General features: G+C 48.8%; 43 protein-coding genes and 1 riboswitch (1 of these 44 running past the window's edge). Of the genes, 23 read left to right on the top strand and 20 right to left on the bottom strand.

The genetic code is table 11. From position 1 onward, the window contains the following. The first annotated feature begins 246 nt into the window (after nucleotides 1-246). Complete coding sequence (locus A5320_RS08520) at nucleotides 247-1,218, top strand: tetratricopeptide repeat protein (protein WP_157605743.1); 972 nt, start codon at nucleotides 247-249, stop codon at nucleotides 1,216-1,218. Nucleotides 1,219-2,118: 900 nt separating this feature from the next. Here the strand turns inward: A5320_RS08520 and A5320_RS08515 are convergent. From A5320_RS08515 to A5320_RS08490, 6 genes are all read right to left on the bottom strand, one after another. After that, entirely contained in the window at nucleotides 2,119-2,817 is a 699-nt protein-coding gene (locus A5320_RS08515; RefSeq protein ID WP_068063479.1) for a hypothetical protein, read from the bottom strand. 218 nt (nucleotides 2,818-3,035) lie between these two features. After that, nucleotides 3,036-6,815 carry an autotransporter assembly complex protein TamB gene (gene tamB, locus A5320_RS08510; protein ID WP_068063476.1) on the bottom strand — a complete coding sequence of 1,260 codons (3,780 nt, stop codon included), beginning with the start codon at nucleotides 6,813-6,815 and terminating at the stop codon, nucleotides 3,036-3,038. Next, nucleotides 6,812-8,524 (bottom strand): autotransporter assembly complex protein TamA, encoded by a 1,713-nt coding sequence (gene tamA / locus A5320_RS08505; RefSeq protein ID WP_068064775.1) that lies wholly within the window; start codon nucleotides 8,522-8,524, stop codon nucleotides 6,812-6,814. Before tamA ends, tamB begins: the two co-directional genes overlap by 4 nt. 162 nt (nucleotides 8,525-8,686) lie before the next feature. Then, entirely contained in the window at nucleotides 8,687-11,581 is a 2,895-nt protein-coding gene (locus A5320_RS08500; RefSeq protein ID WP_231916684.1) for an ATPase, read from the bottom strand. Continuing rightward, nucleotides 11,574-12,146, bottom strand: coding sequence for a condensin complex protein MksE (locus A5320_RS08495; protein ID WP_068063470.1), 573 nt, complete (start codon nucleotides 12,144-12,146; stop codon nucleotides 11,574-11,576). The genes A5320_RS08500 and A5320_RS08495 overlap by 8 nt, the downstream gene beginning before the upstream one ends. Before the next feature lie 3 nt (nucleotides 12,147-12,149). Beyond that, a complete protein-coding gene (locus A5320_RS08490) occupies nucleotides 12,150-13,394 on the bottom strand; it encodes a hypothetical protein (protein ID WP_068064772.1) in 1,245 nt (414 codons plus the stop codon). A gap of 140 nt (nucleotides 13,395-13,534) precedes the next feature. Between A5320_RS08490 and nhaD the strand changes: the two genes are divergently transcribed. Both nhaD and lysC read left to right on the top strand, forming a co-directional pair. Then, nucleotides 13,535-14,779 carry a sodium:proton antiporter NhaD gene (nhaD, locus tag A5320_RS08485; RefSeq protein WP_068063466.1) on the top strand — a complete coding sequence of 415 codons (1,245 nt, stop codon included), beginning with the start codon at nucleotides 13,535-13,537 and terminating at the stop codon, nucleotides 14,777-14,779. 206 nt (nucleotides 14,780-14,985) lie between these two features. Next, nucleotides 14,986-15,157, top strand: a riboswitch (Lysine riboswitch). Nucleotides 15,158-15,265: 108 nt separating this feature from the next. Beyond that, complete coding sequence (lysC, locus tag A5320_RS08480; protein ID WP_231916683.1) at nucleotides 15,266-16,672, top strand: lysine-sensitive aspartokinase 3; 1,407 nt, start codon at nucleotides 15,266-15,268, stop codon at nucleotides 16,670-16,672. A gap of 76 nt (nucleotides 16,673-16,748) precedes the next feature. Here the strand turns inward: lysC and A5320_RS08475 are convergent, their stop codons facing one another. From A5320_RS08475 to A5320_RS08440, 8 genes are all read right to left on the bottom strand, one after another. Further along, nucleotides 16,749-17,591, bottom strand: a complete 843-nt coding sequence (locus A5320_RS08475) for an HDOD domain-containing protein (RefSeq protein ID WP_068064766.1) — start codon at nucleotides 17,589-17,591, stop codon at nucleotides 16,749-16,751. Between the two features lie 208 nt (nucleotides 17,592-17,799). Beyond that, entirely contained in the window at nucleotides 17,800-18,306 is a 507-nt protein-coding gene (locus tag A5320_RS08470) for a DUF3087 family protein (RefSeq protein WP_068063465.1), read from the bottom strand. Nucleotides 18,307-18,334: 28 nt separating this feature from the next. Beyond that, nucleotides 18,335-18,970, bottom strand: coding sequence for a glutathione S-transferase family protein (locus A5320_RS08465; RefSeq protein WP_068063464.1), 636 nt, complete (start codon nucleotides 18,968-18,970; stop codon nucleotides 18,335-18,337). A gap of 106 nt (nucleotides 18,971-19,076) precedes the next feature. Further along, on the bottom strand, nucleotides 19,077-20,846 hold the full coding sequence (locus A5320_RS08460) for a DEAD/DEAH box helicase (protein WP_068063462.1): 1,770 nt from the start codon (nucleotides 20,844-20,846) through the stop codon (nucleotides 19,077-19,079). 214 nt (nucleotides 20,847-21,060) lie between these two features. Next, a complete protein-coding gene (locus A5320_RS08455) occupies nucleotides 21,061-21,309 on the bottom strand; it encodes a DUF3862 domain-containing protein (RefSeq protein ID WP_068063461.1) in 249 nt (82 codons plus the stop codon). Nucleotides 21,310-21,401: 92 nt separating this feature from the next. Continuing rightward, the gene (locus A5320_RS08450; protein ID WP_068063460.1) at nucleotides 21,402-22,595 is read right to left on the bottom strand and encodes a CsiV family protein; all 1,194 of its coding nucleotides are present in this window, start codon (nucleotides 22,593-22,595) and stop codon (nucleotides 21,402-21,404) included. 35 nt (nucleotides 22,596-22,630) lie between these two features. Continuing rightward, on the bottom strand, nucleotides 22,631-26,146 hold the full coding sequence (gene mfd, locus A5320_RS08445) for a transcription-repair coupling factor (RefSeq protein WP_068063459.1): 3,516 nt from the start codon (nucleotides 26,144-26,146) through the stop codon (nucleotides 22,631-22,633). 53 nt (nucleotides 26,147-26,199) lie between these two features. After that, a complete protein-coding gene (locus tag A5320_RS08440; RefSeq protein WP_068063458.1) occupies nucleotides 26,200-26,847 on the bottom strand; it encodes a hypothetical protein in 648 nt (215 codons plus the stop codon). 93 nt (nucleotides 26,848-26,940) lie between these two features. On the opposite strand from A5320_RS08440, the gene A5320_RS08435 reads away from it, so the two are divergent. Genes A5320_RS08435 through A5320_RS08425 form a run of 3 tightly spaced genes read left to right on the top strand, consistent with a single transcriptional unit; the run spans nucleotide 26,941 to nucleotide 30,074 of the window. Next, on the top strand, nucleotides 26,941-28,152 hold the full coding sequence (locus A5320_RS08435) for a lipoprotein-releasing ABC transporter permease subunit (protein WP_068063457.1): 1,212 nt from the start codon (nucleotides 26,941-26,943) through the stop codon (nucleotides 28,150-28,152). A 16-nt stretch (nucleotides 28,153-28,168) separates the two neighbouring features. Then, nucleotides 28,169-28,843, top strand: coding sequence for a lipoprotein-releasing ABC transporter ATP-binding protein LolD (gene lolD / locus A5320_RS08430; RefSeq protein ID WP_068063455.1), 675 nt, complete (start codon nucleotides 28,169-28,171; stop codon nucleotides 28,841-28,843). After that, nucleotides 28,836-30,074 (top strand): lipoprotein-releasing ABC transporter permease subunit, encoded by a 1,239-nt coding sequence (locus A5320_RS08425; protein ID WP_068063452.1) that lies wholly within the window; start codon nucleotides 28,836-28,838, stop codon nucleotides 30,072-30,074. The genes lolD and A5320_RS08425 overlap by 8 nt, the downstream gene beginning before the upstream one ends. A gap of 19 nt (nucleotides 30,075-30,093) precedes the next feature. Here A5320_RS08425 and A5320_RS08420 read toward each other — a convergent pair whose 3' ends face one another. Then, on the bottom strand, nucleotides 30,094-30,615 hold the full coding sequence (locus A5320_RS08420) for a DUF2062 domain-containing protein (protein WP_068063450.1): 522 nt from the start codon (nucleotides 30,613-30,615) through the stop codon (nucleotides 30,094-30,096). Between the two features lie 72 nt (nucleotides 30,616-30,687). Then, a complete protein-coding gene (locus A5320_RS08415) occupies nucleotides 30,688-31,215 on the bottom strand; it encodes a DUF2062 domain-containing protein (protein ID WP_068063448.1) in 528 nt (175 codons plus the stop codon). Nucleotides 31,216-31,240: 25 nt separating this feature from the next. Between A5320_RS08415 and A5320_RS08410 the strand changes: the two genes are divergently transcribed. From A5320_RS08410 to tcdA, 7 genes are all read left to right on the top strand, one after another. Further along, a complete protein-coding gene (locus tag A5320_RS08410; RefSeq protein WP_068063447.1) occupies nucleotides 31,241-33,604 on the top strand; it encodes a DNA internalization-related competence protein ComEC/Rec2 in 2,364 nt (787 codons plus the stop codon). Nucleotides 33,605-33,637: 33 nt separating this feature from the next. Further along, the gene (gene msbA, locus A5320_RS08405) at nucleotides 33,638-35,389 is read left to right on the top strand and encodes a lipid A export permease/ATP-binding protein MsbA (protein WP_068063445.1); all 1,752 of its coding nucleotides are present in this window, start codon (nucleotides 33,638-33,640) and stop codon (nucleotides 35,387-35,389) included. Then, entirely contained in the window at nucleotides 35,386-36,369 is a 984-nt protein-coding gene (gene lpxK / locus A5320_RS08400; protein ID WP_068063443.1) for a tetraacyldisaccharide 4'-kinase, read from the top strand. Before msbA ends, lpxK begins: the two co-directional genes overlap by 4 nt. Beyond that, the gene (locus A5320_RS08395; RefSeq protein ID WP_068063442.1) at nucleotides 36,359-36,556 is read left to right on the top strand and encodes a Trm112 family protein; all 198 of its coding nucleotides are present in this window, start codon (nucleotides 36,359-36,361) and stop codon (nucleotides 36,554-36,556) included. The genes lpxK and A5320_RS08395 overlap by 11 nt, the downstream gene beginning before the upstream one ends. Then, on the top strand, nucleotides 36,544-37,302 hold the full coding sequence (gene kdsB, locus A5320_RS08390) for a 3-deoxy-manno-octulosonate cytidylyltransferase (RefSeq protein ID WP_068063441.1): 759 nt from the start codon (nucleotides 36,544-36,546) through the stop codon (nucleotides 37,300-37,302). Before A5320_RS08395 ends, kdsB begins: the two co-directional genes overlap by 13 nt. 29 nt (nucleotides 37,303-37,331) lie before the next feature. Beyond that, nucleotides 37,332-38,036: a pseudouridine synthase gene (locus A5320_RS08385; protein WP_068064763.1), complete on the top strand. Its 705-nt coding sequence runs from the start codon at nucleotides 37,332-37,334 to the stop codon at nucleotides 38,034-38,036. Between the two features lie 114 nt (nucleotides 38,037-38,150). After that, entirely contained in the window at nucleotides 38,151-38,993 is an 843-nt protein-coding gene (tcdA, locus tag A5320_RS08380; protein ID WP_068063440.1) for a tRNA cyclic N6-threonylcarbamoyladenosine(37) synthase TcdA, read from the top strand. A 19-nt stretch (nucleotides 38,994-39,012) separates the two neighbouring features. Here tcdA and A5320_RS08375 read toward each other — a convergent pair whose 3' ends face one another. The 3 genes from A5320_RS08375 to A5320_RS08365 all read right to left on the bottom strand — a co-directional run bounded on the left by A5320_RS08375 (nucleotide 39,013) and on the right by A5320_RS08365 (nucleotide 42,087). Then, nucleotides 39,013-39,468 carry a SufE family protein gene (locus A5320_RS08375; RefSeq protein ID WP_068063438.1) on the bottom strand — a complete coding sequence of 152 codons (456 nt, stop codon included), beginning with the start codon at nucleotides 39,466-39,468 and terminating at the stop codon, nucleotides 39,013-39,015. Beyond that, nucleotides 39,468-40,679 carry an aminotransferase class V-fold PLP-dependent enzyme gene (locus A5320_RS08370; protein WP_068063437.1) on the bottom strand — a complete coding sequence of 404 codons (1,212 nt, stop codon included), beginning with the start codon at nucleotides 40,677-40,679 and terminating at the stop codon, nucleotides 39,468-39,470. The genes A5320_RS08375 and A5320_RS08370 overlap by 1 nt, the downstream gene beginning before the upstream one ends. Before the next feature lie 121 nt (nucleotides 40,680-40,800). Then, nucleotides 40,801-42,087, bottom strand: a complete 1,287-nt coding sequence (locus A5320_RS08365; RefSeq protein ID WP_068063436.1) for a citrate synthase — start codon at nucleotides 42,085-42,087, stop codon at nucleotides 40,801-40,803. 392 nt (nucleotides 42,088-42,479) lie between these two features. Here A5320_RS08365 and sdhC point away from each other — a divergent pair, with 392 nt between their 5' ends. The 8 genes from sdhC (at nucleotide 42,480) to sucD (ending at nucleotide 52,315) form a co-directional block, all read left to right on the top strand. Continuing rightward, on the top strand, nucleotides 42,480-42,857 hold the full coding sequence (gene sdhC / locus A5320_RS08360) for a succinate dehydrogenase, cytochrome b556 subunit (protein WP_082971638.1): 378 nt from the start codon (nucleotides 42,480-42,482) through the stop codon (nucleotides 42,855-42,857). Next, complete coding sequence (sdhD, locus tag A5320_RS08355) at nucleotides 42,848-43,195, top strand: succinate dehydrogenase, hydrophobic membrane anchor protein (RefSeq protein ID WP_068063433.1); 348 nt, start codon at nucleotides 42,848-42,850, stop codon at nucleotides 43,193-43,195. The genes sdhC and sdhD overlap by 10 nt, the downstream gene beginning before the upstream one ends. Next, nucleotides 43,196-44,968, top strand: a complete 1,773-nt coding sequence (sdhA, locus tag A5320_RS08350) for a succinate dehydrogenase flavoprotein subunit (protein ID WP_068063429.1) — start codon at nucleotides 43,196-43,198, stop codon at nucleotides 44,966-44,968. Between the two features lie 12 nt (nucleotides 44,969-44,980). After that, nucleotides 44,981-45,700 carry a succinate dehydrogenase iron-sulfur subunit gene (locus tag A5320_RS08345; RefSeq protein ID WP_068063428.1) on the top strand — a complete coding sequence of 240 codons (720 nt, stop codon included), beginning with the start codon at nucleotides 44,981-44,983 and terminating at the stop codon, nucleotides 45,698-45,700. A gap of 180 nt (nucleotides 45,701-45,880) precedes the next feature. Next, the gene (locus A5320_RS08340) at nucleotides 45,881-48,688 is read left to right on the top strand and encodes a 2-oxoglutarate dehydrogenase E1 component (RefSeq protein WP_068063426.1); all 2,808 of its coding nucleotides are present in this window, start codon (nucleotides 45,881-45,883) and stop codon (nucleotides 48,686-48,688) included. 149 nt (nucleotides 48,689-48,837) lie between these two features. Beyond that, on the top strand, nucleotides 48,838-50,025 hold the full coding sequence (gene odhB / locus A5320_RS08335) for a 2-oxoglutarate dehydrogenase complex dihydrolipoyllysine-residue succinyltransferase (RefSeq protein ID WP_068063424.1): 1,188 nt from the start codon (nucleotides 48,838-48,840) through the stop codon (nucleotides 50,023-50,025). A 251-nt stretch (nucleotides 50,026-50,276) separates the two neighbouring features. Continuing rightward, the gene (gene sucC / locus A5320_RS08330; protein WP_068063423.1) at nucleotides 50,277-51,443 is read left to right on the top strand and encodes an ADP-forming succinate--CoA ligase subunit beta; all 1,167 of its coding nucleotides are present in this window, start codon (nucleotides 50,277-50,279) and stop codon (nucleotides 51,441-51,443) included. After that, a complete protein-coding gene (sucD, locus tag A5320_RS08325; protein ID WP_068063421.1) occupies nucleotides 51,443-52,315 on the top strand; it encodes a succinate--CoA ligase subunit alpha in 873 nt (290 codons plus the stop codon). The genes sucC and sucD overlap by 1 nt, the downstream gene beginning before the upstream one ends. 145 nt (nucleotides 52,316-52,460) lie before the next feature. Here the strand turns inward: sucD and A5320_RS08320 are convergent, their stop codons facing one another. After that, complete coding sequence (locus tag A5320_RS08320) at nucleotides 52,461-54,515, bottom strand: ATP-binding protein (RefSeq protein ID WP_068063420.1); 2,055 nt, start codon at nucleotides 54,513-54,515, stop codon at nucleotides 52,461-52,463. A gap of 241 nt (nucleotides 54,516-54,756) precedes the next feature. Between A5320_RS08320 and A5320_RS08315 the strand changes: the two genes are divergently transcribed. Beyond that, nucleotides 54,757-56,289, top strand: coding sequence for a S10 family peptidase (locus A5320_RS08315; protein ID WP_068063419.1), 1,533 nt, complete (start codon nucleotides 54,757-54,759; stop codon nucleotides 56,287-56,289). Nucleotides 56,290-56,717: 428 nt separating this feature from the next. Continuing rightward, a protein-coding gene (locus A5320_RS08310) for a cadherin-like domain-containing protein (RefSeq protein ID WP_068063417.1) crosses the window boundary here: on the top strand, nucleotides 56,718-57,671 show its beginning. 2,052 nt of this gene lie beyond the right edge of the window; 954 of the gene's 3,006 nt are visible here — the first part of the coding sequence; it begins with the start codon at nucleotides 56,718-56,720; its stop codon lies off the right edge, out of view.

Raw genomic sequence — 57,671 nt, 5'->3', positions numbered from 1 at the left:
CATCAATACGTCCCTGTAGGCTCTTCTGCGGCGTTCCGGTGTTTTGCAGTGCAAAACACGTTCAGTCGGCAGCAAGTCAGATTACTGACTTGCAGAGATCCCGACTTCACCCATGCCGCAGACGGTCTGCTTATGCTGCCACCCGGCCGCTATGGCGTCTTGAAAGACATTTTTGTGCAAGACGCGGAGATACCGTTTAATTTTGATCTGACCCTAAATTTCAGTTAGCTTGACCCATCGATTACCATGAAAAACGATAGAACTCGCAAGTTTTATGCTGTAGAAAAAAAGATTTACATCTCGTTGGGAGTCATTATGTATAGCCATTCGGAACTCAATATACTTCGTACATTCGCTTTCATCTCAATCATCTGTCTCATGCCAGGGGCTGCTTTGGCCGTTGATGTCACTCAACTTTGGGATTTTAGCAATCCTGAGCTTAGCGAAAAACGCTTTCGTTTGGCGCTAAACACCGCGGTGGATGATGATGCCCTGATACTGCAAACCCAGATCGCCCGAACTTACATGCTGCGAAAAGATTTTGAGCAAGCTCGCACAGTGCTAGGGGCAATTGAATCGCGTATATCAGAGGCAAGCGCTGAAGCACAGGTTCGATATTGGCTGGAACTTGGTCGTAGTTATGCTTCACATCAGCACAGCGCGGAGTCGCAAACACCCGAGTCGAACCAAATGGCTCGCGCCGCTTTCACCAAAGCACTCGCTATCGCCAAAGAAGCCAAGCTTGATGGCCTCGCCATCGATGCCGTGCATATGTTTGTGTTCGTCGATAAAGATCCGCTTGAGCAATTGGCGAGGGGGCAAGAAGCGCTGGCGCTGGTTGAGGCGTCCGAGCAACCAGAAGCCAAACGCTGGAAGGCCTCCGTGCTTAACAATATGGGTGAAGCATTCTTCGAACTTAAACGCTTTGATGAAGCATTAACGCATTTCAAGCTGGCCTTGGCGCTGCGACAGAACGGTGGAACGCCAAAAGCTATTCGTGATGCCCATTGGCAAATCGCGCGGGTGCTGCGTGTCTTGAACCAAACGGACGAAGCTTTGGTAATCCAGCTGCGGTTAGAAAGTGAAAGTGAAGCTGCCGGCGAACGCAAAGGCTACATTTTTGAGGAATTGCAGCTGCTGTATCTAGCCAAGGGAAATGCGGAGCGCGCCAGGCACTACGAAACCCTGACGAAATCTCTTGCAGGAAAAGCGCATTGATAAGATGTTTATCAAACCATGCCAGCCTACACAGCTTCTCGGTTCGGCGTTATTGGAGTTTGATGTTGAGTCTTGTTTTTTCTTATTTTGGTTGGATGTCAAAACGCAATCTATAACCCTCTACATACACGGCCGCCAAGACCCTTTGCACCAGTTAAAATAGGATTGCAAAGTGAAAGGCCTAATGTGATGCCCCAAAAATCGTGAATAGGTTGTAAAAAGACGCTGGCTACAGAGTCTTTAAATAAAATTACTGTTTATGCTTGTGCGGCTTTAAATCTGGGTGTTTCGGCTGGTTTTCTGGTGTTACGCGCCTTCTTTCATCTGGCGTACCGTCATTTTTTTTCGGTTTTGGTCCAGGTTTTATACTCATGCTCAATAAATCCTTATGCGGTTTCGGTTTTAGTCAAGAGTAAAACTAAGCGGTTGCTTAACCTCATAAGATATATTGGTTTTCTAGCCTCAATTTCAAGTTTTTAAAGAAAAAAATTTCTAAGATCGGTATTTGCAGATCTTTTCTGGATAAGTCTCTCTAGATAGTGCAATAAAACTAAATCCACCGGCTATTTTGTAGCATGTTCTACATTTTTATTGTAGAACCAGTGTCTTGTTGTTAGTTGGTTGATAGTGACGAGCTGCACGGGCAACAGCAACGCAGACACGCCGTGATTACGTCCCTGTAGGTATTCTGCGGCGTTCCGGTGTTTTACTGTACAAAACACTGGAGCGGCGCTACCACTATGGAGAATTGAAAGACATCGTTGTGTGATTAGCGGAGATTCCAATTTACTTTGATCTGACCCCAAATTTCAATTTGATTATTCTGAATGTCTCCTGTACAGCAAACCGACGGAAATTACCTATATCCGACCGGTTTGCTCGTAAGATCATAATTAGCCATTATTTTTTCGTGCAGGCTCTGGTGGCGGCGGTGGAGGTGGAACTTTCCCATTCTCTCTGATTACGCGGATGGGAGGTGGTGGCGGGGGGGCGGGCTTGTTCACAACGATTCTCCTTCATTGGTTCTGTGCTGATAAAGTATGTTTCACTTAATATAATACTAGACCGTGCGTCGGAATGTTCGCTAACCAGACTTTTTGCTGTTTGTTCTTTTTTATTAGTTGCGATGTCAAAGTTACCCGCATAAAAATAAACATAAGTAACAGCTACTAATATTGCAAGTACTGCAAGGTTCTGATTCAGCGCCGTCCACTGGTCACCGCGATAAGAGTTCACTTTCGCATTGTAGGAGGCGCATCGAATATAGTATTCATCGATTTGTTCAGTGACACTCAAATTAGTCTTATCTTCAGGGGTACAAGTGTCTTCGTCGCATTTGTTGTTAAGGTGGTACTCCATTAAAACGGTGCGATGTTCTTTAATTTTATCCAAAGTCGGTAATGTCCAGTATTCGTGGCCATAAAAGCAGTTTTTAAATCGATACAAGACTAAAACCAATGCAAGTAGAACAATTGCAAAGAGTCCTCCCAACAATAGATGGGATGAGTCAGCATCAGATTGATAATCTTTAATAAAAGAAGCAAGGATTGCAATAAGTGAGACTGTAATAGCGAATGGGATCTGCAAGAGACTTTGCATTCGGTCTCTACTTGCCAGTTCGTGAAAATGTTGCTTCTCATAAAACTCTGATATGTTCAGATGCAAACTCCTTTTGGTTGAAGCGTCTGTACGTAATTTATGTACAATAATAAAGTAGCAATTTGTTTGTATCTAAATCAAGTGTGCTGACCACTTTATTCTATAGTGAAAAGTCTAATTACTTATTTCTTTTTGCAAGGAGTTTATGTGGACAAACTTCAATCAAACTCCACCTGATACAACAAATCCACCGAGTCATTCAGACCACTCACCGCTTCTAAAAACAACTTGCGAGCCAGGCGGTAGCGCAGGGTAAATTCGCCAACCTGGTTAAAAATGCCCATGCCGTATTTCAGCTGCAGTTTTGGGGAGAGATAACCGCTGACCATTACTTTGGAGGTGTCGCCGCTGCCGGCGGTGTCGAGGCTGAGTTCGCGCAGGCCAAACACTTCGCCGAGCTGGCCGACTAATTTGCCGCTGCTGGCGATGCCGATGCCGATAAGGCTGGTAGTGACGGATTTATCCGAGCTGCTGCTGGTTAAATCGCGGCCTAATAGTAAATAGGCGAGGGCGTTGGCTTGTGGTTTGGCCGGGGTGGAAAACACTTTAATCACTGGATTGTCGGTGAGTCCGTCCACCTGAATACCGGCAATCACGCCATCTTCGGTTTTTTCCGGGTTGCGGATAGCTTCAATCGCCATCAATGGTTGATCGGCCGGGCCGTTAAAGGTCAGTTTGCCTTTGCGTAATTGCAGATCCTGGCCATAAGCCCGGAAGGTGCCGTCCCGTAGCGCAACCTGACCATGAATGGTGGGCACCAGTCCTTGTTGGCGAATTCGCAGCACACCCTCTAATTTGGTTTTGAGGCCAAAAGCGGCCAGGCGCACGTTTTCGCCCAGCGTTAAGCGCACGTCGGAGCTCAGTTTCCAGGGCGGTAAACCAGAGCTGTCGACGATAGCTGCAGTGCGGATCACTTCATCATCCGAGACCCGAATGGCGTTTTCTGGTAAAGCGTCGACTTCCATTTTGCCGTTTTCCAGCAACACTTCGCCACTGAGCAAACCGCCTTGTGGCTCGGCGCTGAAAATTAAATCCGGGCTGAAACTAAAACTGGCGTTGGGTAAATGCAATTTCAGTTTTTCACCCGACAGTTGCACCGTGCCGTACCAAGCGTTGGCGACTTGCCAGTTGGCATCACCGCTGATATTCAATGGACCATCCGGGGTGCGTAGGGCGCCGGATAACAAGGCTTTGCGATCAGCAAAGGCCAGTGTTAGGCTCGATTCGCTGATTTCCATCGGTGCCTGGCGGCCATTTAAGCTGAGGTTTTCCAGCTGGATTTGACCTTGCAATAATGGATTAGCAAGCGCGCCGCTGGCACGTACATCGCCGTTCAGTACTGCGCTGAACTGACTGAATTCACTGAAGATTGGCTGTAAAAACGCCAAATCAAACTGTTGCAACTGTAGTCTGGCATCCAGTTGTTTATCCGGTGTATCGAGCGCAGTCAGGCCGAATTGCAGGCTGGCGGCTTTGTCATCCACCAACTTAAATTGCAGATTGGCATTCAGCTGCTGTGGGTTCAGACTTGCCTCAATCAGCAATTGCTGCCAGGGGATCTGCAACAGGGAGGTGCTTTGATATTCCATCTTACCGGCGCCGCCTTGCAATTTAAGCTGTGCGGTGGGTAACTGCCCTTGCTGCCAGTTGAGTTTGATATCACCATCAATAGCGCCGCTGAGGCTTTGCTCGTCGGCGAGGAGCGGGTTGACCGATGCCAGTTCAAAGTTGCTCAGCGCCAGCTGTAACTGACCTCTTTTCAGTGACACGTCTTGTAACGGCTGCATACAAAGTCCGGCGGATTTATCTTCCAGACAAAATGCGCTGAGCGATAACTGCTGTTTGGCCAGCGACCAACTACTTTGGGTCGGCTGATTGAGCTGCCAGTCGCCTAAATCCGATTTTAACCGTAGTTCCTGCCACTGCGCCTGCCAGTTGTTCGCTTGCAGTTGGCCGGTCATCGCCAGCGCGGCGTGCAGTTGATGGCTATCGAGCAGTAAATGGCTGTCATGCTGTTGCCGGTTACCACTGAGTTGCCAATCCAGTTGCTGCAACTGCAATCCGGGTGCCTGACCTTGTTTCGCAATGAGCGACATACTGCTGGCTTTTTTGCCCCAGTCGACAATTTTTGCTTTCAGTTCAATGCTACTGAGCGCGTAATCATCCTGATAATTCAAATTGCTACCGGTAAGTAGCAACGCCAGATCCGGCTCCGCCGCCGGGCCACTGACGTTAATTTCTCCAACAATCTGGCCTTCACTTTGGGATACTGAAGCAGCGAGATCGCTGATATTGACCTTTACCGCCAGCTGCCATTGTTGTTCAAGACCGCCGCTGATGCTCAGTTGATTCGGGCCGTGGCTTAGCAACAGTTGTTCGGTATTCAGCCGCCAATGGTCAGTTTGTTGACTGGCCTTTAACGCACCTTTTAATTGCAGGGGTAAGTCGCGAATAGTACCTGTGATATCTAAAGCTTCGACGCCAAGTGCCAGCTGCGGCTGCAGACCAGCGGCAAGGTAAAAACTGCCGCTGAATTCGCCGCTATAATCAGTCCAATACAGGCCGGGTTGAATGTTCTTTAGTTGCCACTGACTGGTCAGCTGTTGTTGCTCTAGATCATAAAGCCCTTTGATGATCGCGCTGCCATTGAGGGTCTCAATTTGCAGTTCATCCAGGAATAACTGTTTTGCTGCAGGTTGGTAAACGCCACGCCATTGCAAGGCGCTATTCGGGAAATCGGGAATTGTCGCTTTGAAGCCGCCGCTAAATTGCTGGTGGTCCAGGCTGCCTTCTACGTCCAGTAACACACTGCTGGCGTGATAAACGGCACTGGCGGCCTCGACCAATGGCCAGTGGAGGGCGTCTGCTTTGAGCTTCAGGCTAAACGGCAGTTGTGGCCGGGTGATGTCAAGAGTCGCACTAACACTGGCTTGCTGCATACCTGACATCAGCAGTTGCAGCTGCAGTTTTTCCAGCGGGCCGCTGAGCGCTCCTTCTACCAGTTGGTTTGGCACTAACTCTGGCAGCTCTGCCCTAAAGTCGCCGGTCAACGAACCTGCACCGTCCAGTTGCCAGTCCAATTTGGCATTAGCTTTCAGTGCCGGCGCTATTGCGATCAATTCGCTGAGCTGAAGCTGCCAACGCTGTTGTTGCAAACTGGCCGACATATTCAGCGTTTTTAGCTGCAATGCTTGCTGTTCGGGCTGGATGCCTGTTTGTTGCAAGCTGACATCGGTTAGTTGCAATACGCTTAGGTCGAGAGCTATTGGCAACTTCAGCGTGGTTAAATCTGGCATCCGAAATGGGGCGTCTTCGGTGCTGGTTTCAGCGCTGCTGACCAGCTGCACACCTTGAATTTGCGTCGCGGCCAGCGTTAATTGTTGCTCGGCAAAACTCCCGGCACTTTGTAAGCTGGTGATGTGGCCTTGCAGTGTCGGTAAGTGAAAATTGAAATCGCTGCTGGTCAACGCATCAACCTTTAGCGACCAAAGCGGGCTGTTTTGAGTGGCTGTTGCATCACTGCCTGTCGTTTCAGCACTGCCTGTCGTTTCAGCACTGTTTGATATTTCAATCGCTTCGCTTGTGGCCGGTTCAGTCGCAGCAACCGGCGCCGCCGCCATTACTTCCACCTTGCTACCAGTTAAGGTCAGATAATCCAGACATAACATCCGGCCGCTAAAACATCGCCAGTCCAGTCGGGTTTCCAGCCGCTTGATGCTGATTTTTATCGCATCGTCTTTGTATTCAAGCTGTTCAAACACCGCGCCACGCCATAGATCGCCGCTGACGGACGCAAACTGTAGTCCGCTGACAAACTGCGGTAATAATAATCTGGCGAGTTGCAGACTTAAGTTAGTACCGGCAATCGCCAGTACCACCAAGATCAACATCAGCAGGGTTAACAGGGTGGTTTTCAGCCAGTACCAGCGCACACTCATAATTCTGGCCCTAAAGTAAAATGTAACCGCAAGCCACTGTGTTTATCGCTGTTCACCGGATAAGCCAGATCAATCCGTAACGGGCCAATCGGCGAAGCCCAGCGCGCACCAATGCCGACACTGTGTTGCCAATCCGGGCGGTCATTCCAGGCACTGCCGTGATCGGTGAACAATGCCAGCCACCAATCGCCTTTGATCCGATATTGATACTCCAGATTGGCTGTCGCCAGACGAGTACCGCCGATCAACAGGTCGTCCGCGTCAACCGGGGAAACTTCCTGATAGGCAAAACCACGTAAACTATTATCGCCACCGGCAAAAAAACGCAAAGACGGTGGAATATTCAGTACTTGCTCCTGCAGAATGACCCCGCCATCCATCCGTACCAACCAGCGTTGGTCTGCTGACCAGCTACCAATCCAGCCAGCACGGCCCCGTAACCGGACAAAATCGGTATCGGACGCCAGCGCTTTGTTGGCCACTTCCATCGACAAAGAGTAGAAGTCGGCTGTTTCCGGCATATTGCCGCCGCTGTTAGTCCCGCGGCTGAAACTTATACCGGGTAGCAATAATGTCGACTGATCGTCCTGACTGCCCTGAACATAGTTTTCGTATAAAGCGCGGACCGATGCCGTGCGGTTCCAGCCACTTTTTAACAACCAGTTACGCTCTGCCACCAGGTTAATTTCCTGACTGTCGGTATCCAGATCATCAAGCTTGGTATAGCGAAAGGTAAACTGGTAATAATCATTGGTGACATTGCGCAAAGGCATTTTGTAGCGCGTTTCCAGCTTTTGCTCAGGGTTCGACAGTGCCAGTTCGCTGGATAAACTATGGCCGCGATCATTCAGCCAGGGTTTGTCCCATTTGCCTTTAATGCGCGCGCCTTTATCTGTGGTGTAACTGGCATAACCAATACCGGCTTCAACGATGTTGCGCATCGAAGGTGTCAGCTCTACCCGCAGTGGTAATACGCCGTCTTTGCGGTTCTCGACATCGGCTTCGAGGTTAATGCTACTAAACCAGTTAGTGGTACTGAGCGCCTGACTGAGCTCACCTAATAAGCGGGCGGAATAGTGATCGCCTTTACGAAAGGTCAATAACGAGCGCAAGCGGCCACTATTAATTTGGCTGCCATGAAAGGTGATGTCGCCAAATTTGTAGCGCACGCCGCTGTTAAAAAACAATTTCACCGTGCCGCGGCGATCGCCCGGGGTGACGATGAGTTCGGTGCGTTCAAATTTAGCATCAAAAAAGCCTTTGCGATTGGCCAGACTCAGCAGCTCGCTTTTGTAGTTTTCGTATTTGCCGTGATGCAGCCGTTCGCCTTTTTTCGGCGCGGCGTTTTTCAGCAGTTGCAGAAATTGGGTATCGTTGGCGGCACCACCGATAATCCGGATGTCGTTGATGTCGATGTAGACATATTTATTGGCAGTAATTTTGGCATGTAGCACATAATCTTTGCCTTTGTGCTGGTCTTCAAAATCGACCACCACCTGATAATAACCAAGACCCCGTAGCGCCAATTTGATATCACGATTGACCCGGTTTTTAAAACGAGCCGAAGGGTTAATTTCACTGGCTGCAATCGACAACAAATAAAGCTCGATATTTTGTTTACGCTCGCCGGTGACACCGGAGAGTTCGATGCGATTTGCGGCATAGGCGGTGGCTGGTAAACCGGTTGCCAGCGTTAACAGTATCAGCAACCAATAACAGCGCTTGGATAAAGCAGAAAAAATAATTTTCACTCCCTGTGATTGCAGAAAAAAGGGCACAGCTGTAGCGGCAGAGATTAAATCAGGCTCAACTCAGAGCGAGTATGAGCCTGAAAGTTCCTATTCTGCAATCAGACTGACTGAATTAACACCTTAAACAACAGGCGTTTCGTCGTTTGTGGCTTCTTTTACCACTTCGGTTGCCGCAGTTTCAGTCGCTTTGGCATCAACCGCGGCTGCTTCAGCCTGCAGAATTTGATCCAGCTGACTGATTTGCTCACAAATGATCCAGTCTTTTTCATCGACCCAGTTCTGCGCGCCGTTTTTCACGGTGCGGATTGGCACAATGTACCGGCAGCTGGTTTGCGGTTTCACCGAGGCGAAAATTGGCACAAAGCCAAAATTCAGCGCCGTTTCAATTAACGCCTGTTGGTTGTGCGGGTCAATGTCGGCTGCTTCGTCGATATAAATCGGGATCCGGTATTTGCCGCGTTCCCGTTCTGCCAACAGCTGGCGGATAAATAACATACCGCACAATAACTTAATGGTGATCCGGGTGCCGTTTGAACCCGCCGAGTCAATTTTATCAAAATACTCGACATCACCGGCACGATTGACCACTTTAAACCGGATATCGAATAAATCCGATAATGTCAGACCGGCTTTGTCGCTCGCTGCCTGAATTAAATAATCTTTGGCGGCGTTAATTTCGCGCTCGTCGGTGGTCACGCCAGGTGCTAATAAATCCAGCGTGTCGCCTTGTTGATACGCATCTGAAGTGGTCAAGATGGTATCTATATGGCCGACCAGCAGTTTGCGATCAACAATTTCGATTTTAAAATCTTGCAGGTTAGAAATCTGATGGCGCCAAATGCCGCGGTTAAAGCTATTGAGCTCGCGGTGCAGCCGGTCTAAATCCGAGCGCAGGCCTTTAAGGGTAGAAGCCACTTCAGTTAAGGCTACCCGGGCCCGGCGTTCAATGGCTTCACGTTCTTTATCCAGGTGATGGAACGCCTGAATAAGCTTCTGATACTTGGCGTCTTCGTCAGTTTCAGCTTCAAACTTGCTGATGCCGGCGTTAAAAATAAACAAATAGGTATTTTTAACGTTGATTTCTAATAGTTTGAGTTCCTGACAATGTTTATTGTAGGAGCGTAACTCGTCGGCCAGATTGTCATATTCCAGTGTAATTTCAATCGGATAAGGCGTAACGCGGCCGCTGTAGAAATCGAGCTGAAAATCAATCCGTTCTTTTTTCTCGTGTTCAATACGCTCTAACTGACGTTTCAGCTGATCTTGTTTGTTGGTGACCAGATTACGCCGATCCGACAAACTGCTGGCTTTGTGCTGCACTTCAGAGAGCTGCTCGTGCAGAATTTCTTCTTCGCGGTCCAGCTCGTCGACTAAATCTTGCTGTGGATCACGCAGCTCGCGCATTTGCTCGAAGCGGGCGAAGCGTTTTAAATCTTCTTCCGCTTGTAGCATATCGGCATATAACCGCTCTTTTTCGCGGGTTTTACCGGCCAAATCCTGCGCTACTTCTTCTTGTTGTTCTAAAGTTGCCAGGGTCAGTTGCAGCGCTTCAATTTGCTCTTTGAGTTGAATTTTGCCTTCAACGCCGGTCATATCCGGTGCTGATAAATGCGCTAAGTCAATCACAGCGCCTTTGAGGTGCAATTTGCCCTGCCGGAAACAATCGGCCAACTGACTTAATTGTTCACCAAAAGCATCGTCATCACTGATTTGCACATCGCCGCCAGTCGCGGTTGATAACGACAATAAATCCGGGTTCAACGCTTTAATCAGCTGCTGCACTTCTGGCAGTGACAAATCCTCGCGCAAGCGTGAGTAAAGATTGTATTCGAGGTTTTTCAGCTGCAACTTTAAGCTTTTCAGCTGCTTTTGCGTCTGCGCTTGTTGATGCGCCAAAGTCACCGGATTGAGATTAGCCGCACCTTGTAGACTGTGGCTCAGCGATTCATAACTCTGCCGGATATTGGTGAGGTTCGACTGTAACGTTGCGAGGTTGGTTAGACCAAACCGCTGCGCCAGCGTATCGTGCTCGGTAAACCACTGTTGTAGTTCCAGTTTACGCCCAGACAGTTCCTTAATTTGGCCAACGTATAAACGCTGTTTATCTTCAAGCTGACTTTTTTCGCGGTGCAGCTCTTCTAAGCTGCCGGCCAGTTCTGCTTGCTGATCGTCAAGGTAACTTTGAAACTCCACCAAAGCGCGGTCGAGTTTTGGCGCATACGCAGCCAAACGACCTTTGAGCACCGAGCGGTTGTCGATTAAATTTTCTAAAGCTTCAACTGCTTGTTGCTGATTTTCCAGCGCTTTCAGTTCACGTCGGTCACGATTAACCTTTTCAAAAGCATTGTGCCAAACGGTATAAAAATCGACTTTCGGATCGCTTAAATGCCGGGCAAATACTGGCAGTAATAGTCGTTTTACATCCTGCGCCGTCAGGCGGTGCAGGTTCAGAATACGGCGAAAGATGTCTTTGTAGACCGGCGCATCGCTAACATTAGTCAGCGGGATCATCCGCAGGTTAATTTTGCTGTCATAAGGCGTGGCACCGCCGGTCAGCATCGAGTTCAGCTCAGACGGTTTCAGTTCCAACGGATCAAAGCCGAGTTGGCGTAAATGATGATCCAGCTTGTTGTATTTGATAATGCTGTTATTGACCAAATAATGGTCAAGGTTCAGCTTGCCGTTGTAGCAAAAATACTGGTACTGATAACCGGCAATTTTACCTAGGCCTGCCACCCCAATCACCACCGGGCCGTTTGGCAAGTTGGCTTCCAGCAGAATGTAACTTTGGTCGGTGCCAAAATAGAATTTCCGGGTTTCGTCCAGATCGTGGCCATCCCATTCGGTCAGCCGTAAATCGTTAATCAGTGGAAACTGCAGCGCATTAATCACCGAACTTTTACCGGTATTGTTTGGGGCACAAATGGAGGCGGAATTATCCAGCGGAATGACACATTTGGCGTAGCCGGCGGTATTAAGAAGCGCCAGCTTGGTTAAGCCGTATAACTCAGACATCGGCTTGCTCCTGTTGCTCGTTAGAAGATTCACCCGGGAATTCAGCAAGTTGGTCTACTGCCATTAATGCATCCAGGTAACGGTACACTGGCGACAATAATTTAAAATGTTCACCCTGCGCTTTAGCAAAACCGTAACGTAGCATGCGGTTCATCACTTCCCGTTTTAGGTCAGTGGCCGAAAATACTTCCAGCTGCTCAAATAAATGATATTGCTGCTGCAAAATGCTGGCGAGAATTTCGTGACTGATTTCGACTTCAAATAATGCACGTAGTGGATCCTGGCCTTGGTCGGCAAAAAACTCCACCAGCGCATAAGTGGTCAGCGCAAATAACCGTGAAATTTTGCCCATATTGACGGTGGCGTCATCAACATCAAAATGAAAATAACCACGGCTGTCTCGTTTGAGCTGGTTACCTAAAGCGGTAAAGAGCGCAGCATATGCTTCTTCGTTGGTATCGAGCTCTTGCCAGAGGGCAAAATCCTGCTCGCTGATATGATAACCGGTGCTGAGTTTCTTATGAATTTCAGCCAGTTGGGTTAATTGTTCCAATTCAATCTGCATGCATTAAGTTCCGGAAGTTGCAGTGGGCACAAAAGGGTGGAGCGTCAGGCGATAGCCGTTAACTTCAAGCGTTGAGTACTGCTCAAGATGCTGAAGTTTCAGGGTAGGGGCGCGGCTAAGCTCCTGATATAAAAATAACAATTCATCAACTGGCAGTTGCGGGTAGCTTTTGGCCAGCCATTTCGATAAATCAGTATTGGCTTTTTGAGTGCGAGCCGATTTTAACACTTCGGCCAGGTCCGGCACCCGGATATTGGCGTTGTCACCCGGATCAACCTGCTCCGGCATCTGATAAGCTTCGTCCTGGTAATCAACCAGTTCCGCCATATAACTGGTGATCTGATTGGCCGAGCCTAAGCTGAATTTCTGATGATCCGAGCTGAATTTTGGTACCAGCTGTTCCAGCGTCGGTTCCAGGCCTTTTTTCCTAAGATGCGCTAGTAGCGCACTGGCGTTACGCGAAATCAGCGTGTTTTTACGCAGTTCTTCCCGCAGTGGCATAAGCACGTCGGTGCTTCGGATAAGCGCTTCACGGCCAATCTGATTCATGTCGAGCAAACGGGTGCGCAGCTGCACCAGCGGCTCTTTTTCACTTTGTAAAAAGCCGGTTTGTTCGATATTGAGGATTAGTTCACTCAGCTGATGTTCCAGTGCCTGCATGCTGTACTGAAAGGGCGCATTGATATCGATCATCTGCAATACAGGTTCGATGTATTCGTCAAATGCTTCCATCACCGCGCTATAACGTTTGGCGAGGCTTAGTTTGGCGTCATCAGCTTTGGCCTTTTCGACCAGATGCATAATGGCACTTTCGTTTTTGCGAAAATGTTTCACCACTTCACGCACCCGTTCATCCATTAAACGGATAAATCGGCGCATTTCGCTGACGTCTTTAGTGTCGGCAGCGGCTTTTAACTTGCCGCGTAGCCGGTCTAAATCTTCAATCCGACTTTGGATATCGCCAACGGTACCCAACTGATGTTCCTGAGTCAGGAATTGAATAAACTCCAGCACCGCCCGGTTCAGTTCGAGCTGACTGGATTTGGCCAGTGGGATCAGCACTTCATGCTGCAACAAACGTTGCGCTTCCCGGAACACCTGTTCGCTGCTCAGGCTTGGTGAGTTGCGCTGAATAAGCGCCTGTACATCCTGAAAACTAAAACTTCCAAGCGTACTGCGGCTGACCAGTGTTTCTAATACCGGCCAGTGGTCGTCCAGACATTTGATGATTTTTTTTGCTGATAGCATGAACTTGTAACTTTTCGTTAAAAAATTAAAGGATATCGACCAAAGTATGACCAGTTGCAGGTAGTGCGAAGTGGCTGGCAGTGATAGAATGCCGCCCCGCCAATAATGCACTTCCACTCACAATAAGCTGGTGAAATTTTATGTTAAGTACGGTAATACTGGGCTTGGTAGCCCTGGCATTTGTGCTGATCGTTATAGAGGATATTATCCACGTAAACAAGGCAAAAACGACACTTTTTTTCGGTACTCTGTGTTGGATCCTGGCCTTTATCTTTCCAATGCACGGTGCTACAAGTGCCGAAGTCAGTGAGCAGCTGAACCATAACCTATTAGAAATAGCGACTTTGTGGCTATTTTTGATGTCAACTATGACTTTTGTCGCTTATCTTAACAGCAAAGGTTTTATCGCCCAGATGGTGCAACGCATGTTGCCGGCGGAATTATCTGAACGCCGGCTGATGTTTATCATTGCCGCTTTTGCTTTTGTATTCTCGTCTTTCGCCGACAACGTCACTGCTACTTTAGTGTCAATTGCAGTGATTGCTTCGTTAAAAATGGAAGTGAAAAAGCGCATTAAATACGCCACCTTGATCATTTTTGCCGTCAATAGTGGTGGTGTGTCGTTAATCACCGGTGATGTAACCACGCTGATGTTCTTCCTTGCAGAGAAGGTCACCATCGCCAACTTGTTGTTATTGGTCATCCCGGCATTTTTTGCTGTAGCGGTATTGGCGATTCTGTTATCCCGCGGTATGAACGACCGGATCAAAATTGAAAAGTCGACCAAACCGATTGAAAAAGCCGATGCCATTATTGCCGGTATTTTCGCCGCGACCATCGGCTCGACCTTATTATTAAACATCCTGTTTCAAATCCCGCCGGTGCTGACCTTCCTGTTTGGCCTTGGTATTATGTTCTTAAGCGCCCAGTTTTTGCTGCGCAAGAAAACCACCCAAAGCATTTTGAATTATGTGCGGGAAGTTGAATTTGAAACGCTGCTATTTTTCCTCGGCGTATTGTTGTTGGTGGGTATTCTTAAAGAAATCCATTTCCTCGATCATTTCACCAGTCTGTATGCGGTATTACCACCAGTACAAGCCAATTACCTGATGGGCTTAGCATCATCGCTGATTGACAACGTACCGTTAACTGCAGCGCTTCTGAAAGCGAATCTGACGATGAGTCCAGGTGAATGGCTGATGCTGACCTACGCGACTGGGGTCGGTGGTTCAATTCTGATCATCGGTTCAGCGGCTGGTATTATTGCGATGAGCAAAGTCAAAGAGCTGACGTTTGGCAGTTATTTCAAAATGGCTGGTTATTTACTGTTTGCCTACTCGCTGGGTTACAGCGGTGTGTATTACTTCGGCCAGTTCGCCAGTTAATGCTGAATTATGACTGTTAAGCTGAGTCTGGGCTCAGCAAACAGTCTTGTAAACAACGGTGCTTCGGCGCCGTTTTTTTTGGTTTAAAATCATTTATTTACAAGCTATTTACTGCGTTGGTTGACTGAATAATTCAGATAGACATCTAAAAGTCTGTTGCCTTAGGTAAAAAACTACAGTAAGGTAGCGCCGTCAATCATATCTGATAGACCAGAAGAGGAGCGTTCACCAGGTAGTTCAGCGCAGGTTGCTATAAACCGGATACTGAATGAGGGGGATGAACGCCGAGGATGTTACGTCGTAGCAGCGTAACGTCCGGTCAAAAGGGCTGAATCCCTGCGACTGTCACCTGAAACCCGGTGGAGAGCTTCTGGCCTTTGTTCGTCTGCAAGTAGACAGCATGCCGGCTCGCGCCTGGTTTGCTGTGTCTGATTGTTGCGCTGCAAATGCCATGCTCTGCTTATGTTTTTTATAAGGAGAGAAACCTTGTCAAATCTGAATTCTGCGGCGTCTGCTGCATCCTTATCTCGTGAAGAGCAGTCTTCATCCAGTTTGTCTTATCAAATCATCGTCGCCAAATTTGGCGGTACCAGTGTTGCAGATTTTGCAGCTATGTCGCGTTGTGCCGATATTGTGCTGGCCGATCCAAATATTCGGTTAATAGTGGTCAGCGCCAGTTCTGGCGTCACTAATATGCTGGTCGAGATGACCAAACAAACCGAAGCGGCAGCGCGTCTGAATGCTTATGCCGGTGTTGAACGCATTACCTATGCCGTGCTGCAGCAATTGCAGCAACAGGCTTTGGTTGGCGCAGCTATTGAACAGTTGCTGTTAGAACTGAAAACGCTAGTGGATTTAAACCGCAGTTACTCTGATATCGAAAAAGATCTGGTGCAATCCTTCGGCGAGCGGTTAAGTTCAGTGTTGTTCGCCCAGGTATTGGCCGAGCGGGGCGCGCCGGTCAGCAGTTTTGATGTGCGGCGGGTGATGCGTACCGATTCACGTTTTGGCAAAGGTGAGCCGCAAATTGACACTATTGCCGCCTTAACCAGCCAGTATCTGCAGCCGTTGTTAACCCAGCAGCTCATCGTTACCCAAGGCTTTATCGGTGCCGACAGTCAGGGGCAAACCACCACGTTAGGCCGTGGTGGCTCTGATTACAGCGCGGCAATTTTGGGCGAAGCAGTTGGGGCGAAAGTGGTACAAATCTGGACCGATGTAGTCGGCATTTTTACCACCGATCCAAGACTTACCGATCAGGCACGGTGTATCCCGGAAATTAGTTTTGATGAAGCGGCCGAAATGGCGACTTTTGGTGCCAAAGTATTGCACCCGGCGACGCTTATTCCGGCGATGCGGCAGAATATTCCGGTGTTTGTTGGCTCCAGCCGCGAACCTAATGCCGGGGGCACCTGGATTTCCAAACAAGTCGACACCAAACCTTCTTATCGCGCTATTGCGCTTCGAAAAGCGCAAACCTTAATTACCGTAAAAAGTCCGGCGATGCTCCATGCGGCAGGCTTTTTAGCGCGGGTGTTTGATATTTTGAGCCGTCATCAGATTTCGGTTGATTTAGTCACCACTTCAGAAATAAGTGTGGCATTAACATTAGATGATGCACCGGGCAGCGCTTTTACTCAGTCGATTGAACCGGCGTTGGCTGAACTCAAAGCATTTTCTGAAGTGACGGTGGAGCAAAATCTGAGTTTAATCGCGGTGATTGGTAACCATTTACATAGCACCCGCGGTGTCACTGGTTCATTATTTCAGGCACTGGAAAAAATCAATATGCGACTGATTTGCCATGGTGCCAGCCGCCATAATCTGTGTTTTCTGGTGCAGGATGGCGAAGCGGCCGGTGTGGTGAAAGAGCTGCATCAGGCTTTATTCTGAGCAGAACGATAGCTGTGAATTAACGATAAAAAAACCGCCAGCTGGCGGTTTTTTTAATTAAAGGATTAGCGAAATATTAAACAAACAGCTGTTTAAATTCGTTAAACAACACCACAAATTCCGGTGAACGATAGAAATCAGTGGATGGAATTAAACCCAGGTCAGCATAAGGTTTCAGTAAGGCAGCCATATCGCCATCGGCGTGGTAACGACCCTGTTTGATGGCCGCGATCCGGATAAAATCAACATAAGAAGGGTGCGCAGGCTTATAGCTGTCTACATCCCATTGTTCGGCTACTTCAATCAGTTCACTTGGGAAACCCCATGAGGTCAGAATATTCGCGCCAATTTTTCCGGAGATATTGGTGATGGATTGTTTAATAAAGGCTTCGTCACCGAAAATTTCCAGTTGACGCTCAGCTTCGGTCAGGATCGGTAATGCGCCGATATTGTGGACTAAGCCCGCCAATGTCATGGTGTCGAAGTTCACTGCCGTGTGTTTAAACGACGAGTTATATTGCTGCATTGCTGCCAGCGCAAATGCGGTCAGTTCCAGAGTTTCCGACCAGACTTTTTCCATTTGGGTTTTGACAAAAGCCGACTTCGATACAAACAACTGTTCCATCGCCATCGCAGTGACTACGTTTTTAATGTAACGCAGACCGATGCGGGTAGTGGCTTGCTGTAATGAATGGACATGCACACCACGGCCGACAAAAGCGCTGTTGGCGATTTTCATAATACGAGCCGATAACGCCGGATCATGTGAAATCATGTCTGACATTTTGGCGAGGTTTACATTTGGATCATCTGCCATTTTGCGGATTTTCAGGGCGATTTCTGGCAGGCTTGGTAAAACTAAAGTATCGGTACGAATTTTTTCAATCAGGATAGTCAGTAAGGCATTTTGCGCAGTCATATTAGAACCTTGTAACAGCTTATTTGTCATTGTTGGGTAATGCTTCTGGCTTGATTATTATCTATTCAGAACAACTTTCACAGCAGGGCAGAAAAATAAAAATAGTGCTGAAATTTTACCCGCTTGTTGCCTTTTTCTTGTGTTGGACAATTGAAAGGCACTGCGTTTGTCAGATGTGTAAAAATGGGCTTGGAAGCACAATATCTTGTTAGAATTTCGTCAATAGAGTTCGTTGATATTGATTCGGCTCTAATTTCAGTCCTAGCTGGCGGATTTTATCCTCAAGTTGGATCAAGTCCAGCTCGAGTTCCTGCAGATTCAGTACGTTATCATCAAGCTGCCACAATTGGCGTGAACCATGATAGTTGTACAACAAGATGATGATTGCATCGACATTGTTGTCGCTGGCCGCGCGTTTAAGGGTCGTTAAACGGCGGTTGATCAGGTTCAGTTCGTGTTTGAGATCCCAGACATACGCCACTTCATAAAAATACGCTGAGCTTTTTAACCGATGCAGACAAAAAGCAGCAATACCGCCGCCGATGCTGACACCAAGCAAATTTAAAAAGAAATTATCACCGGCGGCAGAACCAAAATACAACACCAGCAAACTGGATATTCCGACACCGACCGCCGCAAAAAAGGCAATAGCCGACACAATAATGACGTTTAAATGACTGCGGTAGGTGTCTTTATTAATGTCTTTTAACTGCATAAGAAACCCTGTACTGCTAAGCCGTTGATTAATATTGCCATTCAGTTAAACCTTCCGTCATGTTCAGCTGATGCCAGGATGGACGTTGCCGCAATTGATCGGCAATCCACTTTAACCTTGGCCAGGCTAACGCGGTGTTTGGCATATTACGCGACCAGCGCATATACATCGTCAGTAAAAAATCGGCAGCGGTTGGTTTATCGCCGGTTAACCATGGGCCGTGCTGGGTCAAATGTTGCTCCAGCCGATCCCAGCAGCTTTCAATTTTATGCTGCAGTGCCAGTTTTGTTGCTGGCGGATATTCGGTTAATCCGAGATCTGCCGGATAAAACCATAACCGGAACGTCGGTGCCAACTGATTGGTCAAATACATCAGCCACTGGATAAATTCGGCGCGTTTTGCAGAAGCTGGTTCTGGCGCCAGTCCGGCTTCTGCATGTTGTTCTGTCAGATATAACACAATGGCTGCAGATTCACAGAGATAACGTGTGCCATCGAACACAACCGGTACCTGACCACTAGGATTGATCGCTAAATATTCAGCAGATTTTTGTTCGTTTTTGGAAAAATCGAGTTGATGCAGGGTAAACGGCTGTTGCAGTTCCAGTAACAACCAATGGACGACCAGGCTGGCAGAGCCTGGTGAATAATATAATTGGTACATAGCGCGTCCTTTCACCAATGATTTTTTTCATTTTTGCCTAACTGCCGCTTAATGTAAAGCAGCTGCAGGTTGATTTATTCGGTAAAACAACACTTTGAGCTGCACATTACAGTGCTACGTCTGCAGCAGCCAGACCTGACTCCGCCGTCTTGGTCAACTCAAACAACTTGTCCCGAATACGCCAGAAGCGGCCATCTTTACGGGCGACAATGGCGTCCGGTGGGCGTAACCTGTGACTTTGCGCGACGATAAGCGCCACCGTTTTTATCTCAAATGGCCGATGCCGATCCGGCAGATGCGGCGGTAGAAATAGCGTGGCAAAACGAAGTTTCTGTGCCTTGGTCTGAATGGGCCAGAATTCATGAATGTGTTGATTGTCGTCATTGTGATAACTGATTTTTAGTTTTTGTGCGCCTTTCACATCGGTCATGACGGACAACTCCATCCGCTGGGGATAGATGATCAGTGCGTCTTTGAGTTTAAGTGCTTCCTGTAGCTTTTTATCGGGATCCACCAAAACCGTCTGACACTGGTTGCAAAATTTGGCGGCAATATCATGTTCAGCGCCACATTCCAGACAAAATTTCGCCCGGAATCGATAACCACATTCGTGAATATGCGTTGGATCACTGCGATCAAACCCCTGACAACGCCGGCCATAATGTTCCAGTACCAGGCCATTGATGTCGGTTTTACCCCAGAAAGTATTGGCAAAACGGCACACCGGACAATGCACGGTCACCAGTTCACTGTCGGAAGCCGGTGGCGGTGTGCCGACTTCAGGAGAGTACAAATCATACATATTGCCGGCGTAATCCAGCACCAGACAATCAGTTTTACCCGGCGCCAGACGCAGGCCACGACCAACAATCTGTTGGTACAGGCTGACCGATTCGGTTGGCCGCAAGATGGCAATTAAATCAACATGCGGGGCATCAAAACCCGTGGTCAGCACCGCCACGTTCACCAGATATTTCAGCTGCTGCGCTTTAAAAGCGGTCAGTAGCTGATGGCGTTCCGCGGATGGTGTTGTTGCCAGGATCAGCGCCGCTTCGTTTTGAGGTAAATAACCCAACACTTCACGGGCGTGCGCGCTGGTAGCAGCGAAAATCATCACGCCACGACGGGTTTTAGCGTAGTGCTGCACCTGATTAATAATTTGTGGCGTGACTCTTTTGGCACTGTTAATGACTTCCGCCAGCTCATCTTCGCGAAAATAACCAGCCGCAGTGGGTTTTAACCCGGAAAAATCGTAGCTGAGCAGCGGCGCATCCAGCACTTTAGCTGGCGTCAGGAAACCCTGATCCAACAGATAGCGAATAGGTAATTCAAAAATACAAAAGCGGAAAAAACGCGGTTCCTCACTGCGCACCAGGCCGCGGCTGTGATACTGGTAAATAAAACCCAGCCCCAGCCGGAATGGGGTGGCAGTTAAACCGAGAATTTTAATACCGGGGTTCTGTTGTTGCAGATGACTAATCACCTGGCGGTAACTGCTGTCTTCGTCTTGCGGCACCCGATGGCATTCGTCGATGACTAACAAGCTAAAGCTAGCGCAAAAAGCATCCAGATTACGTGCGACTGATTGAATGGAGGCAAATACCACCTGATCGCCGGTTTCTTTACGACCAAGCCCTGCGGCGTAAATACTGGCGGTCAGGCCATATTGCTGATATTTACTGTGGTTTTGCTCCACAAGCTCTTTGACATGTGCCAACACCAGCACCCGCCCTTTGGCGAGGCGGGCCAGTTCAGCAATCACCAGGCTTTTACCGGCGCCGGTCGGCAATACCACCACGGCTGGGTCAGCCTGCCGTCGAAAGTAATGCAATACCGCTTGCACGGTTTGTTGTTGATAGTCTCTTAGCTGATACATTTCTGTCGTTTTATCAGATCCAATCTATACCCTAAATCATTGACGTTGCAAATGGCCACGGTGGAACCGCGGCAACTGAACGAACCTGGAATGCCAGTCCGACCCGGAGCATAGTAGTCCTATGTGACTGGCCGCGCTGGCGTCCCAGTCGGACTGACGCCTCAGTGAATGAAGGCGGCCAACAACCCTGCAACTGCAAGGATGACGGGTATAGTTATTGCAAACCCTGATGGCTAAATAACATCGCTTTTTCAGCGAGGAAAGCCGCTTTGATTTGCTTTTGCTCATCGCCCCAGATACAAGAGCGGGTGCCAAGCGCTTCTTCGCAACTGTCTGGTTTACCGATGATGGCGGTGACTTCATCGTAAGACATACCGGTTTTCAGCAGTTGGTAGTTGTCCATAGATAATTTGCTGCAGCCGGCCAGCGCGATTAACATCAATACAGCGGTGAGCTTTTTCATGGTTATTCCTATATTTATTGTATGAATTGTTGTTTTAAGTGTTGTTCGTCATTGCCTGGTCTCGCAACATCTGGGCTTCACTCTGCGCCGATTTAGGGTTGTCCGCTGATAGCGCCAGCAGTTGTATTTTCCTCTACCGGCAACAGCGGCGGTGCAAATCGCCGAATTTGCAGCACCAGCCCGAGGTGCGGATGATCCAGATAATGCACTTCGCCAATCAGTAAACGGGTTTGATCGTTGCTGTGATAAGTGCTGAGTTTGCTGCCATCAGCGCTTAACCGCCGCAAATTAAAGTCAGTTTCGGCGAACAACATCCGCTCGCTGTACACTTTCACCAGACCGTCTAATTGCCAGACCGGACTGTCGCTTTGTTGGTTAAATGCCGGTTGTAATTCTGCCAGTGGCGTCGCCGGATTTTGCGCCAGCGCTTGTTCTAAAGCGCTGATTTGCTGCAACAACTGACCTTTGCCGTCTGTAGCTGGCGCTACAGCATTGGCTTTGGTTCGACCATAATAATCAAACTGTTGGCCAAAATTACTGCCGGCAAACCAGCGGTAAGGCCGTGCCGCACGTTTACCTGCCAGCGGTTGCCGCCAGGCGGTGTGTAACAGCAGTTGATGATGACCACGCTGTTTCAGCTGATAAGCTAAGTCTTTGAGTTGTAAAGCACTTTCTGGAGCCAGATAAGGCTGTGGCTGATGTAGCTCCTGACCTTGAGGCGTGAGCGGCAGTTGCGCCGGAGGTTGTTGCCGGATTTGCACTGCGCCCGGCAGCGTTACATTGAGATTTACATGCAAAGTTGCATTTAATGCCGCGCTTATCATTTGATGATGATCAAGAGCGCATAACTCTGGTAACGGCTGATAGCCGTCAGACAGCGGTAAATTAATTTTCGCTTGTTGGAACTGATAAGCCGCTAAGCTGGCTTCATTGGTGGCAAATAACGGCGCTGTGACATCTGCTGTGGCAAGCGACAACTCAGGATCTGAATTAAAAGAAACTTCCGGTTTTGGACAAGCCGGTGCAGCCAGCAAAATGGCGGTTAAATCCGGTTGATATAACGGACTTAATAAATCGACACTGCCAGTTGTCACTACTTCGGTGACCTTCGGCGGAAACTGTTCCAATAACCGCTGACTATTGTCCCGGCTAAACGCCAAAATCTCAATTTCAAACCATGAAGTTTCGATACTTTGCGCCTTGGCATTTGGCAGTAGTAGCGCAGGCGCCAGCAACAGAGCTGCGACCAGGTTTTGGCCTGTACTTGCGTTGAAAGGTCGCGTCACTGGTGTTAACTTTTGGACTTTAATAGGGTTTCTCCTCATCGTGTCGGGCTCTGCGCACCATTGGCCAACATATCTGCCAACATGGCTTTGACCAGTTCCAGCCGTTCGGCGGTGGTGTTGGTAGCAATAGTAAACTTCAGTTTATTGCCACCTTCTAATTTGTAAATCCGCGATTGGGTCTGAATGAGTTTAATTATATAACCAGGTTGCACTAAGGTGCGCTCGGCGAATTCGATGCTGCCGCCTTTGCTGCTGACTTCCAACCGGCGGATCCCCAAGTGCTGCGCCTGATGTTTAAAGCCAGTAATAGCGACAAGATTTTTGGCTGCATCCGGCAATAAGCCAAAGCGGTCAATCAGTTCAACCTGAATTTCATCTAAATCGTGACTGTCTTGACTGCTGGCGAGGCGTTTATAGAACGATAACCGCAGGCTGACATCTGGAATATAGCTGTCCGGAAGTAGCGCCGGAATTTTTAAATCCAATTCTGTTTGCTGACTGAGCATGGCATCGAGACTTGGCTCACGGCCGTCTTTTAACGCTTTGACTGCTTCTTCCAACATTTCCATGTACAGCGTAAAGCCAACCGATTCAATCTGACCACTTTGGTCATCACCCAGCAATTCGCCGGCGCCCCGGATTTCTAAGTCGTGACTGGCGAGGGCAAAACCAGCGCCTAAATCTTCCAGCGCTGAAATCGCTTCTAAGCGTTTTTGCGCATCGCTGGTGAGCCGTTTGGGTGGTGGCGTCAGTAAATAGGCATAAGCCTGATGGTGTGACCGGCCAACCCGGCCCCGTAATTGGTGCAACTGTGCCAGACCGAAATTATCTGCCCGCTGAATGATAATGGTATTGGCGGTCGGCACGTCGATGCCGGTTTCGATAATGGTTGAGCACAGCAACACGTTAAAACGTTGATGGTAGAAGTCAGCCATCACCCGTTCCAGTTCACGCTCCGGCATCTGGCCGTGGGCGATGCCAATCATCGCTTCGGGCAATAATTCGGCGAGATCAGCGGCGGTTTTTTCAATACTGGCCACATCATTGTGCAGATAATAGACCTGACCACCACGCATTATTTCCCGCAGCACCGCTTCGCGAATGAGGCCAGTTTCATATTCGCGGACAAAGGTTTTTACCGCTAGGCGTTTGGCCGGTGGCGTCGCGATAATCGATAAATCGCGCATGCCGGATAACGACATATTTAAGGTGCGTGGAATAGGGGTGGCGGTCAGGGTCAGAATATCGATATTGGCTCTGAGCGCTTTGATTTTCTCTTTTTGCCGTACGCCAAAGCGGTGCTCTTCGTCGACGATTAACAAGCCCAGCTCGTGGAATTTAATATCGTCCTGCAGCAATTTATGGGTGCCGATCAGAATATCGACTTTACCGGCTTCGACATCGGCCAGAATGACTTTCTGCTCTTTAGGACTGATAAACCGCGACAACACTTCCACTCTGACCGCCCAATTGGCGAAGCGGTCACGGAAGTTTTCAAAATGTTGCTGCGCCAGTAAGGTCGTCGGCACCAGAATGGCCACCTGATGCCCATCATCAACCGCGACAAAAGCCGCCCGCATCGCCACTTCGGTTTTACCAAAACCCACATCACCACAAACCAGCCGATCCATCGCTTGTGGCGTTTGCATATCGTTCAGCACTGCGGTGATGGCATCTTGTTGATCGGCAGTTTCTTCAAACGGAAAACCATCAGCGAACTTTAAGTAATTGTCCTGATCGACTTTAAAGCCATAACCTTTTTGCGCCGCGCGCATGGCGTAAACATCCAGTAGTTCAGCAGCAACATCACGGACTTTCTCGGCGGCTTTACGCCGGGCTTTTTCCCAGCTGTCGTTGCCGAGTTTATGTAGTGGTGCATGGTCTTGATCGGCGCCGGAGTAACGACTCAGCAGATGTAAATTCGACACCGGCACATAAAGTTTGCTGCCACCGGCGTATTCAATAGTCACAAATTCGGCGGTGATGCCAGCGGCATCCAGTACCTGCAAGCCCTGATAACGACCAATACCGTGCTGTAAATGCACCACTGGTTGGCCTTCAGATAATTCGGCCAGATTGCGGATTATGGTGTCGCTGGACACTTGCTGGCTGTGCTTGCGACGACGGCGCTGGCTGATTTTCAGACCGAATAATTCGTTTTCACTAATGAGCGCAATATTGCCGCAATCTTTCAGCCAGACGCCTTGTTCCAGCGCGCCAATGCCGATGGCGATATCGTGATCGGAGGTGGCAAAATCCAGCCAGCTGTCAATTTGCGGTAAGCGAATACCGGCTTTTTGCACCAGTTGCAGCAAACTTTCACGCCGACCCTGCGATTCCACCAAAAACAACACCCGGCCACGCTGTTGTTTTTGCGCCAATACAAAAGCTTGTAAGCTGGCGAGTGGCTCGGTTTGTTGATGATTGACCGTTAAATCTGGCAGCAGCTGACAAGGCAAATTAGCCTGACCGGTTTTTTCCGGTAACACTGCGCGGGATAAGCGAATTCGTGGTCTTGGTTTGAGTTCAGCAAACAGTTCATCGACGCTGAAATACAGCTGCTGTGGTTTTAAAATCGGCCTTAATAAATCGATGGCCCGATCCTGATACCGTTTATCAACGTCCTGCCAGAAACGATGGGCTGCAGCTTCAATATCACCTAGTGCCAGCACCACCGTTTGATGCTGAAAAAAGCTTAATAACGACTCAGTTTTTTCGGCAAATAACGGCAAATAATATTCAATACCAGCGGGCAGAACTCCCTGACTCACTTGCTGATACAACGATTCTTTTTCATTACGCGCCGGAAATAATTCGCGATAGCGGCTACGAAAGCGCTCAATAGCAGCTTTATCCAGCGGAAATTCGTGTGCCGGTAACAGTTCGATGCTGGTGACTTGAGCGACTGTGCGCTGATTGTCCGGATCAAAGGTACGCAGGCCGTCAATTTCGTCATCAAAAAAGTCGATGCGATAGGGTAACGAGCTGCCCATCGGATACAAATCCAGCAAGGAGCCACGCACCGAAAACTCGCCGTGCTCCATCACCTGATCCACAGCGCGATAACCGACTTGGGTCAGTTGGCGTTTTAACGAGGTTAAATCCAGTCGCTGGCCCTTTTTAAGCACCAGACTTTGCGTTTGTAGATGGTTGTGCTCACAAAGCCGAAGCATTAGGGTGCTAACCGGCACGATGACCAGGCCCTGGGTTAAATGCGGCAGCTGATACAGCGTGCGCAGGCGCTGTGAAATAATATCCTGATGCGGCGAAAAAATGTCGTACGGCAAAGTTTCCCAGTCCGGGAAGCTATGAATAAGGCTGGCGTCACCCAGAAAGACCGATAATTCCTGTTCAATCCTCAGTGCCGTTGGGGTGTCAGGTACCACCAGTAAATACAACGCCTGTTGCTCGCGTAACAGCTCACTTAGTACCAGCGGCAGGGCAGCACCTTGTAGATTGCCCCAGCTTAATAAATCGCGGGTGTTGGAGAGTTGCGGCAGGCTGGCCAATAAATTGGCGGCGCTGTTTGCTTTGCGGGTTTGGGTACTCATAACAGGCCTCGCGCTAACTGCAGGTTCACGCTGGGTAACTTGACCAATGACACTTATACATTTCCTTGCGACTGACGTAATCTGGCTTTGGTTTTTAATTGTCTGGATTGCTCATGCAAACTGGCTCGCACCAGTACTTCGCGGTCTTCGTCGCGAATGCGGCTGACCACGCTTTGGATTAAATATTGGGTTGCTGGCTGTTGTTGCGGCTCGTTGGCATCGGTTGTTGCTTGTTCTTGCTCTTGCAACACGGAGTCCAACACTGTGGTTAAAAAGTACACCGCGCCATCAGTGCCGTTTAAAAACAATTTTACTTCCAGTGTCTGGCCGGCAGCTAGCGGTTGGTCACTTAAAAAATTCAGCGCCGAGCCGCCAAAACTTTGAGTGTTGCGACGATACGTTGGATCGTCTTGTTGGATCAGTAAATAACGCATCAACATATCGAGTTTTTTTGCTTGCGAGCGCAGATAAACCGCCAGATCTTCTGCCATTTCGCCCAGCTGCGACAAGGCTTTTAACGCCGAGCGATCTAAAGTTGCTTGTTCACTCGCCATCCGGAATGGCTCCGGGATCATGGTCAGAAAAAAATCTTCAGTGGGTAAAGGCGTCGACAAGGGTTTGATATTCGCCAGTACGGCCTGCTCGATGGCAAAATAGTCATGATACTGCTCACGCAGTTGATCCAATTGGCTCTGATCCATGTTTATCCTCGGCTCGCGGCTTGTAAGCGCCACGGTTTATCTTTATGATCACAATACTTTATCATTATCATTCACTGAAGTCCTGAGAAAAGGATGCAACTACCCATTCCGCTGTACATCGGCTTACGTTATAGCCAAAGTCGTAAAGGTCATGCCTTTTTATCCTTTATTACGCTGTTTTCCGTCACCGGGATCTTTCTTGGCGTGATGGCGTTAACCTTGGTCAGTTCGGTGATGAACGGCTTTGAAGCCGATCTGAAACGCCGTATTCTCGGGGTGTTACCCCATTTGGTGGTGTCGACCGAGAATGTTGCTGCAGGCGCCACCAGCCAAGACTGGCCTGCAGTGCTACTACAGCAAGATCCAACCATATTGCAGGTCAGCCCGTTTTTACAAACCGAAGCCCTGATCCAATCCAGCAAACAACTATCCGGCACCTTATTGCAAGGTGTTGACGTCAACCAGCTACCGCAGTTTTTACAGTCTTCATTGCAAATCGGCGATTGGCAGGAATTTGGCGCCGCCAGTTATCAGGTGATGTTAGGTTCGGCGCTGGCGGATAAATTGCGGGTGGATGTTGGCCAGAAAGTGCGGTTATTGTTGCCCTCCGGCGGCAGTTACACGCCGATGGGCTGGATGCCACGCCAGCGGGTCTTCACGGTCGCCGGGATTTTTCAAAGTGGCTCCGAAGTTGACAAAGTGGTGGCTGTACTGCGCCTCAAAGATTTACAACGGTTAAGTCCGGCGCCGCAGCAAAGCTGGCGGGTCAGCTTAGCCGAACCCTTTGATTCTCCGCGGTTGACACCATTGCTGGAAAGCGTAGCCGGTGTGACCAAAGTCGTCGATTGGCGGCAGACTCATGGCAAATTGTTTTCTGCGGTGGCGATGGAAAAAGCCATGATGTGGTTGATGTTAATGCTGATTGTCGCGGTGGCAGCTTTTAATATCGTTTCAGCGCTGGTGATGATGGTCACCGAAAAACAACGTGAAGTGGCGATTTTAAAAACTCAGGGCATGACCAACCGGCAACTATTTCTGGTGTTTGCGGTGCAAGGCATGAGCCATGGTGTAGTTGGTGCGGTCAGCGGCGGTATCGTCGGCTTGATTTTGTGTTATCAGCTCAATGCCATATTAGCGCTTTTAGGTTTACAACTGCTGCCGGGCATCGAATTACCGGTCGAAGTGCAACCCTTGCAGGTGTTGTCGATTGTACTGGCGGCTTTGGCATTAACGGCTGCGGCCGTGGTGTATCCGGCCTGGCGGGCAGTGCAGATTGAGCCGGCTGAAATTTTACGTGACGAATAACTGGAAGAACAACTGAATGTTGCGAGCAATCAATATTTGTAAAAGTTACCGCGATGGTAGTCATGTGACGCCGGTATTGCACAGCGTTAATCTGGACGTGCCAAGCCATCAGATGTTGGCGATTGTCGGCAGCTCTGGCTCTGGTAAAAGTACCTTATTGCATATTCTGGGCACTTTGGATCAGCAGGATAGTGGTGAACTTTGGCTTGCCGGACAAAATGTGGCGTTGTTGAGTGGTGTCGAAAAAGCGGCGCTACGCAATCAGCAGCTGGGTTTTATCTACCAGTTCCACCATTTGCTGATGGATTTTACCGCTTTGGAAAACGTAGCGATGCCGCTGCTTATTCGCGGAACCACTAAAGCGCAGGCTAATCAGCAAGCGACTGATATTTTACAACGAGTTGGCCTTGGCCATCGTATTGCGCACCGGCCAAGTGAGCTCAGTGGTGGTGAACGCCAGCGTGTCGCGATAGCGCGGGCGATGGTTGGTCGGCCAGGATTGGTGCTGGCGGATGAGCCAACAGGTAATCTCGATCATCAAACTGCGGAAAGCATTTATCAGCTGATGCGTGAGTTAAATCAGGAACTTGGTACCAGTTTTATTGTAGTGACGCATGATCGGATGCTGGCCAAGCGCCTTGACCGACAATTGTGGATGCAGGATGGACGGTTAGGGGACCTGCATGGCTAGTTTATCCTGGCAACTGGCGCGGCGTTATCGCCACACCCAAAATAGCAGCGCTTTTATTCGCTTTATTTCGGCATCATCGACCTGGGGTATTGGCCTTGGTGTGGCGATTTTATTGCTGGCGCTGTCAGTGATGAATGGCTTTGAGGCGGCGCTGAAAAACAAATTGCTGTCGGTGATCCCGCATGTGGAATTGCAGGCGTATGACGCGCCGATTGCCAACTGGCAGCCGAAATTACAAAAGTTAAGTCAGCAACCCGGCGTGGTGGCTGGGGCGCCTTTTATTCAATCAGAAGGCATGTTGCGACTGGGTAGCTCAGTAAAAGCGGCCTCAGTGCGGGGGATTGAGCTGGCTTATGAGAATCAAATCAGCCAGCTGCAGAATTTTGTCCGTGTTGGTGATTTATCCGCGCTCTCCGGCCACCAAATTGTGCTCGGGCAGGGGATTGCTGACGATTTAAAGGCCAAGGTCGGTGATTCAGTGCAGTTGCTGCTGCCGATGTGGTCAGAGCAAGGCGAGTTGGCGAGCCAGAAAAATGTCAGTTTAGAAGTGGTCGCTATTGTCGGCATTGGCGGACAGCTTGATTATCAACAAGTCTGGGTCGATATGACGGCGCTGGGCGAATGGCTGACCATTGCACCAGGGCATGTGGAAGGGTTGGCGTTTAAAATTGCCGATATTTTTGCCGCTGGTGATATCGCTCGTGAACTGGGCACTAAAACCAAAGATGTGGTGTATGTGTTGGATTGGTTTCGTACCCAGGGCCATTTATACCAGGATATTCAAATGGTTCGCAGCATCATGTATCTGGTGCTGGCGCTGGTAATTGCGGTGGCTTGTTTTAATATTGTGGCGACGCTGGTGATGGCGGTGCGGGAAAAAGAAGGTGATATCGCCATCTTATTAACCATGGGTACTAAACCTTCGGTGGTGATCCAGGCTTTTATGTGGCTGGGTTGGCTTAATGGGATTAAGGGAACCTTGGTCGGTGCTGTGGTTGGGGTATTGCTGGCCTGGCAAATCGAGCGGTTGTATCAGTTTGCGCATCAGGTGTTTGGCGTGCAACTGCTGGATCCAACCATCTATTTTATCGATTATTTACCTTCGGAAATCCACTTTTCAGATGTGCTGCTGACCGTGGGTGTGGCGTTAACACTGAGTCTGCTAGCGACTTTATACCCGGCGTTTAAAGCCGCCAAAGTGCAACCGGCATTGGTGCTGGGGCAACGTTAATTGCGCAGCTAACACAGGATTATCGTTGTCCTCGGCTTAGCCGACGGCGCTGCCAGCGTTTGGCGACGTGATAACGCCAGCCGTGGTGCATCACAAAAGCTGCCAGACTGGCCGTTAACACACCGGCCACCAGACAACCGGTTAAAAATGGCACACCGACGGTCTGTGCACTTTGCGCCAGCCAACTCCAGCTCACTTCAAAGGCAAAGTGCTGCTCTGGCAATCCCAGTAGAAAATTCCCAAACACATAACACAGATAAAAGATCACCGGCATGGTCAGCGGATTGGTGATCCAGACTAGTGCAATAGATAACGGTAAATAGGCATGAAAGCTGATAGCAAGGAAGGCTGCGACCACCATTTGAAACGGGATCGGCAGGAAGGCGCAGAACAAACCAACAGCGACGGCATTGCGGGCAGAGCGGCGGTTGAAGTGCCATAAATTGGCATCATGTAGCGCTGGCCCCAGCATCTGTAAAGATTTGTGTGCACGAAGCTTTTCAGTGTCGGGTTTAAATCGCTGTAACCAGGCGCTGAACATAGGGAATATTACTCATATAAATCAAACAACTATAATCAAAAAACTATAATCAAAAAACCGGTCCAGTTTTAATCACTCATCCAGTCGCTGGCGCTTCAGTTGGCGTTTTTTCCAGGCACGGCTGATATTCAGCCGCCACAGGCCATCAATAATCATCCAGGATAATGCTGAAACCACACTCGCAAAAATCAGGCTGCCGACTAAAAACGGTTTACCAACAGTATTGATACTGGCCATTAGCCATTCAAAAGTTGCATGAAATTCAACATCTTGCGGTGGGTGTCCCAGCACAAAAATACCGATGTTGTAACAAATATAAAAAATCGGTGCCATGGTAAATGGATTGGTTACCCAGCATAACGCCACTGAAATCGGAATATTCACCCGAAATAAAATGGCAAGGGCAACCGCCAGCACTGTCTGTCCCGGCATCGGCATTAAAGCTGCGAATAGCCCGGCCGCAAAGGCACCGCGCGCAGATCGACGATGCAAATGCCATAAATTCCCGTCATGAATAAACTTGCCGAAAATTTTCATCGATTGATGATTTTTAATCGAGTCTGGATCTGGCAGGTATTTTTTTATAAAGTTCTTAGGCATTACAACTCATTAACCAAAATGAAACATGGAACGTTTTTGTTTGGGCATTTTGACGGCTGCACTGGCATCTTTATGGCTGCCTGCTGTGCCAAACCCGCTATGGCCGCTGCTTCTGCTGTTGTCTGGTGTTTTGCTGCGCCAATTTTACTTGGCCGGCATTAGCGCATTTTTGTTAAGTCTTTGTCTGAATCATCAGCTTGACGACCAAGCCCGTCAGCAATTGCTGGCTGAGCATACCACATTCGTGGCTGGCACTATCATTAGCATCCCGCAATCCTATGACATTGGCAGCAGGTTTATATTACAGCTCCATGAAACTGTAAAGGATAAACCGCAACTGGCTGCCGGTCGTTTGCTGCAGATCCGCTGGCCGCAGACGGCCATTTCTCCCAAGCAAGGTCAGCGTTGGCAGTTTCAGCTAAAACTGCGTCCGGTGCGGGGGCTGGCCAATCCGGGGCGCGGGATCAGCGAAGCCAATGCGCTGGTGCAAGGTGTGCTATTACAGGGAACTGTCGTTGGCTCCGATGAGGTTGGCGCTGCAGAATATCTCGGTGGTACGGCCATTTGGCGACAGCAGGTGTACGATGCGCTGCAACAACAGCTTGCTGCGTATTCGACGGCACCATTACTCATCGCATTGACGGTGGGAGAGCGGCCATTTAGCGATGACACCTGGGACGGGCTGCAGGCAACGGGTCTGGCGCATTTAATTTCTATTTCTGGCATGCATATCGCGCTGGTGTTTGGCTGGCTGATGTTGCTAATGCCGCTGTGGCGGCAACTGCCCCTAACGGCGAAACAACGATATGTGCTGGGCTGGCTGACGGCTTTATTGGCAGCCTGGTTGTATTGCCTGCTGGCGGGTTGGGCGATCCCGACGTTACGCGCCATGCTGGCGCTGGCGATCCTGGTTGCGCTGAAACTATGTCACCGGCGTTGTAGTGGTTGGCGTTTTAGTCTGGTGCTGACGGCTGGGTTGTTATTGTGGCAACCGTATTGGCTGTTAAGTCTTAGTTTTTGGCTATCGGTGAGTGCTTTAGCTTTGGTGTTTTTGCTGGCGTGGCGTTATCCAATACCAACGCGACCATCAGTAACAGTCGCAACAAATGAAGCAACAACGGCATCTACCGCATGGCGAGCCTTCTCCTGGCGGAATGTATATTTGCGCACCCGGTATTTGCGAACCATGTTATGGCATTTTTTACGCTATCAACTGTTTTTCAGTTTGTTAATGTTGCCGCTGGGATTGCTGATTTTTGATGGGGTGGCGCCGCTGGCATTAATTTCGAATCTGCTGTTTGTGCCCTGGTGCAGCTTGTTGGCAATTCCATTGTTACTGATGGTTTTTTTATTACAGCAATTAAGCAGTGTGCCACTTGCCTGGTTGTGGCAAGGGATCGACTGGATTTATCAACCCTTGTGGTGGTGGCTCCAATATGCGGCAACCAGCGATGCCTGGTGGTCGCTACCCCAACAAACGCCTTATGTTGCGATATTGCTGGTCGCAACAGCCAGTTGTTGTTTGTTGCCTCATCGTTTGCTTGGCTTGACGCTGGCCGGGATTGGCTGTGTGCCGCTGGTGTACGCACTTTGGTTGCCAGTGTTGCCAAAACTACATCTGGTCGATGTCGGGCAAGGCACCGCAGTGGTACTGCAGCAGGGCAGGCACGGTCTGGTTTATGATTTAGGGCCGCGTTATGGTAGTTACAGCGCCACTAAGCAGCAGTTGTTGCCTTTTTTGCGTTATGTCGGGATCCGGCAGCTGGATTTTGTGCTGATTAGCCACGACGACAGCGACCACACCGGCGATCCGACCGTGCTAAAAGCCGCTTATCCAAAAGCCTTGTGGGTCTCGGATGTAAAGCGGCTACGGCCTGATTTAAATTGCCGGCAATTGCCCGGGCAGTGGCAACAGTTTCAGCTGCAGCAACTGTGGCCAGCCAAAGATGGCGTTGGGCGCAGTAAAAATGACAGTTCCTGTGTGCTGCTGGTCAGCGTAGGAGCGGTAAAAATTTTGCTGACCGGGGATGCCAGCAAAGAAGTTGAGCAGCAACTACGAAAACTTTATCCAACACTGAATGCCGATGTGCTGCTATTGGGACATCACGGCAGTCAGACTTCGTCATCGTTGCGGTTTTTGCAGCAGTTACAACCTTCGTTGGCGCTGAACAGTGCCGGTTGGCAAAACCCATATCGGCATCCGGCCACTGAAGTTGTAGCGACCTTAGGGTTGCTGCAAATTCCGCTGTGGAATACCGCAGAGCAGGGGGCGATTAGCCTGACTTTTTCCGATCAACAGCTGATTTTACAAAGTGTCCGTCATGGCAGGTTAGTGAAATGGCTGGAAAATCTGCCTGAGCATGCTGAAACTCGTACCACAACAAGGTAGAATGCCAAGGTTTTTCATGGTCAGGACGTTATTTTGACAGCACTTATCCAGAGTTCAACTTCGACTTTTAAACGATTATTCAGCTATTTGAAGCCCTATCGTGCCGGCTTTATTGTCGCTGTGCTTGGGATGATTGGCTATGCGTCAGTGGACGTATTTTTCCTGTCGGAGTTTGATCAGTTTATTGACCGTGGTATCACCCAGCGTGATATGAGTTATCTGGCCATGGCACCATTTTTTGTGGTGCTGCTATTTTTACTTCGTGGCGTGTTTCATTTTACTGCCAGTTATTGTCTGAACTGGGCTGGCACCCATATCGTCAAAGACTTACGCCAACAATTATTCAGCCAGATGATCGCCTTACCGGTCAGTTATCACGACAAACATTCCACCGGCGAAATGATTTCGCGTATTACCTACGACGCTGAACAAATTAAACAGGCGTCCAGTAAAGCTTTGGTGGTGTTGATCCATGAAGGCGCTTTTGTCATCGGCTTACTGGGGTTAATGTTTTATAACAGCTGGCAGTTGTCGGCGATATTTTTGCTGATTGCGCCGATTATTGCGGTCATCGTATCGGCGGTATCCAAGCGTTTTCGCCAGATCAGCAACAATATGCAAGGGGCGATGGGCGAAGTGACTGCCAGTGCCGAGCAGATGTTAAATGGCCATAAGGTTATTTTATCCTTTGGCGGTAAAGACATAGAAAATCAGCGTTTTATGGCGATCAACAACAAAAACCGCCGCTTGGATGTGAAGCTGGAATCGACCCGTGCGATCAGCGTGTCACTTATACAGTTTATCGCTTCATTTGCGCTGGCTTTTGTCATTTATCTGGCGAGTTTCCCGGAAATGCTTGACTCACTGACACCAGGCAAATTTACCGAAATGATCACTTCGATGATGTTATTGCTCAAACCGCTGAAACAGCTGACGACAGTCAATAGCGATTTTCAAAAAGGCATGGCCGCTGCGGCGACAGTGTTTAGCGTGTTGGATGAAAAAATCGAGCAGGATCATGGCACTATCGAACTGCCGCGCATTCAAGGTGATATTGAATTTAAACAACTTACTTTTGCTTATCCCGGCCATGACAAGCAGGTGCTGAAGGACATTAATTTTAGCGTGAAAGCCGGCCAAACCGTGGCTTTGGTTGGCAAGTCCGGTAGCGGCAAAACCACTATTTCCAGTTTGTTACCGCGTTTTTATGAAATTGAACAGGGCGAAATTCTGCTCGATGGCATCAACACCAAAGATTGCACTTTAGCCTCGTTACGTCGACAAATTGCCGTAGTGTCGCAACAAGTGGTGTTGTTTAACGATAGTATTGCCAACAATATTAGTTATGGTTATGACGGCGAATTAAGCCCCGAACGCTTATTGGATGTGGCGGAAAAAGCCCATGTGATGGAGTTTGCTGCGCAGATGCCACTTGGTCTCGACACCCAAATTGGTGAAAATGGCGTGACGTTATCCGGTGGCCAGCGTCAGCGCATCGCTATAGCCCGCGCCTTGTTACGTCAATCACCGATTTTGGTGCTGGATGAAGCAACCTCGGCGCTTGATACCGAATCTGAGCGCAAGATCCAGGCGGCGCTGGATGAGCTGCTTAAAAATCGCACGAACTTAGTCATTGCGCATCGATTGTCCACCATCGAAAACGCCGACCTGATTCTGGTGATGGAGCAAGGGCAAATTATCGAGCGGGGTAATCATCGCGAGTTGCTGGCGCAAAACGGTACTTATGCCAATCTGTACCGATTGCAGTTTGGCGAGTCGGCATGAATTCGCTGGAGCGCAGCTGGTATCAGCCGTTTGGCTGGAGCTGGTTATTGCTGCCATTAAGTCTGCTATTTGCAGTCTTAAGTGCCAGTCGGCGCTGGTTATTTAAAGCTGGTTTTAAAGTATCCCACCGGATGCCGGTGCCAGTGATTGTGGTGGGAAATATCACAGTCGGCGGCACTGGCAAAACGCCAATAACGCTGTGGCTTTGCGAATATCTGCAGGCGCAGGGGCTTAAACCCGGCATTGTCAGCCGGGGTTATGGCGTGAAGTTAACGTCCCCCAAACTGATTAATTTGCAAACTGATTCTGCGGCAACGGTCGGTGATGAGCCATTTTTATTGGCCTGCCGCAGTGGATGTCCGGTGGTGGTGTGTCCGGATCGGGTGGCGGCAGCAAAGCTGCTACATGCCACATCAGGCTGCAATATCATTATTTCCGATGACGGCCTGCAGCATTATGCGCTGGTGCGTGATCTGGAAATTATTCTGCTCGATGGCAGCCGTGGCATCGGCAATGGTTTACTGTTACCGGCAGGTCCGCTGCGGGAAGACGTCTGGCGACTGAAAAATGCCGATTTAGTGCTGGCGAACAGCAGCGCCAGCGCCCTCGCACACTGGACTTTTGACTTACAAGTTGAACCAGCCCGCAGCCTGAACGATGACAATAAAAAACTTCCCGCTGGCGCGCAAGTGACGCTGGTCAGCGGTATTGGCAATCCAAGGCGATTTACCCGAAGTGCAGCGCAAATGGACTATCACAGCAGCAGCGCGCATTTTTTTGCCGATCATTACGCCTTCGGCGCCGCAGATTTTGCCGATTTACCAGGCCCGATTTTAATGACCGAAAAAGACGCGGTAAAATGCCGAGCTTTTGCTGGTCCTGACTGGTTTTATTTGCCGGTTACCGCCCGTTTACCGCAACCGGCTATCGATGTGATTGCCGATAAATTGCAACAGCTCAGGAGTCGTTATGGCGTTTAATATTGCGTTACTGGACATTATTGCGTGCCCATTGTGTAAAGGCCGGCTGAAGCTGGATAAACCAAATCAGCAATTGATTTGCACTTTTGACCGGTTGGCTTATCCGGTGAAACAGGATATTCCAGTGCTACTCAGTTCAGAAAGCCGGGAATTATCACTACAAGAGATTGAACCATGGCTTTCGTAGTCGTTATTCCGGCACGTTTTGCCAGTACCAGGTTGCCCGGCAAACCACTGGCCGATATTGCCGGTAAGCCGATGATCCAATGGGTGTGGCAGCAGGCAATGCTAAGTGGTGCCAGTCAGGTGGTGATTGCAACCGACGATAGCCGGGTTGAGCAAGCCGCAATTGAGTTTGGTGCAACGGTCATCATGACCAGTGCCAGTCACAATTCCGGCACCGAACGTCTGGCTGAAGTGGTGAAAAAGCTGCAGTTATCTGCAGACACTGTGGTGGTGAATGTACAAGGCGACGAGCCTTTTATTCCGCCGGCAATTATTGGTCAGGTTGCAGCAAACCTGGCGGCACAGCAAAAAGCACGAATGGCAACTTTATCGGTGCCACTCTCATCTATCGCAGAAATTGCCAATCCAAATGTGGTGAAAGTGGTGACAGATAAACATGGCTATGCGCTGTATTTCAGTCGCAGTGCTATTCCATTTGACCGCGATCAGGCTTTTAGCGCTTCACTGGTGCAACATTATCGCCGGCACATTGGCATTTACGCCTATCGTGCTGGTTTTATTCAGGATTATATTAGCTGGCCAGTCTCTGCTTTAGAGCAGATTGAATGCTTAGAGCAGCTGCGGGTGTTGTGGCAAGGCGAAGCTATTCATGTTGCTGATGCCTTAGCAGTGCCGCCGGTTGGCGTCGATACACCGGCCGATTTAGCCCATGCGGTAGCACATGCCAAAACCTTGGTCCAAGTTTGATGCAGCCCATGGTGTTGGGAGTATCGGAAATGCCTGAAACTTTTGGCTTTAAACTAGTCGCAGAAACCGCAGATTTTGTGGTGCTGGATAAAGCGCCCGGTATCAGTTTTCACTCCGAAGATGGCGCCGGTTTAGTGGTGCAAGCTGCGGCTGAATTGGGTTATCCGCTTTTTTCGGTGCACCGGCTGGATAAAGTGACCTCAGGTTTAATTCTATTTGCTAAAAGTTCGGCTGCAGCAGCCGCACTTTCGGAGCTTTTTGCCACGCAGCAAATTCAGAAATATTATCTGGCGCTTAGCACCGGTAGAGTTGCTAAAAAACAAGGCTGGGTGAAAGGTGATATGGCGCCGGCGCGGCGGGGTGCTTATAAATTATTAAGCAGCATGCAAAATCCAGCGATTAGTTATTTTTTTTCGCACGGTTTTAATGAGGCGACCGAGTTACCGCCGCGCTGTCGGTTGTACCTGATTAAACCTTTTACCGGTAAAACCCATCAGATCAGGGTTGCGCTGAAGTCGGTGTCAGCGCCGATTTTGGGTGATGAACTGTATCAGGCAGAAGCCGCAGATCGGGTTTATCTGCATGCTTATGCCTTAAGTTTTACTTTTCAAGGCCAGCTTTATCAGTACCGACTGACACCCATGGTTGGTGCATTGTTTCAAAATCCGGCGGTGCAGCAGCAATTGCAAAATCAATGGGCCGAGCCCTGGTCACTGCAATGGCCGACATTGTAAATTACGGGGTCAGAGTCAATTGTTAACAGTCAAGCTGTTAACAATTGACTCTGACCCCTATGTTAACAAATTTAGAGACTTATACGCTGCGCAATAGCCAGCTGAGATGATGTGATGTCCGATTATCAATTACGTTTTGCCGGAATTGGCCGTTTGTACGGCGTTCGCGCGCTTGAATTTTTCCAGCAAGCTCATGTCTGTGTCGTTGGGATTGGCGGTGTTGGCAGCTGGGCGGCTGAAGCTTTGGCGCGCTCCGGAATTGGTGAAATCACGCTGATTGATTTAGATGATGTTTGTATTTCCAACGTCAACCGACAAATTCATGCACTGACCGACAGTATTGGTCAGGATAAAGTGGCGGTGATGGCGACGCGGATTTTACAAATTAACCCAGCTTGCAAAGTACACCAGGTGACTGATTTTGTTGCAGCTGACAACTTGTTCGAGCTGATGAAACCTGAATTTAGTTATGTCATAGATGCGATTGACGCGATTAAAGCCAAAACATCGCTGATTGCGCATTGTAAACGCAATAAAATTCCATTGGTGACTATTGGTGGTGCTGGCGGCCAGACCGATCCAACGCAAATTCAGCTGGCTGATTTAACCCAAACCATCAACGACCCACTGCTCGCCAAGGTGCGCAATAACCTGCGTCGTGATTACAATTACAGCCGCAACGTCAAACGGCGGTTTGGGATTGATGCGGTGTATTCAACAGAACAGCTGAGTTACCCCAAGGCCGACGGTGGAGTGTGTCAGGCAAAGCCTGAGATGCTGCGCCCGGAAGAGGGCGGTTCGATGCGGCTTGATTGCAGTGGTGGTTTTGGTGCTGTCACTGTGGTTACCGCGAGTTTCGCTTTTGTTGCGGTATCGCGGGTGCTGAAAAAACTGGCGGAAAAAGCGCAACAGACGGCAAACGCAGCAATAAAAGATCAGTCTACCGCCGAAGGTTAATTGTAACGTCGCCAGTCCGTCAGCCTGGCAATCCAGCTTGTTGGCTCAGTTTTTTCAGCACTGCATGCAAACCATTTTGCCGCGACGGGCTTAAATTTTGCTGCACACCTGGCAGGGCAAATAACTGTGAAAAGTTAATTTGCACAAGCTCGGTGTTGGTTAAACCATTGAGCTGACACAAAGCCAGCAGCACCAAGCCTTTGATAATACGTGCTTCGCTGTCAAAGGCCCAATAATGGCGACCGCTTTGTTGGTGATATTCATGTAGTAACCAGGCTTTACTATCGCAACCAGCAATTAAGAATTCATCCCGCTGCAAGTCGGTAGTAAAAGCGGGGACACCTTTACCGAGCTGCATTAAAATCCGATATTTGCTTTGCCAGTCAGTGGTTTGGATAAGGATTGGTAGTTGCTGCTGTTTGATTTGCTGCAGCGTTTGATCAGTGTCCACCATCAATAAAGTTAAACCAGTCATCAGCTTAAAATCTCCAGTACCTGGCGGACTGCAACTAAAGTCCGTGCAACATCCTGCGGCGTATTGTAAGCCGCTAATGACATACGCACGGCACCGGATTTGCCAATAGCGGCAAACAACGGCATCGCGCAGTGCGTGCCAGCGCGAACGGCTATCTGCTGCTGATTTAAAAGTGCAGCCACATCACTGTGATGCTCGCCTTTGATATTAAAGGCGATAATACCAGCGTTGTTTTGAAGCTGTGAAATTAACTCAATTCCCGAAAGTTGCTGCAACCCATGATGCAGCTGCTGTAAAAGTTGCTGTTTATGCTGGGCGATAGCGAGGTGATCCCATGGTTGTAACCAACGAAGCGCCGCAGCCAAGCCAATTGCGCCGGCAATATTTGGCGTGCCAGCTTCCAGCCGGTAGGGCAACTGATTCAAAGTGGTGCCGCTAAAGCTGACTTGCTGGATCATTTCACCGCCATAAAGCAACGGTCGAAGTAATTCGAGTTTAGGGCGCTTTCCATAAAGCACACCAATACCCGTTGGACCATATACTTTATGGCCCGAGAATACGTAAAAATCGCAGTCTAATTGTTGTACATCAGGCTGTTGCAGCAAAATGCCCTGTGCGCCGTCGATGATGGTGATGGCGCCGGCGGCTTTTGCTTGTTGCACCATGACTGCCACCGGCTGAATATGACCCAGCACATTCGAAACCTGAGCAATACTCACCACTTTCGGCTTTAGCGCCAGCAGTCGCTGATATTCGGCTACATCAAGTTGATGATTGGCATCCAGTGGGATTACATCCAGCAATACGCCAAGCTGCTCACAATGAAATTGCCAGGGCACGATGTTGGCGTGATGCTCAAGCGCGCTAATCAGCACCCGGTCGCCAGGGTGCAGCACAGTGCCCATCAAGCCATAGGCCAACTGATTCAGCGCCGCTGTGGCGCCGCTACACCAGATAATTTCTTCGCGGGCGCGGGTGTTCAGGTATTCCGCTACCGTATCACGCGCCTGTTCAAACTTTTGGGTGGCTTGTTGGCTGAGCTGATGGGCGCCGCGATGGACATTGGCGTTAAATGTCTGATAGAACTCAGCTTCTGCGCTAATCACCGCCGCAGGTTTATGCATCGTCGCGGCGTTGTCCAGATAAACCCAATCCGGCTGCTGATTAAAAAAAGCAAATTCGGCGCGAAAAGCCGTGAGATCAAAGTTCAAAGAAGGTCCTGCCGCATAACAATAAAGGCGCGATTTTGCCCTGTTTTAGCAGGCGCATCAACCCGACAATCAATAGACGAAAAAAAAGCGACCGAAGTCGCTTTATTCATTTCAAACGAAATTAACGTTTTTCGACTTTGATAAAGTCGCGGGCGGTGTAGCCTGTGTACAGCTGACGTGGACGGCCGATTTTGTGGCCTTTGTCCGACAGCATTTCGTCCCAGTGAGAGATCCAGCCAACAGTCCGGCTCATCGCGAAGATCACGGTGAACATGCTGGTTGGAATGCCGATGGCTTTCAGGATAATGCCTGAGTAGAAATCGACGTTTGGGTACAGTTTTTTCTCGATGAAGTACGGGTCTTCCAGCGCAATACGCTCAAGTTCCATTGCCACATCCAGCAGTGGATCTTTGATATTCAGCTCTTTTAACACTTCATGGCAGGTATCGCGCATCACTTTAGCCCGTGGGTCAAAGTTTTTGTACACGCGGTGACCGAAGCCCATTAAACGGAAAGAATCGTTTTTATCTTTGGCACGACGCACAAATTCCGGAATGCGATCCACAGTCCCAATTTCCTGCAACATTACCAGACAAGCTTCGTTGGCGCCGCCGTGTGCCGGGCCCCATAACGAGGCAATACCAGCTGCGATACAAGCATACGGGTTAGCACCTGAAGAACCGGCTAAACGCACTGTTGAGGTTGAAGCATTTTGCTCGTGATCGGCATGCAACATGAATATCCGGTCCATCGCTTTGGCGACAATCGGACTCACGTCATAATGCTCGGCTGGTACCGAAAACATCATGTGCAGGAAGTTTTCGGCGTAGCTTAATTCGTTGCGCGGGTACACAAATGGCTGTCCCACAGTGTACTTATACGCCATCGCCGCAATCGTTGGCAGTTTAGCGATTAACCGGTGCGCCGAGCGTTTACGTTGCTCTGGATCGTTGACGTTTAAATCTGAGTGGTAGAACGAAGACATCGCACCAACGACACCACAAAGCATCGCCATTGGGTGTGCATCAACGCGGAAACCCTGGAAAAATGATGCCAGTTTTTCATGCACCATAGTGTGACGGGTAATCACGTGAGTGAAGTTGTCGTATTGTGCTTTGGTTGGCAGTTCGCCTTCCAGTAACAGATAACAGGTTTCCAGATAATCCGACTCAACGGCTAACTGCTCAATCGGGTAACCACGGTGTAATAACACGCCGTTGTCGCCGTCGATGTAAGTGATTTTAGATTCACAAGAGCCTGTCGACATAAAGCCCGGATCGAAGGTGAAGTAGCCATGTTGACCCAAGGCCCGTACATCGATGACGTCAGTGCCTGCCGAGCCCGAATAAATTGGCAGTTCGATTGGCGCCAGGCCATCGATATGCACGACAGCTTTTTTATCAGCCATTGGATTTCTCCTGTGTTGTTATTGGTTTAACCGGTAGAAATTCTTATTCTACCCGCAACTGGGACCTAAAAGTCAATTTTAATGCTCAGATAGATAATTGTCGGATAAGCGCTGGATAATAAGTATTCGACTCTAGTCGTATTGCCAGTCTGAGTAAATCAGTTACCGTGTCAGCTATGGATTTTCTTCAACAAAATTAAACATAAATTGTATTCCAGACTGGTGAAATATATACTGTTGCGGGTTCGAAATCAGTTCACCGATCAATAGATAAAAAAATTGGGCTGAACCACACCGCGCTGTAGCCTGTATATCCATTGGGTGTTGACTGTTTACGCAGCAACGTATAATGACAACAAAGCTCAGAATAGGGCGTCGATAGGCAAGAAACTGTGAAAAAGCAAAGACCTGTAAATCTAGACCTTACCACTATATCCATGCCGGTAACGGCAACTGCATCTATCCTGCATCGTGTAACCGGCGTCGCAATGTTTTTCGCGCTGATTTTCGTGATCTGGGCCTGGGCAGTGTCCCTGTCTTCTGCTGAAGGTTTTGCACTGGTGAAGGAAGTGATGACTTCTTTTATCGCCAAGTTCATCGCCTGGGGCACCATCACCATGTTGCTATATCACCTGTTGGGCGGCATTCGTCACCTGATTATGGATATGGGCCATTGGGAAGAGTTAGAGTCGGGCAAACTGAGCGCTAAAATCACCATTGCACTCTGGATTGTTCTGGCCGTATTAGCTGGAGTCTGGTTATGGTTCTGAATCAAGCATCTTTAAAACGTGATGGCGTACAAGATTACGTTTCATTACGCGCCACAGCGATTATTTTAACGCTGTATACCCTGTTTATCCTCGGTTATTTCCTTTGTACTCCAGAAATTACCTATGAAGGTTGGAAAGCATTATTTTCTAATATTCTGGTAAAAGCTTTCACCTTATTGGCATTGGTTTGTATTGCCGTTCACACCAAAATTGGTCTGTGGCAAGTACTGACTGACTACGTCAAATCTGCAGCAACCCGCGCGGTACTGCAATTTGTGTTGTACACCATTGCCTTTGGTTATGTGGCTGTAGGCCTGTTTGTTCTGTGGGGTGCTTAATTGAATATTCCAGTTCGCGAATTTGACGCCGTTGTGATCGGCGCCGGTGGTGCCGGTATGCGTGCCGCACTGCAAATCACTGAATCAGGTTTAACCTGTGCCTTATTATCCAAAGTATTCCCAACCCGTTCTCACACTGTTTCTGCGCAAGGCGGTATTACTGTTGCGCTCGGTAACTCACATCCGGACAACTGGGAATGGCACATGTTTGATACCGTCAAAGGCTCCGATTATATCGGTGACCAGGACGCGATTGAATACATGTGCAAAACTGGCCCTGAAGCTATTACTGAGTTAGAAAACATGGGCTTACCATTCTCTCGTTTTGAGAATGGCCGTGTTTACCAACGTCCGTTTGGTGGCCAGTCAAAGAATTTTGGTGGCGAACAAGCTGCCCGTACTGCAGCTGCAGCTGACCGGACCGGTCATGCCTTATTGCACCTGCTGTACCAGCAAAACGTGAAGAACAAAACTCAGGTTTTCTCTGAGTGGTATGCCCTTGATCTGGTGAAGAACCAGGACGGTGCTGTGGTCGGTTGTACTGCCATTGACATCGAAAGTGGCGAAATCGTTTATTTTAAAGCCCGCGCTACTGTGCTGGCGACTGGCGGCGCAGGTCGTATTTTCGCCTCAACCACCAATGCTCACATCAACACCGGTGACGGGGTCGGTATGGCGCTGCGTGCTGGTGTGCCACTGCAGGATATGGAAATGTGGCAATTCCACCCAACGGGCATCGCAGGTGCCGGTACCCTGGTGACCGAAGGTTGCCGTGGTGAAGGTGGATATTTACTGAATAAAAATGGCGAGCGTTTCATGGAACGTTATGCGCCAAACGCCAAAGACTTAGCCGGTCGTGACGTGGTTGCCCGTTCAATGATGACGGAAATCCGTGAAGGCCGCGGCTGTGATGGTCCATGGGGCCCGCATATCAAACTGAAACTGGACCACTTAGGTGCTGAAGTTTTAGAAAGCCGCTTACCAGGTGTCTGTGAACTGTCTAAAACTTTCGCCCACGTTGACCCGGTGAAAGAGCCAATTCCAGTGATCCCAACTTGCCATTACATGATGGGTGGTATTCCAACCAACGTGCATGGCCAGGTTATTCATCCAAAAGCTGATGGTTCTGAAACCATCGTAGCTGGTTTGTTTGCTTGTGGTGAAATCGCTTGTGTGTCAGTTCACGGTGCTAACCGCTTGGGTGGTAACTCGTTGCTGGACTTAGTGGTGTTCGGTCGTGCGACTGGTCTGCATTTAGGCGAAGCTTTAGCTGCAACCTCTGAAGGCCGTGGCGCTACTGATTCTGATATCCAGGCCGCACTTGCCCGTACCCAGCGCTGGGAAGATACCAAAATTGGTCAGGGTGAAGATCCGGTTCAAATCAAAAAAGATTTACAAACCTGTATGCAACTGAACTTCTCGGTGTTCCGTGAAGGCGTTGCGATGGCTGAAGGTTTAGCTGAATTAAAAGTCATTCGTGAGCGGCTGAAATATGCCCGTCTGGATGACAAGAGTTCAGACTTTAATACCGCACGGATTGAATGTCTGGAACTGGATAACCTGATGGAAACAGCGTTTTCAACCGCTGTTGCCGCGAACTTCCGGACTGAAAGCCGTGGCGCTCATGCCCGGTTTGACTTCCCGGATCGCGACGACGAGAACTGGTTATGTCACAGCGTGTACACGCCGGACTCTGAATCCATGTTCAAGCGTAAAGTGAATCTGGAACCGAAGTTCCGTGAAGCCTTCCAACCTAAAGCTCGTACTTATTAAGAGGGACAGACGATGAAGAAGCTTGAATTCTCTGTTTATCGTTACAACCCTGACGTCGATAATGCGCCACGGATGCAAGACTATACGCTGGACAATCCGGAAGGTCGGGACATGATGGTGCTTGATGCACTGTTGAAATTGAAAGAACAAGACCCAACCTTATCCTTCCGTCGCAGCTGCCGTGAAGGTGTCTGTGGTTCAGACGGCGTCAACATGAATGGTAAAAACGGTCTGGCCTGTATCACGCCTTTATCGGCTGTTGGTAAAGGCAAGGGCGGCAAAATTGTCGTTCGGCCATTACCAGGTTTACCGGTTGTTCGTGACTTAGTGGTTGATATGTCACAGTTTTACACTCAATACGAGAAAGTAAAACCGTACTTAATCAATAACGACTTACCGCCTGCAGGTGAATATCTGCAATCACCGGAAGAACGCGCTAAGCTGGATGGTCTGTACGAGTGTATTTTATGCGCTTGTTGCTCAACCTCTTGCCCGTCGTTCTGGTGGAATCCGGATAAGTTTATTGGTCCAGCTGGTTTGTTACATGCTTACCGTTTCCTGGCGGATAGCCGTGATACCGCGACTGAACAACGATTAAACGATTTAGATGATGCGTTCAGCGTTTTCCGCTGCCACGGCATCATGAACTGCGTCAATGTGTGTCCGAAGGGCTTAAACCCGACCAAAGCCATTGGCCAGATCAAATCAATGTTATTAAACCGGGCGCTGTAAAGCGCCCCTTTCATAACAGACAACAGCTTCACATAACGGTACACAGGCTGGTGTATACCCCGAATCTTCAAGGACGACGGGTATAGCTGAGTATCAATCAGGAAAAAATGGCTATAAAACCTGTACCATGGCTATTTTTTTGCTACTTTTTTCCAGGTGCTTCGAGATAAGGGAAAGTAAATGCACGAAGGTGTAATGAAGGCGTGGTTGGAGTCTTCTCATCTTGGCGGTGGCAACATGGCCTATGTAGATGAACTCTATGAATCCTACTTAGCTGAACCTACCAGTGTTGGTGATGAATGGCGCGAATTCTTCGCCAAATTGCCAAAAATTGAAGGTGTAGAATTAGAATCCCGGCATTCTGATATTCGCCAGCAATTTATTGATCTTGCCAAAAACAAACACCGCGAAGTGATTGTTGCACCCTCTGGTGGTGGTGATGGTCGGCAGGTTAAGGTACTGCAACTCATTAATGCTTTCCGTTTCCGGGGGCACCAACATGCGAAACTCGATCCATTGGATCTGTGGAAACGCCAACGAGTCCGTGATTTAGAATTATCTTTCCATGACTTAGGTCCGGCTGATTTTGACGATGAATATAACGTCGGATCTTTTGTCGCCGGTACCGAGACGATGAAACTGGGTGAACTGGTTGCAGCGCTGGAAACCACCTACTGCGGTTCGATTGGTGCAGAATATATGCACATCGTATCCACGGATGAAAAACGCTGGATCCAACAACGCTTAGAATCAGTTCGTTCAACCCCAAATTATGACAAAGCGACCAAAGCCGGCATCCTCAAAGGCTTAGTTGCCGCTGACGGTCTTGAGCGCTATTTGTCGAATAAATTCCCTGGTGCCAAACGCTTTGGTCTGGAAGGTGGCGATGCCATGATCCCGATGCTCAAAGCGATGATCCACCGTGCTGGCGAACAAGGTGCCAAAGACTGTGTCATTGGTATGGCGCACCGTGGTCGTTTAAATACCTTAGTTAACGTTTTGGGGAAAAACCCAGGCAAACTGTTTGACGAATTCGCCGGTAAATACGAAGTTGTTGGTGCAGGCGATGTGAAATACCATATGGGTTTCTCGTCAGATTTCGCCACCAAAGGCGGCGACGTGCATTTAGCACTGGCGTTTAACCCGTCGCACTTAGAAATCGTTAACCCGGTAGTCATTGGTTCAGTACGTGCGCGTTTGGATCGTCGTGGTTGTACCGACGGTTCTTTAGCGCTACCTATCACTATTCATGGTGATTCGGCCTTTGCCGGTCAGGGTGTGGTCGCTGAAACCTTTAATATTTCACAAACCCGCGCCTTTAAAGTCGGCGGTACTATTCGCCTGGTGATTAACAACCAGGTTGGTTTTACCACGTCCAATCCTGAAGATACCCGTTCAACTGAATACTGTACTGATATCGCCAAGATGGTGCAGGCACCAATTTTTCACGTCAACGGTGATGATCCGGAAGCCGTGGTGTTTGTTGCTCAACTCGCTGTTGATTATCGCAACACCTTTAAACGCGATGTGGTGATTGATTTGGTATGTTACCGTCGTAACGGTCACAACGAAGCGGATGAGCCAAATGCGACTCAACCGCTGATGTATCAGAAAATCAAAAAGCACCCAACGCCACGTGAGCTATACGCTGACAAGCTGATTAAAGCTGGCCAGTTTAGCGCGGAAGAAGTACAAGCGATGGTCGATGACTACCGCAACGCGCTGGATAAAGGCGATTGTGTGGTAGATGAGTGGAAAGCGATGACCGAAGTTGCGGTCGACTGGACACCATTCTTAGGCCACGACTGGACTGCTACTTACGATGCCAGCATGAGCGTCGCCGATTTAGTGGCGATGGGTGAAAAAGCCATTGCCATTCCGGCCGAGCATACCTTGCAGCGTCAGGTTGGCAAAGTCTATGAAGACCGTGCTTTGATGCTGAAAGGCGAGAAAAAAATCGACTGGGGTTTTGCCGAAATTCTGGCTTATGCCGCAACTGTTGGTAACGGTTCACGCATCCGCATCGTCGGTCAGGACTCAGGCCGTGGTACTTTCTTCCACCGCCACGCTGTATTGCATAGTCAAAGTGATGCTTCTACTTATACGCCGCTTGAGCATATCAGCGAGTCGCAAGGCCCGTTCCAGGTTTTTGACTCTGCTTTATCGGAAGAAGCAGTACTGGCGTTTGAATATGGTTATGCCACAGCTGAGCCACGCGCTTTAGTGATTTGGGAAGGTCAGTTTGGTGATTTCGCCAACGGCGCCCAGGTGGTGATTGACCAGTTCTTAAGTTCTGGCGAACAGAAGTGGGGCCGTCTCTGTGGTCTGACGCTGTTGTTACCACATGGTTACGAAGGCCAGGGCCCGGAGCACTCTTCTGCGCGGTTAGAACGTTTCCTGCAACTTTGTGCTGATCACAATATGCAAGTAGTGGTTCCGACCACGCCGGCTCAGGTGTATGCGATGATCCGCCGGCAGATGGTGCGTCCAATGCGCCGTCCGCTCATTGTAATGTCGCCAAAATCTTTATTACGCCATCCTCTGGCCACATCTACTTTGGAAGAGATCGCTTCAGGTCAGTTCCAGAACGTGATTGCTGAGATTGATGACATCAAACCAGCTGATGTGAAACGTGTAGTGTTCTGTAGCGGTAAAGTCTATTTCGACTTACTGGAAGAGCGCCGTAAACGTAACCAGACCAATGTTGTGATTGTACGCGTCGAGCAGCTGTATCCGTTCCCGCAAGACGAAATGAGCAAAGTTCTGGCGCAATACCCGCAAGTGACCGATTTTGTCTGGTGTCAGGAAGAGCCGCAAAACCAAGGCGCCTGGTACTGCAGTCAACATAACTTCTGGGCCGCGATCCCGAAAGGCGCAAGCTTAAGTTATGCCGGACGTGATGCATCGTCATCACCAGCTGTGGGTTATTTGTCAGTACACAATAAACAGCAACAAGCGCTGGTCAATGCGGCCTTGACGCTGGGTTAATACTTTATCGCTGTGGCCAGGCCACAGCATGAATTCTGGTCAGTGTATGTTTATACCCCGAATCTTTCAGGATGAAGGGTATAATCACACTGGCTTTGGCTTTGTAAGACTGAACACAAACGCAGACCAATCTGTAAAAAGGTGACAAAGTGGAAATTAAAGTCCCAGTACTACCCGAATCGGTTGCTGATGCAACTATTGCTACCTGGCATGTAAAAACAGGTGAAGCCGTCAGCCGTGACCAGGTTTTGGTTGATATCGAAACTGACAAAGTCGTATTAGAAGTCGTGGCTCAGGCTGATGGCGTGATGGGCGAAATCGTCCACGCTGAAGGCGCTACAGTGCTCGCTGAGCAGGTGATTGGTCATCTGAATGCCGGTGCAACTGCCGCCGCTGCACCAGTTGCCGCCGCAGCAGCACCAGCCGCTGCCAGCGCAGATGCCGATGACGCTTTAACACCGTCAGTACGTCGTCTGATTGCTGAAAAAGGTCTGGACGCTTCGAAAATCCAGGGTTCTGGCAAAAATGGCCGCGTTACCAAAGAAGACGTGGAGAAATTCCTGTCAGGTGCACCAGCAGCCCCAGCAGCAAAAGCAGCTCCGGCCGCAGTTGCAGCACCAGCGGCAGTTGTCGGTGACCGTTCACAAAAACGTGTACCGATGACCCGTCTGCGTAAAACGATTGCCAACCGTCTGCTGGAAGCGAAAAATTCTACAGCGATGCTGACCACTTTTAACGAAGTGAACATGAAGCCAATCATGGAACTGCGTAAGCAGTATCAAGACGTGTTTGAAAAACGTCATGGTATCCGGTTAGGCTTTATGTCGTTTTATGTCAAAGCAGTCACAGAAGCGCTGAAGCGTTTCCCTGAAGTGAATGCGGCGATTGACGGCGATGACATCGTGTATCACAACTATTTTGATGTCAGCATTGCGGTGTCAACACCACGTGGTCTGGTCACACCGGTACTGCGTGATTGCGACAAAATGAATCTGGCTGAAATTGAAAAAGCCATCAAAGAATTAGCACTGAAAGGCCGTGACGGTAAATTATCAATGGATGATTTAACCGGCGGTAACTTCACCATCACCAATGGTGGTGTGTTTGGCTCTCTGATGTCTACGCCAATTATCAACCCACCACAATCAGCTATTCTGGGTATGCATAAGATCCAGGATCGGGTGATGGTGGTTGATGGCAAGATGGAAATCCTGCCAATGATGTACCTGGCACTGTCTTACGATCACCGGATCATCGACGGCAAAGAGTCGGTCGGTTTCCTGGTCACGATCAAAGAATTGTTAGAAGATCCAACCCGTATTCTGTTGGATATCTAATATATACCCAAAATCATTGAAGATGCGGGTAGGCGGCGAGTGAGAGAGGCCCCACGAACATAGTAGTTCTATGTGACTGGGGCGAACGAACGAAGGCAACAACCCCGCAACTTCAAGGATGAAGGGTAAAACGAAAACCGGAGGTGATGGCAGCAGCTATCATCTCTAAATCATCTGGGCGAGGCGTTGCCTTTGCTCAATGGGTCAGGCCGGTTACCCGGTCACAAACTAAAGAAAAACGGAAATAAGCCATGAATTTGCACGAGTATCAGGCAAAACAGCTGTTTCGCGAATACGGTTTACCTGTATCTGAAGGCTATGCGGAAGAAACTCCACAAGCAGCAGCAGAAGCAGCAGACCGCATTGGTGGGAACAAGTGGGTAGTGAAAGCTCAGGTTCACGCTGGTGGTCGCGGTAAAGCGGGCGGTGTGAAATTAGTTACTTCTAAAGAAGAGATCCGTAACTTTGCCCAAAATTGGCTGGGTAAAAATCTGGTTACGTATCAAACTGACGAAAAAGGTCAGCCTGTTACCAAGATCCTGGTAGAAACCTGTACCGATATCGAGAAAGAGCTGTACTTAGGTGCCGTGGTCGATCGCTCAAGCCGTCGTATCATTTTCATGGCGTCGACTGAAGGTGGCGTTGACATCGAGAAAGTGGCCGAAGAAAGCCCGGAAAAAATCATCAAGATGGCTATCGATCCACTGGTTGGCGCGCAAGCGTTCCAAGCCCGTGAAATCGCGTTCCAACTTGGCTTAAATGCGACGCAAATCAAGCAGTTCACTAACATCTACTTAGGCCTCGCCAAGATGTTCGTTGATCTGGATCTGGCGATGATCGAAGTAAACCCATTGGTCATTACTTCTGCCGGTAACCTGCACTGCTTAGACGCCAAACTCGTTGCTGATAGCAATGCATTATACCGCCAGCCAAAACTGCGCGCTTACCATGACCCATCACAAGAAGACGAGCGTGAAGCCCGTGCTGCTCAGTGGGAACTGAACTATGTTGCTTTAGAAGGTAACATCGGTTGTATGGTGAACGGTGCCGGTTTAGCTATGGGTACTATGGACATCGTGAAATTAAGCGGTGGCCAACCAGCAAACTTCCTGGACGTTGGCGGCGGCGCGACCAAAGAGCGCGTGACCGAAGCATTCAAAATCATCCTGTCTGACTCAGCTGTGAAAGCAGTATTCGTCAACATCTTCGGTGGTATCGTTCGTTGCGACATGATCGCTGAAGGTATCATTGGTGCGGTTGAAGAAGTGGGTGTAAGCGTACCGGTTGTGGTGCGTTTAGAAGGTAACAACGCTGAATTAGGCGCACAGAAGTTGCAAAACTCTGGCCTGAACATCATTGCTGCTAACTCATTATCTGAAGCTGCAAAAGCTGTTGTGAAAGCCGCGGAGGGCAAATAATGTCTATTATCATCAACAAAGACACTAAGGTCATCTGTCAGGGTTTCACTGGTAGCCAGGGTACTTTCCACTCCACTCAAGCGCTGGAATACGGCACTCAGATGGTTGGTGGTGTAAGCCCAGGTAAAGGCGGCACGACCCACATTGGTTTACCAGTGTTCAACACCGTCAAAGAAGCTGTTGCTGCGACTGGCGCAACTGCGACTGTGATTTACGTACCGGCACCTTTCTGTAAAGATGCGATCATCGAAGCTGCTGATGCTGGCTTAGAGCTGATTGTTTGTATCACTGAAGGTATCCCAACGATCGACATGTTATTCGTTAAAGAATACATCGATCGTAAAGGCGTACGGATGATTGGTCCAAACTGCCCAGGCGTGATCACGCCAGGTGAATGTAAAATTGGTATCATGCCAGGCCATATCCACAAGCCAGGTAAAGTTGGTATCGTTTCACGTTCAGGCACTCTGACCTATGAAGCTGTGAAACAAACCACAGATGAAGGTTTCGGCCAATCGACTTGTGTCGGTATCGGTGGTGACCCAATCCCAGGTTCTAACTTCATCGACATCCTGAAATTATTCCAGGAAGATCCACAGACTGAAGCGATCATCATGATCGGTGAAATCGGTGGTACTGCTGAAGAAGAAGCGGCTGCTTATATCAAAGCAAACGTGACTAAGCCTGTTGTTTCTTACATTGCTGGTGTAACTGCACCTGCCGGTAAGCGCATGGGCCACGCTGGCGCCATCATCTCTGGTGGTAAAGGTACAGCTGATGACAAATTCCGTGCTCTGGAAGACGCTGGCGTGAAAACCGTCCGTTCTCTGGCAGACATCGGTAAAGCACTGCGTGAACTGACTGGCTGGTAATAGCTTTTTAGTTTTTAGTGTGTAAAAAACCCGCCTGGTGCGGGTTTTTTTATGGATTGAAATTGGCCATTAACAGGACAAGCTTGAAATTGCTACGCAAATTCAGAACTGATCGCAGATTTCTCAAAAAAAACAGTGTTTACTGCTAATGAGCGCTCGTCGACGACTGTGCCAGCAATTGCCGTGGTAAGCGGCAACATAACGCAAAGCCTGTACTTACCTGAACCGCTTCAATCTCACCTTCCAGGGCCACAGTGACCAGGTTATACACCAGATTTAAGCCAAGACCGGCGTGACCACTGTGCCGACTGGTGGTATAAAAAGGCTCAAATACTTTGTCTGGCGCCGCCGATGTAAAGCCCACGCCATCGTCTCGATAATGCAGCTCCCAATGATCTTTTGTGAAGCGGGTCGATAGTTCAATTTCACCTTGTGTGCGACCAAAAAAGGCGTGTAATACCGAGTTGGTTAGTAGTTCAAGTAGCAGTAACTGAAAATGTTGAATATCTGCGTGCAGCCACAGATCTGTTTGCTCGTAACGAACCACCACCTTCTGTTCGTGAAAACGTGAATCCAATAATGGCAGGATATCCGCAATGAGTTGACGCAAATGAAAGGTGGTTATTTCATCGCTGCGTTGCACGGCCAATTGCTTGAAATTCTGCACCAGCCGGGCACAACGTTCGACATTATGAGCGGACAACTGATGCACGTCGTCGGCTGTGGTCAGATAAAGCTGCAGATCCAGCCGGGTCAGGCCACTTTGCAGCTTTTGGTTAAACTCAGCGGTTTTTTCCTGTAACAGACTGACTGCGGTGGTCAGTATGCCAAGTGGCGTGTTCAGTTCATGGGCGAGGCCAGCGACCATTCCTGCTATTGCCGCCATTTTTTCTGAGGCGATCAGATGACGCTGGGTTTGTTGTAGTTGTTGGTAGGACAGGGCCAGCTCGTTTGAATAATGTTCGGCTTGCTGGCGTTTTTTCTGCTGCTGCCGGATCAAAAACAACAATAGTAAAACCACAGCAATCGCCGCGGTAACGCTGATCCAAATGGCGCGCTTTTGATGTTTTTCTTCTAAGCTATTCAGCTCTAATTTTTGCTCTAATTCAGCTATTTGTTGTTGCTGCCTTAACGTATCAATCTGATTTCGTAGCTGTAGCAGTTGTTGTTGCGCTTCGGCATTGTGATATTTTTTGTAGTGCGTCAGATGTTGCTGTAACGCTGTCAAGGCAGCTTCTGGTTTTGCCTGTTGTTGTAATATCTGACTTTTTAGCAGATATCCATCAGATAGCTGCTGATTTAGCTGATGTTTTTCAGCTAGCATCAGCGCAGGTTGCAACGCATTTCCAGCGTCCAGCAAGCGATGCTGGTGAAAAGCTATTTCAGTCAGCAGCAGATAGACCACGCTCTGATAAAAAGGATCTTCCCGTTGCTGATAACCCTGTAACGCAAGGCGGGCATGTGGCTCGGCTTCTGAGTAACGTTTGAGCTCGACATAACAGCGCGCCAGATTCATCCGGACGTAAATCAAATCTGCCGGTAAATAGGTCGGATCGGTTAGCGCCGCAGTTAAAAGAGTCAGTGCTTTTTGATAATCACCCAGCTGAATATATAAATAACTCAGATTGTTTTGAATATTTACTTTCAGGTAGCCAAATTGATATTGCTGATTAAGCTTCTCAGCGGCTGCAAATAACTCCAGTGCCGTTTGATTTTGCCCCATCTGCATCGCATGCATGGCTGAATAAATACGGGTGGTAATCTGACGCTCGGGTTGATTAAAGCGGGTCGCCAGTGCCACCGCTTGTTGTAATAAAGTCGTGGCTTTACTGTGATCACCACGGCGCATCGCAATATAGCCGGATATTTCAATGGCTCTTGTGGTTTTTGCAGGCTCTGTCGCCTGAACTTCCTGTAACCAGCTGTCTAGCAACTGCTGCGCGCTGTCATAATCAGACAGCACCATCAAGTTAAAGGCTTTGGTTGTGACGAGGTGTTCCCGAATTGCCAGTGATGGGGCTGGTAGTTCAGCCAGCCAGGCGTCGATTGCGATGTTGACCTCGCGCGGCCGTGATTTGCTATCGAGTTTTATTTGCTCCAGCCGCTGTTCTGGCGTTGCAGCGTAGCATGTCGCTGCGATGCATAAAAAAAAGAGCAACAGGATGAACAACCAACGGTTTTGAGTGTGTACGCCTGTCATAGATCCGTTCCAAAGGACGTGGTTCGGGTGATTAAAGTATGGCCGAAAATAACGTCAAAGCGGTCGGTTGCGATATTTGTTCGCCTGCGCGGGCAAATCAACCTGTTTTGATGCTTTTAATCGCAATGTCTTTGTCTCAGCCGGCAAATTAAGTTACAAAAACCGGGTTAACAATGTTGGATATGCTGCATGCGGTGTGTCGACTCAACCAAAATAAAAATCTTAACTACCATGGGAATTTATGAAAACAACAGCCATTTTTCAGCGGGCGGTTCTGGTCACCACGTTGTGCTGTACCGGAGTTTTATTGTCCGTACCGGCAGCAGTTGCCACCGAACGTCAGATAGAAGCCGATGCCGTCGTCGTTACTCAGCATAAAACGACGGTTAATGATGTGTCATTTTCCTACAGCGCGACCACCGGCACCCAACCCGTCTGGAACGATGATGGCAAACCGGTCGCTGCAGTGTTTTATACTTACTACCAACGTACTGATATCAAAGATAAAAGCAAAAGACCGTTGTTGATTTCTTTCAATGGTGGCCCAGGCTCCGCTTCAGTGTGGATGCAAATCGCATATACCGGTCCAAAAGCACTGAAAGTTGATAGCGAAGGTTATCCGTTGCAGCCTTATGGCACCAAACAAAACCCATATTCAGTGCTGGACACCGCCGACATTGTGTTTGTAAACCCGGTGAATACCGCCTATTCGCGGGTATTAGCAGACAAAGACGGCAAGATGATGAGCCGCGATGAACAAGCCAAGATGTTTTTTGGTGTCAATGCTGACGTGAAGTATCTGGCTGAATGGATCAATACCTTTGTCACCCGTAATGAGCGTTGGCAGTCGCCAAAGTTTCTGATTGGTGAAAGTTACGGTACTACGCGCGTCTCTGGCCTCGCTTTGGCGCTGCAGAATATGCAGTGGATGTATTTAAACGGTGTGGTGCTGGTGTCTCCGACTGAAATTGGTATTAAGCGCGAAGGCCCGGTGGATGTCGCCAACCGTCTGCCGTATTTTGCCGCGACAGCCTGGTATCACAAAGCCTTGCCAGCAGAGCTGCAGCAACTTGATCTGTATGATCTACTGCCAAAAGTAGAACAGTTCACCATTAATGAATATCTGCCAGCTTTGGCTAAAGGTGCTTTTATCAGCGCCGAGGAAAAAGACCGCATCGCGCAGCAGGTCGCGCAATATTCTGGTTTATCGGTTAAAGCTGTATTACAGAACAATATGGATATTCCAAACGACTTTTTCTGGAAAGAATTGTTGCGCGAACGTAGTCAGACTGTCGGCCGCCTGGATTCACGTTATATCGGTATCGATCGGCGCGACGCAGGCGACAGCCCGGATTTTAATGCTGAACTGACGTCCTGGTTGCACTCATTCACCCCGGCGATTAATCACTATTTGCGCACAGAACTGAATTACAAAACCGATGTGAAATACAACATGTTCGGCCCGGTGCGACCATGGGACAACAGCGACGATAACACCGGCGAAAATTTACGCCTAGCCATGGCAGAAAACCCGTACCTGAAAGTTATGATCCAGTCTGGTTATTACGACGGCGCCACCAACTATTTTGACGCCAAATACAGCATGTGGCAGCTTGATCCAAGCGGCAAAATGAAAGACCGCCTGAGTTTTAAAGGTTATCGCAGCGGCCATATGATGTACCTGCGCTATGAAGATTTAAAACAGTCGAATGATGATTTGCGGCAGTTTATTAAGGCCAGTTTGCCGGCAGAAGATCAGCCAGCGAAATATTAGGTTTCTATTTTAGTTTTTTCTAAAAAGAATGACGACTCATCCCCCTATTTGGTTGGTTGCCATATAGGGGGGATTTTTAAATTTTCTTTGATAAAGGGGAGGGAGTGAAGATAGCGATGTTCATGGCTAATTCTGACGTTTAATTGTTAGTGAGCGATAATGCACGAAATTCCAGTTAACTTTATTTGCAATATGATTACTTCCTTTGTGTCTGTTTGTGTTAATCCATAAAGTCAGTCCATTCAACTATTTCAGCCTAAGCCACCTTGTAATCATCGGCATAATCAAGTTCGATGTCGCCATTATAGAGCGATTGAACCGCAGCTCTGTGAGAATTTAACTCAGGCACAGTTTAATTGCCAAGTGTTGGCTGCAAAATGGGCACGTGATATCATTATTTATTAACGTAGTTTAGAAATGGAATTTTTATGAAAAAAATATGGAACCAATTGGTGCCAATGATATTGCTTTTTTTGGCAATGACCACGTTTGCAAGCACGGTAACCAAGGTGAGCCCGGTTCATGTCATCGCCAAGCCCGCTGTTATTAAAGATATTTTTCTTGATAAAGCTGTTTCATATCAGGGAAACGTCTATGTTCCTGCCATGATGGATTTTCGTTGGCCTTTTGGTAGTAATAACTTTTTTGAGCGGCAAGGTGAGCAGTTAGTCGTACTGAAACTGGACGCCACCACCAATGAATTCAGCTTATTGACTGAACTGCCAAATATATATTTTAAAGAAGGTTACTCCTATTACGAAATGCTCAAAGAGCTGCCTCCTTTATCGATAGCTGGCGATGATTTGCTGATTAATGGCTATCAATTTAACTTAAAAGCCAAAACCTTTAATACTGCATTGGCTAAACCGTTGGCGCCCGCCTCATTTATTGTTCTGGTGAAAGATCCCTCTGGACAAGTGAGTTGTATCGGAAGTGTTCTAGAAAACGATCTGCAGATTGATTGTGTAAAGGATAATGCCGAACCGTTATACGCATTTAAACTAGACAAGACGCAAGCGAACCCAACTATTTGGGTTCGCGATAATCACCTGATTGTGCAAGCAAGTGACAAATTTTATCGGGTGGCAGACGACAATCAACAAGTGCTGCTGGGGCAATTGCCGCAAGCACTAGCTGACTTTAGCATCCAAAGTGTCAATCAAACTTCAGTGCTGTTATTCGACAAAACGCAGGCTAATGCTGTGAAAGTTGAATTCGAGCTTCATCTATATAACTTCTCCAACCAACAGACTCAGCGCCTAACCATCAATGCGGGCATTGGAGCACCGATGGTGGCGATGACGACGACTGATGATAGCCATCAAATCGGCTATTACGCCAAGACCGCCGAGCAAGCTGGTAAAACAATTCGGGCACCTGTC

Source organism: Rheinheimera sp. SA_1 (assembly GCF_001669775.1).
Taxonomy (GTDB): Bacteria; Pseudomonadota; Gammaproteobacteria; order Enterobacterales; family Alteromonadaceae; genus Pararheinheimera.
The sequence above is the reverse complement of the archived record's forward strand: the minus strand, read 5'-3'. Positions and strand labels throughout refer to the sequence as shown.

Coding starts and splice junctions, on each gene's coding strand:
- A5320_RS08520 (WP_157605743.1), top strand. CDS start 247: ATGAAAAACGATAGAACTCGCAAGTTTTATGCTGTAGAAAAAAAGATT.
- A5320_RS08515 (WP_068063479.1), bottom strand. CDS start 2,817: ATGCAAAGTCTCTTGCAGATCCCATTCGCTATTACAGTCTCACTTATT.
- tamB (WP_068063476.1), bottom strand. CDS start 6,815: ATGAGTGTGCGCTGGTACTGGCTGAAAACCACCCTGTTAACCCTGCTG.
- A5320_RS08500 (WP_231916684.1), bottom strand. CDS start 11,581: ATGTCTGAGTTATACGGCTTAACCAAGCTGGCGCTTCTTAATACCGCC.
- A5320_RS08495 (WP_068063470.1), bottom strand. CDS start 12,146: ATGCAGATTGAATTGGAACAATTAACCCAACTGGCTGAAATTCATAAG.
- A5320_RS08490 (WP_068064772.1), bottom strand. CDS start 13,394: ATGCTATCAGCAAAAAAAATCATCAAATGTCTGGACGACCACTGGCCG.
- nhaD (WP_068063466.1), top strand. CDS start 13,535: ATGTTAAGTACGGTAATACTGGGCTTGGTAGCCCTGGCATTTGTGCTG.
- A5320_RS08475 (WP_068064766.1), bottom strand. CDS start 17,591: ATGACTGCGCAAAATGCCTTACTGACTATCCTGATTGAAAAAATTCGT.
- A5320_RS08470 (WP_068063465.1), bottom strand. CDS start 18,306: ATGCAGTTAAAAGACATTAATAAAGACACCTACCGCAGTCATTTAAAC.
- A5320_RS08465 (WP_068063464.1), bottom strand. CDS start 18,970: ATGTACCAATTATATTATTCACCAGGCTCTGCCAGCCTGGTCGTCCAT.
- A5320_RS08460 (WP_068063462.1), bottom strand. CDS start 20,846: ATGTATCAGCTAAGAGACTATCAACAACAAACCGTGCAAGCGGTATTG.
- A5320_RS08455 (WP_068063461.1), bottom strand. CDS start 21,309: ATGAAAAAGCTCACCGCTGTATTGATGTTAATCGCGCTGGCCGGCTGC.
- mfd (WP_068063459.1), bottom strand. CDS start 26,146: ATGAGTACCCAAACCCGCAAAGCAAACAGCGCCGCCAATTTATTGGCC.
- A5320_RS08440 (WP_068063458.1), bottom strand. CDS start 26,847: ATGGATCAGAGCCAATTGGATCAACTGCGTGAGCAGTATCATGACTAT.
- A5320_RS08435 (WP_068063457.1), top strand. CDS start 26,941: ATGCAACTACCCATTCCGCTGTACATCGGCTTACGTTATAGCCAAAGT.
- lolD (WP_068063455.1), top strand. CDS start 28,169: ATGTTGCGAGCAATCAATATTTGTAAAAGTTACCGCGATGGTAGTCAT.
- A5320_RS08425 (WP_068063452.1), top strand. CDS start 28,836: ATGGCTAGTTTATCCTGGCAACTGGCGCGGCGTTATCGCCACACCCAA.
- A5320_RS08420 (WP_068063450.1), bottom strand. CDS start 30,615: ATGTTCAGCGCCTGGTTACAGCGATTTAAACCCGACACTGAAAAGCTT.
- A5320_RS08415 (WP_068063448.1), bottom strand. CDS start 31,215: ATGCCTAAGAACTTTATAAAAAAATACCTGCCAGATCCAGACTCGATT.
- A5320_RS08410 (WP_068063447.1), top strand. CDS start 31,241: ATGGAACGTTTTTGTTTGGGCATTTTGACGGCTGCACTGGCATCTTTA.
- lpxK (WP_068063443.1), top strand. CDS start 35,386: ATGAATTCGCTGGAGCGCAGCTGGTATCAGCCGTTTGGCTGGAGCTGG.
- A5320_RS08395 (WP_068063442.1), top strand. CDS start 36,359: ATGGCGTTTAATATTGCGTTACTGGACATTATTGCGTGCCCATTGTGT.
- kdsB (WP_068063441.1), top strand. CDS start 36,544: ATGGCTTTCGTAGTCGTTATTCCGGCACGTTTTGCCAGTACCAGGTTG.
- A5320_RS08385 (WP_068064763.1), top strand. CDS start 37,332: ATGCCTGAAACTTTTGGCTTTAAACTAGTCGCAGAAACCGCAGATTTT.
- tcdA (WP_068063440.1), top strand. CDS start 38,151: ATGTCCGATTATCAATTACGTTTTGCCGGAATTGGCCGTTTGTACGGC.
- A5320_RS08375 (WP_068063438.1), bottom strand. CDS start 39,468: ATGACTGGTTTAACTTTATTGATGGTGGACACTGATCAAACGCTGCAG.
- A5320_RS08365 (WP_068063436.1), bottom strand. CDS start 42,087: ATGGCTGATAAAAAAGCTGTCGTGCATATCGATGGCCTGGCGCCAATC.
- sdhD (WP_068063433.1), top strand. CDS start 42,848: ATGGTTCTGAATCAAGCATCTTTAAAACGTGATGGCGTACAAGATTAC.
- A5320_RS08345 (WP_068063428.1), top strand. CDS start 44,981: ATGAAGAAGCTTGAATTCTCTGTTTATCGTTACAACCCTGACGTCGAT.
- A5320_RS08340 (WP_068063426.1), top strand. CDS start 45,881: ATGCACGAAGGTGTAATGAAGGCGTGGTTGGAGTCTTCTCATCTTGGC.
- sucC (WP_068063423.1), top strand. CDS start 50,277: ATGAATTTGCACGAGTATCAGGCAAAACAGCTGTTTCGCGAATACGGT.
- sucD (WP_068063421.1), top strand. CDS start 51,443: ATGTCTATTATCATCAACAAAGACACTAAGGTCATCTGTCAGGGTTTC.
- A5320_RS08320 (WP_068063420.1), bottom strand. CDS start 54,515: ATGACAGGCGTACACACTCAAAACCGTTGGTTGTTCATCCTGTTGCTC.
- A5320_RS08315 (WP_068063419.1), top strand. CDS start 54,757: ATGAAAACAACAGCCATTTTTCAGCGGGCGGTTCTGGTCACCACGTTG.